The organism is Rhizobium sp. Root483D2, from assembly GCF_001426685.1.
In the GTDB taxonomy this organism is placed as follows: domain Bacteria; phylum Pseudomonadota; class Alphaproteobacteria; order Rhizobiales; family Rhizobiaceae; genus Pararhizobium; species Pararhizobium qamdonense.
This window is the reverse complement of record NZ_LMFB01000041.1, coordinates 246,473-300,608: the sequence shown is the minus strand read 5'-3', so window position 1 is coordinate 300,608 and position 54,136 is coordinate 246,473. Positions and strand designations below refer to the sequence as shown.

62 protein-coding genes, 4 tRNA genes and 1 riboswitch (2 of these 67 cut by a window edge) are annotated in these 54,136 nt (G+C 59.2%); of the genes, 37 read left to right on the top strand and 29 right to left on the bottom strand.

All coding sequences use genetic code 11. From position 1 onward, the window contains the following. The 3 genes in view from ASD32_RS26310 to ASD32_RS26300 are tightly spaced (each overlapping or abutting the next) and all read right to left on the bottom strand, a layout consistent with a single transcriptional unit that may run on beyond the window. A protein-coding gene (locus tag ASD32_RS26310) for an HK97 family phage prohead protease (protein WP_060640962.1) crosses the window boundary here: on the bottom strand, nt 1-456 show its 5' portion. Its footprint begins 48 nt before the window's first position; the window shows 456 of its 504 coding nt (coding positions 1-456); its start codon is at nt 454-456; its stop codon lies beyond the left edge, outside the window. Then, entirely contained in the window at nt 456-851 is a 396-nt protein-coding gene (locus ASD32_RS26305) for a hypothetical protein (protein ID WP_244490277.1), read from the bottom strand. The genes ASD32_RS26310 and ASD32_RS26305 overlap by 1 nt, the downstream gene beginning before the upstream one ends. After that, nucleotides 838-2,073 carry a phage portal protein gene (locus ASD32_RS26300; protein ID WP_060640961.1) on the bottom strand — a complete coding sequence of 412 codons (1,236 nt, stop codon included), beginning with the start codon at nt 2,071-2,073 and terminating at the stop codon, nt 838-840. The genes ASD32_RS26305 and ASD32_RS26300 overlap by 14 nt, the downstream gene beginning before the upstream one ends. A 93-nt stretch (nt 2,074-2,166) precedes the next feature. On the opposite strand from ASD32_RS26300, the gene ASD32_RS26295 reads away from it, so the two are divergent. Then, nucleotides 2,167-2,481, top strand: coding sequence for a hypothetical protein (locus tag ASD32_RS26295; RefSeq protein WP_162252705.1), 315 nt, complete (start codon nt 2,167-2,169; stop codon nt 2,479-2,481). Between the two features lie 2 nt (nt 2,482-2,483). Here the strand turns inward: ASD32_RS26295 and ASD32_RS26290 are convergent, their stop codons facing one another. The 4 genes from ASD32_RS26290 to ASD32_RS26275 form a co-directional block, all read right to left on the bottom strand. Next, nucleotides 2,484-2,723 (bottom strand): hypothetical protein, encoded by a 240-nt coding sequence (locus ASD32_RS26290; RefSeq protein WP_060640959.1) that lies wholly within the window; start codon nt 2,721-2,723, stop codon nt 2,484-2,486. Beyond that, on the bottom strand, nt 2,720-3,583 hold the full coding sequence (locus tag ASD32_RS26285) for a YdaU family protein (RefSeq protein WP_060640958.1): 864 nt from the start codon (nt 3,581-3,583) through the stop codon (nt 2,720-2,722). The genes ASD32_RS26290 and ASD32_RS26285 overlap by 4 nt, the downstream gene beginning before the upstream one ends. A 5-nt stretch (nt 3,584-3,588) precedes the next feature. Beyond that, nucleotides 3,589-3,732, bottom strand: a complete 144-nt coding sequence (locus ASD32_RS29860; protein WP_156383369.1) for a hypothetical protein — start codon at nt 3,730-3,732, stop codon at nt 3,589-3,591. A gap of 363 nt (nt 3,733-4,095) precedes the next feature. After that, nucleotides 4,096-4,296: a hypothetical protein gene (locus ASD32_RS26275; protein ID WP_060640956.1), complete on the bottom strand. Its 201-nt coding sequence runs from the start codon at nt 4,294-4,296 to the stop codon at nt 4,096-4,098. Between the two features lie 111 nt (nt 4,297-4,407). On the opposite strand from ASD32_RS26275, the gene ASD32_RS26270 reads away from it, so the two are divergent. The 5 genes from ASD32_RS26270 to ASD32_RS26250 all read left to right on the top strand — a co-directional run bounded on the left by ASD32_RS26270 (nt 4,408) and on the right by ASD32_RS26250 (nt 7,694). Beyond that, nucleotides 4,408-4,917, top strand: a complete 510-nt coding sequence (locus tag ASD32_RS26270) for a hypothetical protein (protein WP_060640955.1) — start codon at nt 4,408-4,410, stop codon at nt 4,915-4,917. Further along, complete coding sequence (locus ASD32_RS26265; RefSeq protein WP_060640954.1) at nt 4,914-6,068, top strand: tyrosine-type recombinase/integrase; 1,155 nt, start codon at nt 4,914-4,916, stop codon at nt 6,066-6,068. The genes ASD32_RS26270 and ASD32_RS26265 overlap by 4 nt, the downstream gene beginning before the upstream one ends. 77 nt (nt 6,069-6,145) lie before the next feature. Then, a tRNA-Ser gene (locus tag ASD32_RS26260) sits at nt 6,146-6,235 on the top strand. A 640-nt stretch (nt 6,236-6,875) separates the two neighbouring features. Beyond that, nucleotides 6,876-7,067, top strand: a complete 192-nt coding sequence (locus ASD32_RS26255) for a hypothetical protein (RefSeq protein WP_060640953.1) — start codon at nt 6,876-6,878, stop codon at nt 7,065-7,067. A 408-nt stretch (nt 7,068-7,475) separates the two neighbouring features. After that, entirely contained in the window at nt 7,476-7,694 is a 219-nt protein-coding gene (locus tag ASD32_RS26250) for a hypothetical protein (protein WP_060640952.1), read from the top strand. Between the two features lie 558 nt (nt 7,695-8,252). On the opposite strand, the gene ASD32_RS26245 is transcribed toward ASD32_RS26250, so the two are convergent. The 3 genes from ASD32_RS26245 to ASD32_RS26235 all read right to left on the bottom strand — a co-directional run bounded on the left by ASD32_RS26245 (nt 8,253) and on the right by ASD32_RS26235 (nt 9,868). Further along, a tRNA-Cys gene (locus tag ASD32_RS26245) sits at nt 8,253-8,326 on the bottom strand. 253 nt (nt 8,327-8,579) lie between these two features. Next, nucleotides 8,580-9,293 (bottom strand): transcriptional repressor LexA, encoded by a 714-nt coding sequence (lexA, locus tag ASD32_RS26240; RefSeq protein WP_060640951.1) that lies wholly within the window; start codon nt 9,291-9,293, stop codon nt 8,580-8,582. Nucleotides 9,294-9,589: 296 nt separating this feature from the next. After that, nucleotides 9,590-9,868, bottom strand: coding sequence for a hypothetical protein (locus ASD32_RS26235; protein ID WP_060640950.1), 279 nt, complete (start codon nt 9,866-9,868; stop codon nt 9,590-9,592). 221 nt (nt 9,869-10,089) lie between these two features. Here ASD32_RS26235 and ASD32_RS26230 point away from each other — a divergent pair. Beyond that, nucleotides 10,090-10,164 (top strand) — tRNA-Asn (locus ASD32_RS26230). Nucleotides 10,165-10,282: 118 nt separating this feature from the next. Here ASD32_RS26230 and panE read toward each other — a convergent pair. Beyond that, nucleotides 10,283-11,206 (bottom strand): 2-dehydropantoate 2-reductase, encoded by a 924-nt coding sequence (panE, locus tag ASD32_RS26225; protein ID WP_060640949.1) that lies wholly within the window; start codon nt 11,204-11,206, stop codon nt 10,283-10,285. Nucleotides 11,207-11,329: 123 nt separating this feature from the next. On the opposite strand from panE, the gene ASD32_RS26220 reads away from it, so the two are divergent. Then, nucleotides 11,330-11,776, top strand: a complete 447-nt coding sequence (locus ASD32_RS26220; protein WP_060640948.1) for a helix-turn-helix domain-containing protein — start codon at nt 11,330-11,332, stop codon at nt 11,774-11,776. A gap of 135 nt (nt 11,777-11,911) precedes the next feature. Beyond that, the gene (locus ASD32_RS26215; RefSeq protein ID WP_060640947.1) at nt 11,912-12,544 is read left to right on the top strand and encodes a LysE family translocator; all 633 of its coding nucleotides are present in this window, start codon (nt 11,912-11,914) and stop codon (nt 12,542-12,544) included. 41 nt (nt 12,545-12,585) lie between these two features. On the opposite strand, the gene ASD32_RS29855 is transcribed toward ASD32_RS26215, so the two are convergent. Next, a complete protein-coding gene (locus tag ASD32_RS29855; protein ID WP_156383368.1) occupies nt 12,586-12,744 on the bottom strand; it encodes a hypothetical protein in 159 nt (52 codons plus the stop codon). On the opposite strand from ASD32_RS29855, the gene ASD32_RS26210 reads away from it, so the two are divergent. From ASD32_RS26210 to ASD32_RS26190, 5 genes are read left to right on the top strand one after another with little or no spacing between them, the layout of a single operon-like run. Then, on the top strand, nt 12,731-14,191 hold the full coding sequence (locus tag ASD32_RS26210; RefSeq protein ID WP_244490276.1) for a deoxyribodipyrimidine photo-lyase: 1,461 nt from the start codon (nt 12,731-12,733) through the stop codon (nt 14,189-14,191). The two genes, ASD32_RS29855 and ASD32_RS26210, sit on opposite strands and share 14 nt — an antisense overlap. Further along, a complete protein-coding gene (locus ASD32_RS26205) occupies nt 14,188-15,531 on the top strand; it encodes an FAD-dependent oxidoreductase (RefSeq protein WP_060640945.1) in 1,344 nt (447 codons plus the stop codon). The genes ASD32_RS26210 and ASD32_RS26205 overlap by 4 nt, the downstream gene beginning before the upstream one ends. Nucleotides 15,532-15,549: 18 nt before the next feature. Further along, nucleotides 15,550-16,404: a DUF1365 domain-containing protein gene (locus ASD32_RS26200; protein ID WP_156383367.1), complete on the top strand. Its 855-nt coding sequence runs from the start codon at nt 15,550-15,552 to the stop codon at nt 16,402-16,404. Nucleotides 16,405-16,447: 43 nt separating this feature from the next. Then, nucleotides 16,448-17,701, top strand: coding sequence for a cyclopropane-fatty-acyl-phospholipid synthase family protein (locus ASD32_RS26195; protein ID WP_060640943.1), 1,254 nt, complete (start codon nt 16,448-16,450; stop codon nt 17,699-17,701). Then, nucleotides 17,694-19,034, top strand: a complete 1,341-nt coding sequence (locus tag ASD32_RS26190; RefSeq protein ID WP_082546940.1) for an MFS transporter — start codon at nt 17,694-17,696, stop codon at nt 19,032-19,034. The genes ASD32_RS26195 and ASD32_RS26190 overlap by 8 nt, the downstream gene beginning before the upstream one ends. 15 nt (nt 19,035-19,049) lie before the next feature. Here the strand turns inward: ASD32_RS26190 and ASD32_RS26185 are convergent, their stop codons facing one another. Both ASD32_RS26185 and ASD32_RS26180 read right to left on the bottom strand, forming a co-directional pair. After that, nucleotides 19,050-19,892, bottom strand: a complete 843-nt coding sequence (locus ASD32_RS26185; protein ID WP_060640942.1) for an SDR family NAD(P)-dependent oxidoreductase — start codon at nt 19,890-19,892, stop codon at nt 19,050-19,052. Between the two features lie 110 nt (nt 19,893-20,002). After that, on the bottom strand, nt 20,003-20,650 hold the full coding sequence (locus ASD32_RS26180) for a ChrR family anti-sigma-E factor (protein ID WP_060640941.1): 648 nt from the start codon (nt 20,648-20,650) through the stop codon (nt 20,003-20,005). A 302-nt stretch (nt 20,651-20,952) separates the two neighbouring features. Here ASD32_RS26180 and ASD32_RS26175 point away from each other — a divergent pair, with 302 nt between their 5' ends. The 5 genes from ASD32_RS26175 to ASD32_RS26155 all read left to right on the top strand — a co-directional run bounded on the left by ASD32_RS26175 (nt 20,953) and on the right by ASD32_RS26155 (nt 24,730). Beyond that, the gene (locus ASD32_RS26175) at nt 20,953-21,993 is read left to right on the top strand and encodes a cysteine synthase A (RefSeq protein ID WP_060640940.1); all 1,041 of its coding nucleotides are present in this window, start codon (nt 20,953-20,955) and stop codon (nt 21,991-21,993) included. 7 nt (nt 21,994-22,000) lie between these two features. After that, complete coding sequence (locus tag ASD32_RS26170) at nt 22,001-22,747, top strand: alanyl-tRNA editing protein (protein ID WP_060640939.1); 747 nt, start codon at nt 22,001-22,003, stop codon at nt 22,745-22,747. Between the two features lie 4 nt (nt 22,748-22,751). Beyond that, nucleotides 22,752-23,606, top strand: a complete 855-nt coding sequence (sseA, locus tag ASD32_RS26165) for a 3-mercaptopyruvate sulfurtransferase (RefSeq protein WP_060640938.1) — start codon at nt 22,752-22,754, stop codon at nt 23,604-23,606. A 5-nt stretch (nt 23,607-23,611) separates the two neighbouring features. Continuing rightward, nucleotides 23,612-24,178, top strand: coding sequence for a GNAT family N-acetyltransferase (locus ASD32_RS26160; RefSeq protein WP_060641023.1), 567 nt, complete (start codon nt 23,612-23,614; stop codon nt 24,176-24,178). An 81-nt stretch (nt 24,179-24,259) separates the two neighbouring features. Continuing rightward, nucleotides 24,260-24,730, top strand: coding sequence for a DUF1203 domain-containing protein (locus ASD32_RS26155; RefSeq protein ID WP_060641022.1), 471 nt, complete (start codon nt 24,260-24,262; stop codon nt 24,728-24,730). 47 nt (nt 24,731-24,777) lie between these two features. On the opposite strand, the gene ald is transcribed toward ASD32_RS26155, so the two are convergent. Then, nucleotides 24,778-25,896, bottom strand: a complete 1,119-nt coding sequence (gene ald / locus ASD32_RS26150) for an alanine dehydrogenase (RefSeq protein ID WP_060641021.1) — start codon at nt 25,894-25,896, stop codon at nt 24,778-24,780. 154 nt (nt 25,897-26,050) lie between these two features. Between ald and ASD32_RS26145 the strand changes: the two genes are divergently transcribed. Next, entirely contained in the window at nt 26,051-26,512 is a 462-nt protein-coding gene (locus tag ASD32_RS26145; protein WP_060640937.1) for an Lrp/AsnC family transcriptional regulator, read from the top strand. A gap of 8 nt (nt 26,513-26,520) precedes the next feature. On the opposite strand, the gene ASD32_RS26140 is transcribed toward ASD32_RS26145, so the two are convergent. Together ASD32_RS26140 and ASD32_RS26135 are read right to left on the bottom strand one after the other, a co-directional pair. Next, nucleotides 26,521-27,765, bottom strand: coding sequence for a GGDEF domain-containing protein (locus tag ASD32_RS26140; RefSeq protein WP_060640936.1), 1,245 nt, complete (start codon nt 27,763-27,765; stop codon nt 26,521-26,523). 200 nt (nt 27,766-27,965) lie between these two features. Next, on the bottom strand, nt 27,966-28,283 hold the full coding sequence (locus ASD32_RS26135; protein ID WP_060640935.1) for an HlyU family transcriptional regulator: 318 nt from the start codon (nt 28,281-28,283) through the stop codon (nt 27,966-27,968). 351 nt (nt 28,284-28,634) lie between these two features. Between ASD32_RS26135 and ASD32_RS26130 the strand changes: the two genes are divergently transcribed. Next, a complete protein-coding gene (locus ASD32_RS26130; RefSeq protein WP_162252704.1) occupies nt 28,635-29,354 on the top strand; it encodes an alpha/beta hydrolase in 720 nt (239 codons plus the stop codon). Here ASD32_RS26130 and ilvA read toward each other — a convergent pair. Beyond that, entirely contained in the window at nt 29,317-30,564 is a 1,248-nt protein-coding gene (ilvA, locus tag ASD32_RS26125) for a threonine ammonia-lyase (protein ID WP_060640933.1), read from the bottom strand. The two genes, ASD32_RS26130 and ilvA, sit on opposite strands and share 38 nt — an antisense overlap. Before the next feature lie 224 nt (nt 30,565-30,788). Here ilvA and ASD32_RS26120 point away from each other — a divergent pair, with 224 nt between their 5' ends. Next, nucleotides 30,789-31,358 (top strand): hypothetical protein, encoded by a 570-nt coding sequence (locus ASD32_RS26120; RefSeq protein WP_244490287.1) that lies wholly within the window; start codon nt 30,789-30,791, stop codon nt 31,356-31,358. Here the strand turns inward: ASD32_RS26120 and ASD32_RS26115 are convergent, their stop codons facing one another. After that, nucleotides 31,359-32,117: a competence/damage-inducible protein A gene (locus ASD32_RS26115; protein ID WP_060640931.1), complete on the bottom strand. Its 759-nt coding sequence runs from the start codon at nt 32,115-32,117 to the stop codon at nt 31,359-31,361. Between the two features lie 162 nt (nt 32,118-32,279). Between ASD32_RS26115 and wrbA the strand changes: the two genes are divergently transcribed. Both wrbA and ASD32_RS26105 read left to right on the top strand, forming a co-directional pair. Further along, nucleotides 32,280-32,879 (top strand): NAD(P)H:quinone oxidoreductase, encoded by a 600-nt coding sequence (gene wrbA / locus ASD32_RS26110; RefSeq protein ID WP_060640930.1) that lies wholly within the window; start codon nt 32,280-32,282, stop codon nt 32,877-32,879. A gap of 294 nt (nt 32,880-33,173) precedes the next feature. Beyond that, nucleotides 33,174-33,416, top strand: coding sequence for a DUF2188 domain-containing protein (locus ASD32_RS26105; protein WP_060640929.1), 243 nt, complete (start codon nt 33,174-33,176; stop codon nt 33,414-33,416). 209 nt (nt 33,417-33,625) lie between these two features. On the opposite strand, the gene ASD32_RS29850 is transcribed toward ASD32_RS26105, so the two are convergent. Both ASD32_RS29850 and ASD32_RS26100 read right to left on the bottom strand, forming a co-directional pair. Further along, nucleotides 33,626-33,775 carry a hypothetical protein gene (locus ASD32_RS29850; RefSeq protein WP_156383364.1) on the bottom strand — a complete coding sequence of 50 codons (150 nt, stop codon included), beginning with the start codon at nt 33,773-33,775 and terminating at the stop codon, nt 33,626-33,628. A gap of 134 nt (nt 33,776-33,909) precedes the next feature. Then, a complete protein-coding gene (locus tag ASD32_RS26100; protein WP_244490275.1) occupies nt 33,910-34,167 on the bottom strand; it encodes a hypothetical protein in 258 nt (85 codons plus the stop codon). A 189-nt stretch (nt 34,168-34,356) separates the two neighbouring features. On the opposite strand from ASD32_RS26100, the gene ASD32_RS26095 reads away from it, so the two are divergent. From ASD32_RS26095 to ASD32_RS26075, 5 genes are all read left to right on the top strand, one after another. Continuing rightward, nucleotides 34,357-34,441: transfer RNA gene (locus ASD32_RS26095), tRNA-Leu, on the top strand. Nucleotides 34,442-34,480: 39 nt separating this feature from the next. Then, nucleotides 34,481-34,978 carry a xanthine phosphoribosyltransferase gene (gene gpt / locus ASD32_RS26090; RefSeq protein WP_037095505.1) on the top strand — a complete coding sequence of 166 codons (498 nt, stop codon included), beginning with the start codon at nt 34,481-34,483 and terminating at the stop codon, nt 34,976-34,978. Nucleotides 34,979-35,037: 59 nt separating this feature from the next. After that, nucleotides 35,038-35,715 (top strand): hypothetical protein, encoded by a 678-nt coding sequence (locus ASD32_RS26085; RefSeq protein WP_244490274.1) that lies wholly within the window; start codon nt 35,038-35,040, stop codon nt 35,713-35,715. A 640-nt stretch (nt 35,716-36,355) separates the two neighbouring features. After that, nucleotides 36,356-40,165, top strand: a complete 3,810-nt coding sequence (locus ASD32_RS26080) for a vitamin B12-dependent ribonucleotide reductase (protein ID WP_060640927.1) — start codon at nt 36,356-36,358, stop codon at nt 40,163-40,165. Between the two features lie 330 nt (nt 40,166-40,495). Further along, a complete protein-coding gene (locus ASD32_RS26075) occupies nt 40,496-40,678 on the top strand; it encodes a DUF1508 domain-containing protein (protein WP_060640926.1) in 183 nt (60 codons plus the stop codon). A gap of 207 nt (nt 40,679-40,885) precedes the next feature. On the opposite strand, the gene ASD32_RS26070 is transcribed toward ASD32_RS26075, so the two are convergent. From ASD32_RS26070 to ASD32_RS26045, 6 genes are all read right to left on the bottom strand, one after another. Next, nucleotides 40,886-41,242: an endonuclease domain-containing protein gene (locus ASD32_RS26070; protein WP_060640925.1), complete on the bottom strand. Its 357-nt coding sequence runs from the start codon at nt 41,240-41,242 to the stop codon at nt 40,886-40,888. A gap of 431 nt (nt 41,243-41,673) precedes the next feature. Continuing rightward, nucleotides 41,674-42,072: a VOC family protein gene (locus ASD32_RS26065; RefSeq protein ID WP_060640924.1), complete on the bottom strand. Its 399-nt coding sequence runs from the start codon at nt 42,070-42,072 to the stop codon at nt 41,674-41,676. Between the two features lie 71 nt (nt 42,073-42,143). Beyond that, entirely contained in the window at nt 42,144-42,491 is a 348-nt protein-coding gene (locus tag ASD32_RS26060) for a chaperone modulator CbpM (RefSeq protein ID WP_060640923.1), read from the bottom strand. Between the two features lie 3 nt (nt 42,492-42,494). After that, complete coding sequence (locus tag ASD32_RS26055; protein ID WP_060640922.1) at nt 42,495-43,400, bottom strand: J domain-containing protein; 906 nt, start codon at nt 43,398-43,400, stop codon at nt 42,495-42,497. A gap of 171 nt (nt 43,401-43,571) precedes the next feature. Continuing rightward, complete coding sequence (locus tag ASD32_RS26050; RefSeq protein ID WP_244490273.1) at nt 43,572-44,624, bottom strand: murein L,D-transpeptidase family protein; 1,053 nt, start codon at nt 44,622-44,624, stop codon at nt 43,572-43,574. A 166-nt stretch (nt 44,625-44,790) separates the two neighbouring features. Next, nucleotides 44,791-45,486, bottom strand: a complete 696-nt coding sequence (locus ASD32_RS26045) for a L,D-transpeptidase (protein ID WP_060641018.1) — start codon at nt 45,484-45,486, stop codon at nt 44,791-44,793. Nucleotides 45,487-46,025: 539 nt separating this feature from the next. Here ASD32_RS26045 and ASD32_RS30165 point away from each other — a divergent pair. The 5 genes from ASD32_RS30165 to ASD32_RS26020 all read left to right on the top strand — a co-directional run bounded on the left by ASD32_RS30165 (nt 46,026) and on the right by ASD32_RS26020 (nt 48,530). Beyond that, nucleotides 46,026-46,514, top strand: a complete 489-nt coding sequence (locus ASD32_RS30165) for a hypothetical protein (RefSeq protein WP_060640920.1) — start codon at nt 46,026-46,028, stop codon at nt 46,512-46,514. Then, nucleotides 46,511-47,431 (top strand): 4-hydroxy-tetrahydrodipicolinate synthase, encoded by a 921-nt coding sequence (gene dapA / locus ASD32_RS26030; RefSeq protein WP_162252703.1) that lies wholly within the window; start codon nt 46,511-46,513, stop codon nt 47,429-47,431. The genes ASD32_RS30165 and dapA overlap by 4 nt, the downstream gene beginning before the upstream one ends. Nucleotides 47,432-47,534: 103 nt before the next feature. After that, nucleotides 47,535-47,678, top strand: coding sequence for a hypothetical protein (locus ASD32_RS29840; RefSeq protein ID WP_156383361.1), 144 nt, complete (start codon nt 47,535-47,537; stop codon nt 47,676-47,678). A gap of 49 nt (nt 47,679-47,727) precedes the next feature. Continuing rightward, entirely contained in the window at nt 47,728-47,997 is a 270-nt protein-coding gene (locus ASD32_RS26025) for a hypothetical protein (protein WP_060640918.1), read from the top strand. Nucleotides 47,998-48,170: 173 nt separating this feature from the next. Next, the gene (locus tag ASD32_RS26020; RefSeq protein ID WP_060640917.1) at nt 48,171-48,530 is read left to right on the top strand and encodes a hypothetical protein; all 360 of its coding nucleotides are present in this window, start codon (nt 48,171-48,173) and stop codon (nt 48,528-48,530) included. A 59-nt stretch (nt 48,531-48,589) separates the two neighbouring features. On the opposite strand, the gene ASD32_RS26015 is transcribed toward ASD32_RS26020, so the two are convergent. After that, nucleotides 48,590-49,573, bottom strand: a complete 984-nt coding sequence (locus tag ASD32_RS26015; RefSeq protein ID WP_060640916.1) for a DUF1775 domain-containing protein — start codon at nt 49,571-49,573, stop codon at nt 48,590-48,592. A 99-nt stretch (nt 49,574-49,672) separates the two neighbouring features. After that, nucleotides 49,673-50,068 carry a DUF2946 family protein gene (locus ASD32_RS26010; RefSeq protein ID WP_156383360.1) on the bottom strand — a complete coding sequence of 132 codons (396 nt, stop codon included), beginning with the start codon at nt 50,066-50,068 and terminating at the stop codon, nt 49,673-49,675. A 161-nt stretch (nt 50,069-50,229) separates the two neighbouring features. Continuing rightward, a riboswitch (glycine riboswitch) is annotated at nt 50,230-50,317 on the top strand. A 143-nt stretch (nt 50,318-50,460) separates the two neighbouring features. On the opposite strand from ASD32_RS26010, the gene gcvT reads away from it, so the two are divergent. The 3 genes in view from gcvT to gcvP are tightly spaced (at most 15 nt apart) and all read left to right on the top strand, a layout consistent with a single transcriptional unit that may run on beyond the window. Further along, the gene (gcvT, locus tag ASD32_RS26005) at nt 50,461-51,600 is read left to right on the top strand and encodes a glycine cleavage system aminomethyltransferase GcvT (protein ID WP_060640914.1); all 1,140 of its coding nucleotides are present in this window, start codon (nt 50,461-50,463) and stop codon (nt 51,598-51,600) included. A gap of 15 nt (nt 51,601-51,615) precedes the next feature. Next, a complete protein-coding gene (gene gcvH / locus ASD32_RS26000; protein WP_060640913.1) occupies nt 51,616-51,978 on the top strand; it encodes a glycine cleavage system protein GcvH in 363 nt (120 codons plus the stop codon). Beyond that, nucleotides 51,978-54,136, top strand: partial view of an aminomethyl-transferring glycine dehydrogenase gene (gene gcvP, locus ASD32_RS25995; protein WP_060640912.1) — the 5' portion only. Its footprint extends 706 nt past the window's final position; the window shows 2,159 of its 2,865 coding nt (coding positions 1-2,159); its start codon is at nt 51,978-51,980; its stop codon lies beyond the right edge, outside the window. Before gcvH ends, gcvP begins: the two co-directional genes overlap by 1 nt.

The window sequence follows — 54,136 nt, the reverse complement described above, 5'->3', positions numbered from 1 at the left end:
GCTGATCGCCTGGACTGCCGACTTGGCCGAAGTCACCTTCGCGCCGGGATGCATCGGGATCGTCACGAGGGACGCTTCCAGAAGTTCGAGTGATTTGATGAGGCGGCCGCCACCGGTGCGCGACACGGCCTTTCGGGTGATGAAGCCAATGGAAAGACCGCGGACGGCGCCGGACTTCACCAGAGCGCGAACTTCGCGGGCGCGGGAAACCTCGTCGACAAGGAGCTTGCCGGTGATGTGGAGACCGTCCGCCTTCTCGGTCGCAACATCCCATGTTCCGATCGGGTCATTCATGTCGTGACCAAAAAGCATCGGGATCGGCAGCTTCGCACCCTTGAAGGCGCCGGGCTCGATCCAGTCGCCAACGCGATCCGGAGTGCCGAACTTCCAAGCGAGGCCACTCACGAGGCCCGCATCGTCGGCAATCATCTTGGTTTCGATGAAGATACGATCCATCAGGCGCGTTCCGGTGCGAAGCGGGCACGATCGCCGGCAAAGGCGTCCACCTGTGACTGGATCCACGTTCCGGCCCGCAACACCCGCACGACGTTCCTGTGGCTCATCGCAACTGGCTTGCCGTCCTCCTCGATCTCCATTAGGAGCACGCACTTGGCGAGGCAGGATATGCGGGCGGCTTCTCGCGCTTCCGCCGACACGGTGCCATCGGGCCGTGCTGCCTCGGCCAGTTCATCCATCATCTGGATACGGGCACGGTGCTGGACGTCACTGTCCGGCCCAGCAATCCGAAACCGGATGCCAGCGGGCTCGCCGGTCCAGGGATCGACGATCAACAGCTCGCGGCCGCGGTCCTGGTCGGCGACGTTAGAGAGAACATCATCAAGCGTCATCATCGTTCGGTTCCTTGTCGGGATCGTCCTGGTCGTCTTTGGCCTTCGTAGGGGGTTCTCCAGATTTGGAGACACCCGGCTGGCTGGCTCCGGTGTTGGGGTTGGCGTATTCCTCGCCGCCATCGCGCGGCGGCAGGTCGAGCCAGTCGCGGCCGGTGTTCGGATTGATGACGCGGGAGGCAATGAGGCTGTTGATCGCGGTGGCAAGAACGGCCAAATCGACCTTGCTGAAATCGTCCCGCTCGAACCGGACTGCGAATTTCTTGCGTTCGTCCTTCGTGAACAGCGCGCGCCGGAAAGCCGCTTCCAGAGCCTTCAGCCAAGGTTCGAGGCAGAGGAGCAGAAACAGACGCTGCATCTCGGCGCTGTTGCTCCAGGTGGCCCGGGAAAGTTCGCCGATCAGGATTGCCGGGATGTTGAAAGCTCGGGCGATTTCCTGCAGCTGGAACAGTCGGAGCTGCTGAAACTGAGCATCGACGCTGGAAAGCTGCATCTGCTTCCACTTGGCGCCGCCCCACAAAACGCCGGACTTGCCGGCGTTGTCGAAGCCATCCATCGCCGCGCGCCACGCCTTAAGCATGGTCTTGGCGCCTGCGTCTCCGAGTTCCTTGTCGAGTTCGATCACGCCGCCAGGTCGGGCGCTAGAGCTGAAGAGCTTCGCCGCATGTCGCTCCATCACCAACGCAACGCCGATGGCCTCACGGCACAGCGTCACCGGGCATTTGTCGAAGGTGCTCTTGAGGTGGATGATATCGCCGGTAGGCTGGACGACGCCGCTGATACGGTACCGCGGCTGCAGGGTGTCATCAGGATAGTCGACGGTGATGTAGCCTGGCCGGTAGCGGATGATTTCGCGGGCCTCTCCCTTGACGCGGTTGACCCATGCAAGGCCGCCCTGATCGCGGGTGAGTGCATCGACCATGAGCGAGCGGATGAGTTCGAAGCCGCTTGTCCAATCGTTGGCCTCATCCTTGAGTAAGCCAGCTACCGGATGAGAGGGAACGTCCTTCTCGGTTCCGTCGGCGCCGATCTCGACAACCTTCACCCGCAAGCTTGCGGCGGCCTCTGCAATCGTCCGAACCGAAGCGGCCACCGCCGGAACACGCAACGCCATCGCGGATGACACCGCAATGCCCGTCGTCGTGGGCGCACCGCTTCCAAGCATCTCAAGGATTTGCTCGTCAGTCAGGGCTTTCGTTTCGGTGCGGAAGGGCCAGAGCTTCATGCACCAGTTTATGGCCGATGGAGCGCGCTACATCATAACGGTTTAAAGCGGGTCTTCGTGGTTTTCCGTGGTTTGAAACCTTGCAAATTAGCCGTGTTGCTGATGCTGTGCCGAAAGCTAATTGCGATGGAGAAGAAAGTGCCACTTTCGAAGAAGACTGAGCCGCGAAAGACAAGCGCGGGCATGGCGTTCGACGTCTACGAAACGGACGGGAACCGATCATATCGTATTCAGGTCACGGAGGAGGCAATCGAAGACTTTTGCGATCCACGCGGGATAGTGATTGAGGGCGACGATCTGCCGACGCCGCTCTTTGAAAAAATCGTGCTCGTGGCGGAGAAACTGATTCAGCGCGCCCATCCTGATGTGAAAACCGTCACCATCGACACTAAGACATTGAACGGCTGATCTCACCTTCGCAGAAATGCAATCAGTTCGTCCTCGAATGCATAGTATCGGCCGCCGATTTCCCTGACCGGCGACCCTTCCTGCTTTGCCAGCGTGTCCCGCACAAAGTCGGTTCCCACGCCGATGCGCCGGCCGATCGCTGGCAGCGTCCAGATGATCCGGCTGGTGTCACGTGACGTCACGGCCGTCACGCGTGACAGCAGCGCATCGAGCTTTTCGGGTGTGAGTGGTGGATGGCTCAAGTTCTGAAACTCCTGTCGCTAAAAGCGCGCTCTTTGCGGAGGTATTCGTCTCGGGGTGAAAGACCTGTCTGGTTTACGGGCTTGTCAGGAGGATCGGCATCGAGATCGATCGTCGGCCCCTGATGGTCAGGGCTCAGTGCCGCCTGGATAGCCTCCCGGCATTCCCGTTGATATCTGGCCTGATCGGTTTCGTTTGGCGTGGGTTTTGCCGGTGCATCGTCCCATCGCCCTTCCTCCAGCCACTTGACCGGATTGCACCACTGCCGCTTGTCTGTCTTCACCGCATACCTTGCAGCGCCTGCGATGATCGTTTCGATGCTGGTACGTTTCAACGCCCGCTGAAGCGCCTTTTGTGCCGCTTCCTTCCCGACTGGATTGGGGTAGACCTCCCAGAATTTTTGGAAGTCGCCCGCCCGCGCGTCTTTCGAACGTAGTGAGAAAGACTTCTGGTATATGGTATATGGCTTCTGGTTAGCATTGCCGGGGCTTTGCGAGGGTAATGCGTCCGCATCCTCACTATCATTGTTTTCTTTGTCTTTTTTACCCCAACGCGCATTAGCTGCTCGCGATCCTACCTCTGACTTTTCCGAGAGGTAGACTTGTTCTTTTTCTACACGAGCGTTCCAAAGACCCGCCTCAAGACGCAAGATTTTCCCCTCACCGACCAGGGTGTCGAGCGCCTTCTTGAAGGCTGAATTGGATGCTCCACACAGCCGTGCAAGCCGGCTATGGTCTTCCGGTATTGGATCGCCGCGCTCGTACATCGTCGCCACCAGCGTGATGTAAATGCCAGTCTCGACGGCACTCATGCCGCGAGTGCCACCGAGCCAATCAGAGGCAAAGAAGCGCACCCACGGCATTTTGGTCAAGAGAGGTTACTCCTATCCGATTTCGGGTCGCACTGGTCCACGATCCACATGCCGGCGTCGCCGACCAGGTGCCCTGCCCACGCGAGGCCGTTGGCGGCCTTGAGCAGGCCGATGGCTGCGAGGAGTGCGATAAGCCTCATGCGACCATCCTTGCGGTAGCCTGCTCCGCACGCTCCATCGAAACGAAACATGGTCGGTCGAGGCCCTCCCCGCCGCGGCCCACCCAAACCTTTACGATTGACGGGTCGATAGTCCGGGCCGCCTTGGCAAAGAGGTCAATAAGGGCTTCGAGTTGCTGATCGGGAGTGCCCGCGCCTCCCTTTCGGATATCGCAAACCAATTCCCTTACAGTCGCATGCGTTGGTGAAAGCGGGACTGGCTTCCCCCTTGCAGCGGTGCTATGGTCGGTGCTGTTCATTTCCGTATCCTTCTGGGGATTGGTGGAACCATGGCTCGGAGAGGTTGGCGCCTCTGCCGGGCTTTTTCCTTTTTTGGTCATGGGTTTACGCTCCGATATTGAAGCGAAGTCCGAGCTTTGCGGCAAGCGGTGCGACCGGCACGACAATACGGCCCCCCACTTTGATTGTTGCGAAATCCCCGCGTTCAGCCGCGTTGTAGGCGGCATTGCGGGCAAGCCCGTAGAACAGTCTCCCGGCGTCTGGGACTGAGATCGTCGGGCATTTCAAAGCTTCTTCGAGTGTCAAGGTCGCCTCCAGTTAAGTTAGTAAGGTGTGTACATTTGCGACGTTATCACTTTTTAAACCTCTTGCAACCATTTTGTGAGTTATGTACACACCTTAAGAAGGAGACACATCATGGCCCGCCCCAAATTAGGTGAGACTGATACCGAACGAATGCAGTTGAAGATCACGGCAGCGGAGATTGCCGCTATCGACGATTGGAGATTTTCGAACCGTGTTCCCTCACGATCTGAGGCTGTCCGCCGCCTTTGTCACATCGCGCTTATCTGGGATGATCACTCGGAACGGCTTCATAAGAAGCTCTCGGATGTCGCGACGTTACTAAATGACAAGGCGGATGAGGTCACCGGATTGTTAGGCCCGGCTGACAGTGATTTGCCGAAATGGGCGCTTGATTATGTCGTTGCGTCGATGACCGCTTTATCGGAAATTTCTGAAAAAATTGGGGAGTTGACGCAGGAGATCGGAGTCATAGGCGCCCCAGCGGCGATCATGACAATCGAAGGAAAATTTGAAGACGTGCTTCAGCAGTCTAAGATGAGCGAGTTGGGCTTTGTCGCTGACATTCTCGCGAGACGGGTAGAAGCTTTTGAAAAAAAGCAAGCGGAAGGTAACAAGGAATGAAAGGCCACGTCACCGAGCGTTCCCCCGGCAAGTGGGCCATCGTCCTCGATGTGCCCGATCCACAGACGGGCAAGCGCCGTCGCAAGTGGCACACTTTCCACGGCACGAAGCGCCAGGCAGAGACGGAATGTGCACGCCTGATAGCCGAACTGGATGGTGGCAACTACATTGAGCCTGCCAAGACCACCGTGCGCGAATACTTTGAGCAATGGCTGAAGCATGAGAAGGCGAACGTCTCGCCGAAGACGCACCAGCGCTATGAAGAGCTGCTGATGAAGAACGTCGCGCCCATTCTCGGCCCTATTACCTTAAACAAGCTTTCGGCTGCCAAGATTGATGCCGCATGGGGCCAGCTACTGGAGAGCGGACGGCGCAACGGCAAGGGTGGTCTTTCACCTCGCACTGTCCACCATTGCAGGCGAGTCATGCTCACGGCAATGGATCAGGCCTTGAAATGGGATCTGCTCAAAAAGAACCCCGTCGCCCTCACCCGGCCGCCCAAAGTCGAGCGGACGAAGATGGAGGCTTATACAGCGCCACAGACAGCCATCGTGCTTGATGATCTCCGGTCAAGCCGCGTCTTCATGCCGGTATTGCTCGCGGCCATGTGTGGGCTCCGTAGAGGCGAGATACTTGCCTTACGTTGGAGGCACATCGATCTCGTCGGCGCGGCCATATCAGTGCAGGAAAGCGCAGAACAGGTCGGCACAGAGGTCCGTTACAAAGAAACGAAGTCGGGCAAGTCGCGGACGGTGGCGCTGTCCTCGACCGTCCTTGCGGAGCTGAAGCGCCATCGCCTCGCGCAAGCCGAAGAACTACTGAAGGTCGGGATCAGGCCTGACGAAAATTCGTTCGTAGTCGCGCAGGTCGATGGGAAGCCGCTCAAGCCAGTATCTCTGACACATGAGTGGACACGGTTGCTGGCGAAAACCTCCCTACCCCGCATCCGGTTTCATGATCTCAGGCACTCCCATGCAACGCAGCTACTTGCCGCCGGCGTACATCCGAAGATTGCCAGCGAACGCCTGGGGCATTCAACGATCGGCATCACGCTAGACCTCTATTCCCACGTCATGCCGGGGATGCAAGCGAACGCCGCAGAGCAGGTTGACGCCGCGATCAAAGCTGCTAAAAAGCCAGCGGTCGAATGATTGGGTAGCAAAGCGGTAGCATTTGCCGTTTTCACGCTTTCCGCTTCTAACGGAAAGCCAAACCTTTTCAAATAGATGGAAGAGTGTCCGAGTGGTTTAAGGAACCGGTCTTGAAAACCGGCGTGCGGGAGACCGTACCGTGGGTTCGAATCCCACCTCTTCCGCCATGAACACCGCGTATATATTTGATCTCATATCAAAAGCATTGCTGGATGACCGGCGCATCCACCCTTCCCTGAGCCGTCTTTCGCGACAGAGAGCCTGCGAAAGGCAGCAAAAGCTCCATTCCGGATGTTCAAATAACCAGCGTGGCAAGAACCCGTCACCGGATCAGATGACGGGTTCTCGATGCCGTGCAAATGCAGATCGTTAAAAAAATCCCCAATACGCAGACCCAATAGGCAGAATTGAAAACGGTTTCGAAAATATGCTGTTCCGGTCTTCGCCAAGGTAACAGCACAATTAAATTAGCTTTGACTAATTTAATTGTCTATTCACCATTGTGTTAGCGATGAAAACTGCCGTGATGACGGGGCATGGCGGCCGGATCGTAAAACCGAAGTGATCACTACACTCCGTCTAAACCGCCCTCGTCCAAAGGCCGTATCCCGCGCGCCTTATGTCGGAATTGTCTCGTTTGGCGCCGGCGGCTACAAAAAAAGCGTTGGCCTTGAACGCCATAGGGGCATGGCATTTTCGTTTATCGTGTCGTGCCATGCCCCGCCCAAGCCATGCCGACACTTAAGCTACCCTCTTCAACGTCCAAACTCCTGTCCAACCTCTTAAGGAAACATAGCTGGCAATACCGTGCGGATTTTCTATGCCTATATTGCGATCTGCGCTGTTTTGAGTGGCCTTGCTCTCTGGACCCTGTTTCTGCTTGTCTCGCCGCCACAGCAGACCGTGCGGCCGACCCTCGGATTTTCCAACGCGGAGACAACCGGCAAGCCCTACAAGGGCGCACGAAGATCCTGCGCGATCGGCGGCATCTGTCCGTAAGGGTTTTGTACATTTTTCGGACACCGGCGCGTGTTTCGGCCTTATCAATGTGACAATAAAACCGCCTGATCCATCAGCGCTACGCGACGCGTCGAGCCCGGCTTTGCTGCTCGATATTCGACTCTTCATCCGCTCAGACTGTTCAAGCCCGCGTGAACTCGCCTGCTCAAACCAATTTTAACAATCTGTTACAGACCGTTAAGCCCGCCCCCGCACAGATTGGCGACAGGGCATGACCATCGGACGTAAATAGGCTTAGGCATATTTCACCACCTTCCGAAATATGCTATGTTGCCCTCCTACGCATTGAGTACCCACCCAGCAGTGAAACGCCCCCTGGCCAGCGTCTTTTGGCGTCTGTTCATCAGTTGAACTCAAGTGCTGCAAAGCGCGGTGAAGGAGAATGCCATGCATTACAGCGTGCAGTTTTTCACCTGGACCCCAAAACAGGGCGTCCATCAGGTCGGATCGACGATCGAAATCGATGCCATCAACCCCAAGCTCGCGGCCGTATCGCTGCTAGGATTAAGGCTGGATGAGACCGGGACGGCCAAAAAACTCGCTGTGCGGGTCTGGACGGCACCGGATGATAGCAAAGCCGATTGCGCCTGTTTCTATTATCATTAACGCTGTCCCGCTTGCATAAAAGCCAAAGGACAGAGTTATCAGCGATAGAGATTGCAAAGAATCCTGCTGAAAAATTGTCAGCTTAGGCGGTGTTAAGGTGCCCGCACTGCTGACTGACTTTGGCTTGCCTTAAAATGGTTTCAGCACATTCAGGGCAACGTCGAGTGGGCCGGCTGTCGATTGACTGTCGAACTGATGCGATTGCGACTCGTTCTGGCTTCATCGTAGGGATAAGCCCAAAAAACCCCGAAAAGCGAACAGACAAGCAGCCAACTGAAACCGCTCCGCCATTTTCTTGAAGCAATGACTGCAGTCACAAAGCCGCAAATGATCCAGATAATGATGCGTCCCATGAATACACCCTACCACATCCTATGAGAGCATATTGACACGATGTTCGCGTCGGTCAAGCCTATGAGGCAGGGTGTTTAAGCTTGTTTGTGGAGAGAAGGGCAGCGAGACAATCCCGGCGCACATGAAGCAAATCGATTGCTAGGCAAGCTCACGAAAATCCTCGTGCCGCTGACAACACGACGGTATTTTCGATGTGGGAAAATTTGGAGGCCTCGCCCGGAATTGAACCGGGGTGCAAGGATTTGCAGTCCTCTGCGTCACCACTCCGCCACGAGGCCTCGTCAGCTCAAATCATCGAACTGTGGCGGCGGTTTAGAATGATCCCAAACAAATCGCAAGAGGATATTTCTGAAAAACGTCCGTGTTGATTTGCCAACGGACGTTCCCGAGCCAGTCTTCCACAGTCTGAAGCTGCGCACGTCCCTGCCCCATATCCTGGATCAGACCGTTGCCCACCTGCCATTGAAGATCGGGCAATGCCCGCCGTTGGCATTGGCGCTTTTTCCGTCAAAAAAACGATCGACGATGCGATCAATGATACCGGCGGATCAATCCGACCAGTTTCCCCTGAATCTTGACCCGGTCCGGCCCGAAAATGCGCGTCTCATACGCAGGATTGGCGGCTTCCAGCGCGATCGAAGCGCCCTTCCGGCGAAACCGCTTCAGCGTCGCTTCCTCGTCATCGACAAGCGCAACGATGATCTCGCCTGGGCTGGCGCTACTGGTGTTGCGGATGATGACCGTGTCGCCATCCAGAATGCCGGCCTCGATCATCGAATCGCCGCGCACTTCAAGCGCATAGTGCTCGCCGGCACCGACCATTTCGAGCGGCACCGAAATATCATGGGTGTTGTTCTGGATCGCCGAGATTGGCACGCCGGCTGCGATCCTGCCCATGACGGGAATGGAGACGGTGTCACTATTGGCTGCGGTCTTGACGGGTGCCGGAGGCGGCGCCGGCTGGGCGCCCAGGCTTCCCTGGATGACGCTGGGCGAAAAGCCGCGCTTGGGCTGCAGGCTGGTGGAATAGGCTTCCGGCAGCTTGATCACCTCAAGCGCTCTTGCCCGGTTGGGCAGGCGCCGGATGAAGCCACGCTCTTCCAGGGCTGTAATCAACCGGTGGATGCCGGATTTCGACGCAAGGTCCAAGGCATCCTTCATTTCGTCAAAGGACGGCGGTACCCCCGATTCCTTCATTCTTTCGTGAATGAACAGAAGCAGTTCCTGTTGCTTGCGGGTCAGCATGAACGATCACTCCAGAATCGAGAAACAAATCAAGAACGAACACTATCTGTTCCATATGTGTTCCGCAAGTGCTTAAAATTCATTGAACGATTTCAAGGATGGAAAGCGATTCCACCGGCCGGCTGTGGCTTGTCATGACACCGACTCGGCAAAATTGCGGTCACGCGCAGGCGTTTCGCGGATTGGGCGATTTTTTTGCGCGTGAGGTGCTCAACTGCAAATAGGAGTTGCCTGTCAAAAACGGTGCACTGGCCGACGGAGGTCTCTCGCATCCAGCCGGTGCGCATTTGATCGTGTTAGTTGGAAGGCTGCCATTTGCGGGCCCACCAGACCGAAAGCTTACGCCGCCGGCGCCGCACGAAGGCGAGATCGTGCGACAGCACCAGCAAACCCAGAGGCACCATCCAGAACCCAAGGATAGGCAGGAATCCCAAAATGCCGCCAAAGATCAGAGCGACGCCGATGGTGATGCGCAACAAACGCGATTGCGGCAGCCGCATCCGCCATGAACCGATAATCAGTTCGTGGGTCCGGGCATCGATGCCGAATTTTTTCGTTTTTTGCGAGCCTGCCATTCATTTCACCTGTCTCAGAGTCAGTTGCATGCCCATCACGGCGCAAGCCATTATCGTCAAGGGGTTGGCCTGCGCACCATCTGGAAAGCGGTGCTCCCTTCAGATGGGAAGTTCTCCACAGTCTGACAAGATTGTGCGTTTTTTTTGAAAAACCGCTTGGCAAATCGGAAAAGCATTTGTATTAGCAGCCTCACTTCTGCAGCACACACCGCCGCAGATGATCCCTGGTAGCTCAGCGGTAGAGCATTCGACTGTTAATCGACAGGTCGCCGGTTCGAATCCGGCCCGGGGAGCCAAATTCATAAAGCCTTCGCAGCGATGCGAAGGCTTTTTCGATTCACGGCCGATCAGAAAGAGGTTTTGCCGCGTGGCGTGCCGGTCGGCGTACGGGCGCCTCCCTGGCAACAGCTATCGTCATTCCGCAGCCAAGCCCGACTGGTAGATCGACAGGTTGGCGAAGGCAGCGCTCAGAAGCGGCGTCGCAACCTGCGCCTCGCGGGCGCGCCGCACGAGATCGCCGACGATCTGCTCGGCCTCGATCCGCTTTCCCTGCTTCAGGTCACGGTACATGGACGATGTCTGCGTCGATCCCTGCCGCGTGAGCTGGTCCTTGGCAGCGGCCACAAACGCATCGCTCGGCGCGGTCCCAGCTGCGTGCACGGTCGCGACGGCCTCGTCGAGCAGGCTTGCGGCAAACTCAGCACCTCCGGGTGCTGCGGCGATATCGCCGACAGTCCCGCGCATCAGGCAATTGATCGCCCCAAGCGAAGCCAGAAGAATCCACTTCTCCCACATTTCCCGTTCGATCGAGGACGACAGGCGCGCGTCGAAGCCCGCCCCTTTCATGAACGCGTCAATGGCCGCCATCCGGTCCGAGAGTGCCCCATCGCGCTCGCCATAAAAAAGGTCATGGAACGGCGCCAGGTGAGTGATACGCCCCTCCTGGTCCAGCACCGTCGCAATCTTGCAGACGCATCCCGCCAGACGTTCCGCGCCAAACCGCGCGGAAAGCACATCCATGTGCTTCATGCCGTTCAACACCGGCAAAATCACGGTGTTCGGCCCCACCGCAGGCGCAAAGTCCTCCACGGTCGCCGCCAGCGAGAACGCCTTGACCGTGAGCAGAACGATATCAAACGGTGCCGAAATCTCCCCTGCCGCAAGCAGCTTGGGGTTGATCAAGAGGTCCCCGGCCGGGCTGACGATTTGGAGGCCGTTCCTTCGCAACTGTTCGGCACGGGCAGGCCGGACGAGGAAGGTCACATCCTTGCCGGCCGCAGCCAGCCTGCTCCCGAAATATCCGCCGGTCGAGCCGGCTCCCACCACGAGCATGCGCATTGGCTCTGTCCTTATCGCCAGGGGTTGTGTTTACGGTTTCATGATACAACCTCTGTATCCTTATCCACAGGGTTTAAAAATGCAACCGTGAACGCACGGTGATTTTCGAAAGGCGGATGCGAGATGCGGAGAAAGAGTTTTGGACATGCGCGTTGCCCCGTCGCCCGGTCTCTGGATACGATCGGCGATTGGTGGACGCTGCTGCTCGTTCGCGACGCGTTACGGGGCGCTTGCCGCTTCAGCGACTTTCAGCAAAGTCTCGGCCTGGCGAAGAACGTGCTGAGCACACGGCTTCGAAAGCTGGTCGACGACGGCATCATGCGGCTGGAACCATCGCATTTGCGGCCCGACCGCAATGAATATCACCTCACAGACAAGGGCCGCCGGCTGCTGGTCGTGATCCTGGCGTTGCGCCAATGGGGGCAAGAGCAGCTCTTTCAGGATGGCGAGGAGATGTCCGAGATGATCGACACGGTCACCGGTGCGCCGCCACAGCCCCTTCGTGTCCTTGCTCAGGACGGCCGCGCGCTCGTTCCCGAAGATATGTCCCTGCGAGTTACCATCCGGTGAGCGCCAAACTCTCCGGGGAGACGGTTTACAAAGACCTTGCTAAGCGGCGAAGCCTTGTGTCGGCAGCACTGCATGCCGGACGCGACTTTCCGAAAATCCTGTTATATAGGTCGCAAACCCAACCAGGAGCAGACAATGCCGCCGATCGAGTTGCTGATTGCCTTCATCGCGACCACCGCAGTCTTTGCCTATATTCCGGGGCCGGCAATGCTCTACGCTGCAGCACAGACCATGGCGCGCGGCCGCTGGTCGGGACTGATGGCGGCCCTTGGTATCCATATTGGCGGTTATGCCCATGTTCTTGCCGCAGCAGCGGGTCTTACCATCCTGTTTCACGCCGTGCCGGCGCTGTATCTCATCGTGAAACTTGCCGGTGCTGCCTATCTCGTCTGGCTCGGTATCTCGCTGTTTCGCGCCAAGGTGGAGGGCGACGACGCCCTGCCCGGCATTGAGCCGAAATCGGGCCGCCGGGCATTTTTCGAGAGCGTCACGGTCGAGGTTCTCAATCCGAAAACCGCGATTTTCTTCGTGGCCTTCCTGCCGCAATTCGTCGATCCCTCCGCTGTCTTTCCGGTCTGGTTGCAGCTCGCAATCCTCGGAGCGATCGTCAACCTGATCTTTTCATCCGCCGATCTCGTCTGCGTCTTCCTTGCGGGTGCGGTGATGACACGGCTGCGGCGCTCAAGCGGCGCCCAGCGTCTGCTGCAGCGCGCCGGCGGTACCATGCTTATCGGCCTCGGCACGCATCTGGCACTCCAGAAGAGTTGATGCGGCATAAGTTTGTTTTGAGGCGAGTGCAGGAGCCGTTATCACGCTTCATTGGTGATCGCTTCCTGCGGCAGCCATGCCGGCATTCCCCGCAAAACAATGAAATAAATAGCTTTCTTCGCGAAACCTTTGATCCGCCGCATCCGTATCTGCGTAAGTAAAGACGTTGGATACGAAGCGCGGATAATGATGAAAAACAACGGCAATTCCTCAGGCACTTCGATCATCGTCTGGTTTCGCAAGGACCTGCGGCTCGGCGATAACCATGCCTTGCATGCCGCTGCGCAGACCGGTCGCGATATCATTCCCGTTTATATCCGCGAACCGGCAGACAGTGAAAATGGGCCCCTGGGTGCCGCGCAGGGCTGGTGGCTGCATCATTCTCTGAAAAGCCTTGAGACGGATCTGGATGGCATCGGCAGCCGGCTCGTTCTGCGCAGCGGCAGGCCTGATGCGGCGCTCGCTGACCTGATCGATGAGACCGGTGCTTGCGACATCTATTGGAACCGCCGCTACGATCCGAAGGGGATCGCGGTTGATACGCCCCTGAAAGACCAGCTGTCTGATCAGGGCGTCACGGTGAAAAGTTTCGCCGGACAGCTTCTGCACGAGCCGCTGCGATTGAAGACGGGATCGGGAACGCCATACAAAGTCTACACCCCGTTCTGGCGGGCGCTCGAGGCATCGGGAGAACCGGACCATCCTCTCGACCGTCCGGACAAGCTGGCAGTACCGGATCGGTGGCCCGCGAGCGATGATCTCGCCAGCTGGAAACTTCTGCCGCAAAAGCCGGATTGGGCAAAGAGTTTTTCCGAAGTCTGGACCCCTGGGGAAGCTGCAGCGCTGGAACGGCTGGAGGCCTTTGTCGATGATGGGCTGTCCGGCTACAAAACCCGGCGCGACCTGCCGTCGGTCGATGGCACGTCCGGCCTCTCGCCCTATCTGGCCATGGGGGAAATTTCCCCTGCCCGCATCTGGCATGCGACGCGCAACCTGCACAATGTTCCCGCTGACGACGTTATCACCTTTCGCAAGGAGCTCGCCTGGCGCGATTTTTCCTATCATCTGCTCTTTCACAACCCCGATCTGCCGCGCGAAAATCTCAACCGGAAATATGATGCCTTCGCCTGGTCGGGAACGTCGGGTGCCTTTGATCGATGGACGAAGGGCGAGACAGGATATCCCGTCGTCGATGCCGGCATGCGTCAGCTCTGGCGGCACGGCACGATGCACAATCGCGTCCGGATGATTGTCGCGTCCTTCCTGATCAAGGATCTTTTGATCGACTGGCGGCGTGGTGAAGCCTGGTTTCGCGACACGCTGGTGGATGCGGACCCGGCCTCCAATGCGGCAAGCTGGCAGTGGGTCGCGGGAAGCGGTGCCGATGCCTCGCCGTTCTTCCGGGTCTTCAATCCGATCCTGCAGGGCGAAAAGTTCGATCCCGACGGCATCTACGTCAAAACCTTCGTGCCGGAACTGCGCGACCTGCCTGCAAAATTCGTACACCGCCCGTTCGAGGCGCCCGAAGCGGTTCTGAAGACTGCCGGTGTGACGCTTGGAAAAACCTATCCCCAGCCTCTCGTGGACCACGCAAAGGCGCGCGATCGCGCACTTGCTGCCTATAACAAGATCAAGGACGCAGCATGAACGCCCCCTTTTCCCATGGTCCCCACCACTCTCCCGGCCGCCGCCTCTCGGTCGCCGTGATCGGCTCCGGCGTTTCCGGCAGCTCTGCCGCATGGGCGCTCAATCCCGTCCATGATGTCACGCTTTACGAGAAGGATGAGCGTGCGGGCGGGCACACGGCCACGGTCGATATCGACTATGACGGTACGCCGCTGTCGGTCGATACCGGCTTCATCGTCTATAACGAGGCCAATTATCCCAATCTCACGGCCTTGTTTGCCGAACTGGACGTGACGACGCACAAGAGCGACATGAGCTTTTCCGTCTCGCTGGATCATGGCCGGCTGGAATGGAGCGGCGACAATCTCGCAACCGTGTTTGCCCAGAAGCGCAATCTTGTCCGCCCATCTTTCCTGATGATGCTGCGCGAAATCCTGCGCTTCAACCGTATTTGCCTGGAAGACCGCAGTGCCGGCCTGCTTCAGGCGATGTCGATCGGCGATTATCTCAACTGGCGCGGTTTTTCACCCGGTTTCACCAACAATTACCTTGCGCCGATGGCGGCGGCGATCTGGTCGTCGCCGACGGCGAAGATGCTGGAATTTCCGGCCGAGAACTTTATCCAGTTCTTCGACAACCATCGCCTGATCTATTCCAAGCCGCATCCTTGGCGCACGGTAACCGGCGGCAGCCGCAACTATCTGCACAAGCTTCTGCAGCCGCTGGGTGACCGCGTTCATCTTGGCTGCGGTGTGCGCTCGCTGCGGCGGGAAGACGGCCGGGTCATCATCACCGACACGCAGGGCGCAACGAAAGTCTTCGACAAGGTGATCATCGCCGCCCACAGCAACCAGGCGCTGGCGATGCTATCGGACCCGACACCAGCAGAGCGCGCGCTTCTGTCGGCAGTGCCCTACCATGCCAACCGCGTCATTCTCCACCGGGACACGGCATTGATGCCGAAGCGCCCGAAGGTCTGGGCATCGTGGAACTATCTGCGCGCGACCAAACCCTGCGGATCGCAAGGCGTTGCCGTCAGCTACTGGATGAACCGCCTTCAGGGGATCGCGCCACAGCACCCGCTGTTCGTCACCCTCAATCCGGAGCGCGAGCCGGCTGCGGACAAGGTCTTTGCCGAATTCTCCTATGATCATCCGCAGTTCGACGCCCGCTCGATGGCTGCCCAGCGCGATCTGAAATCCATTCAAGGTGACAACAACACCTTCTTTGCCGGTGCCTGGACCGGCTACGGTTTCCATGAGGACGGCCTGTCATCCGGCCTTGCCGCTGCCGAAGCCCTTGGCGGCATCATTCCATGGCGTGAGCAGGTTTCCTCAATCTTCAAGGAGGCGGCGGAGTAAATGCGTCCCGGCTCGCACATGGCAAAGAACGGAGCGCCGCCCGCGCAATCGGCGGTGCTCTTTTCCGGCCAGATCATGCACCAGCGGATGAAGCCTGTCGGTCACAGGTTCAGCTATGACGTGTTTTCGCTGATGGTCGATCTCGACCGGCTGGACGAAGCGGACCGCTTGAGCGCAGTCTTTTCGGTCAATGGCCGCAATCTTCTCTCGTTCCATGAGAAGGACCACAGCCGCAAGGATGGCCTTTCTCTGCGCAGCTATATCGATGATCTTCTGGCGCAGAATGGTCTGGCGGTGCGGCCGGCGCGCGTGCTTCTGGTCTGTTATCCGCGTATCCTCGGCCTCGTCTTCAATCCTCTCTCTGTCTATTATGCCTATGCGGACGACGGCACGCTGAGTGCCATGGTCTATGAGGTCCGCAACACGTTCGGCGAGCGCCATACCTATGTCTGCCCGATCGGACCCGGCGACGTTTCGGATGCCGGCATCCGCCAGCAATGCGACAAGCTGTTCCATGTCTCGCCGTTCATTCCGATGGCCATGCGCTACCAGTTCCGCATGCTGCCGCCCGGAGAAGAGATCCGCTGGCGTATTCTAGAAACCGATACCGATGGGCCCTTGTTGGCTGCAACCTTCTCCGGTGTGCAGGTGCCGTTGAAAACAGGCAAGATTTTGCGTCTTGTTGCCCGCATTCCGCATCTTACACTCAAGATCGTTGCAGGGATTCACTGGGAGGCGTTGAAGCTCTGGATCAAAGGCGTCCGCTATATCCCGCGGCCGCAAGCGCCCGAACCGACGAGCGCCTGGAAGCAGGGCCGAAGGACAAGCCATGGTTTTTCTCATGAATCCCAGGTTGGCGGTCCGGCGGAATGAGGTTATTTTGTGTCAAGAGCAATGATTGCGGAGGATCTGTCGAATGAGCCCAGCAGGCACCGGTTATTGTGACCCGAAGGACGGCGAGCGTCTTTCAGCTGAGAATTTATCACGCATTGTCAAAGGATTACCCGCAAAAGCTCAGATGGTGCTGCGCGGACTTGTCCATATGCAGGCGGGATGTCTGAAGCTGACATTACCGGATAGCCGCACGGTGGTGATCAAAGGCAAGGCGCAGGGTCCCGTCGCGTCCATTACCTTGCACAACTGGAATTTACCACAGCGCGCGCTGACCGGCGGCACGATCGCCGTTGCTGAAAGCTATATGGACGGCGACTGGGATAGCCCGGATGTCGGGGCGTTTCTCGAACTCTTTCTCGTCAATACAGATGTCGGCCGTAATTTTTCCAATGGCGCGCGCGGCGTGCTGCGGCTTGTCGAAAAATTCCGCCACTGGATGAATGCCAATACGAAATCCGGATCGAAAAAGAACATTTCCGCCCATTACGATCTCGGCAATGCCTTCTACAAGGAATGGCTCGATCCGACGATGACCTATTCCTCCGCGCTCTATTCGACGGGCGCCAACGACCTGCAATCGGCCCAGCGCGCCAAGTATAAGGCGCTGGCGGATGCCGCCGGCATCAAGGCCGGCCACCATGTGCTGGAAATCGGCTGCGGCTGGGGTGGGTTTGCCGAATATGCGGCCAGCGAAATCGGCTGCAAGGTGACGGGGCTGACGATCAGCCGCGAACAGCTGGCCTTCGCCAACGAGCGCATGAAAAACGCTGGTCTTTCCGATAAGGTCGATATCAAATTCCAGGATTATCGCGACGAGACGGGCGTATATGACCGGATTGTTTCCATCGAAATGTTCGAGGCCGTCGGCGAAAAATACTGGCCTGCCTATTTTTCGCAGTTGCAACGCTGCCTGAAGCCGGGTGGCAAGGCTGCCTTGCAGATCATCACCATCAAGCCGGAAGCTTACGAGGAATACCGCGCAAATCCCGATTTCATCCAGAAATACGTCTTTCCCGGCGGCATGCTGCCGACACGCGAACATCTGATCGAGCTCGGACGCAAGGTGGGTTTGAAGATCAGTGGCGATTTCGGGTTCGGGCTTGATTATGCCCGTACGCTTGCCGAATGGCGCGAACGCTTCTGGAGCGTCTGGGACAAGGTCGAACCGCTCGGATTCGATATCCGCTTCAAGCGGCTCTGGGAATTCTACCTGTTCTATTGCGAAGCCGGTTTCAGGGCAAAGAACATCGACGTCCGACAGATCGTGTATGAATAATCCCGCAACCGGCGGCGGCGCCGGAACGCCGGTCAGCCGCCGGATGCTGTTTGCCTATGCCCTGCCCGCAGCGCCGCTCGCAGCGCTGGGCCTTCCGCTTTATTCTCTCGTTCCAACCTATTATAGCGAAACGCTGGGCCTGCCGATTGCCTCGGTCGGCTGGGCGCTTTTGCTGGTGCGCCTGTTCGATGCGATAACCGATCCATTGGCGGGCTATGCGGCCGACCGGATCAATCCGAGCTTCGGCCGCCGCCGGCTGCTTTTCCTGATATCCTTGCCTGTTGCCGCCCTCTCGGCGCTCATGCTCTATTGGCCTGCGGACGGCGCAGGTATTGCGTGGCTGACGGGGTGGGGCATGATGACCTCGCTGGGCTTCACGCTCGCCGTCGTGCCCTATTCCGCCTGGGGCGCCGAACTCGTCTCCGATTATCATGGCCGCACGCGGCTGACCTCGGCCCGCGAAGGCTTGACACTCGCTGGCACTCTCATTGCGATCGTGCTTCCCTTCGCCATCGGGTTTGAACAGCGCGGATTTTCCGGCCTCGCGGTCCTTGGCATCACGGTCGCGGTGACGCTTCTCGCTTTCGGCGGTCTGACCGTATGGATCGTTCCGGAACCCGCCAACCTGACGCGAAAACCCCTGCCGCTGCGGCAGGCGCTTTCCTATCTCGGCCGTAACCGGCCCTTCCTGCGGCTGATTGCTGCCTTCTTTCTGAACGGTCTTGCTAACGGCATTCCGGCGACTTTGTTTCTCTATTTTGTCTCGGCACGGCTGCAACTGCCGGATATGCGCGGACCGCTGCTGTTTCTCTATTTCCTGAGCGCCGTCGCGGGCATACCGCTCGCCGCGCTGATGGCGCGAAGGCTTGGCAAGCACCGTGCATGGGCAATCGCCATGATCGCCGCCTGCGTGATTTTTTCTGCCGCACCGCTGCTACCAGCGGGCGCACTTGTGTCCTTCGCGTTGATCTGTGCCCTCACCGGACTGTTGCTCGGTTTCGATCTGACGTTGCCGGCGTCGATCCAGGCTGACGTCATTGATGCTGATACCGCAGAGTCAGGCGATCAGCGCAGTGGCTTCTATTTCGCAGCCTGGGGGCTTGCCACAAAGCTGTCGCTGGCGGCCGGGGTCGGCGTCGTCTTTCCGCTGCTGAGTGTTTTCGGATTTGATCCCGCTCCTGCAGCACAGAATACCGAAACCGGGCTGTTTGCGTTGGCCGCGATCTATGCCTGGGTTCCCATTGCGCTCAAACTCGCAGCGATCGCGCTGATGTGGAATTTTCCGCTGGACGAGGCGGCGCAGAAAACCCTGCAATCGCGCATCCGCCAATGACTGCGACTGCGATCATCACACCGCCTGCGGATCCCGCTCCAGGATCTCGACGGGAGGAGCGCCTGTGACCAGCGGCCGCGTCTTCCATCCCGTGGCCCGGTTGACCAGCCAGAAATATAGGCCGTAGGGCAAGAGGTTGATGAGTTTCATCACATAGGTGAAACGCTTGGGGAAGGTAATCTCGAAGCCGCTGGATTTCAGGCCGTCCGCAATCCGGTCGGCAGCCACGTCGGCGCTGACAAGGGCCGGCATCGGGAACTCGTTCTTTGCCGTCGCGTCCGTTTCTACAAAGCCGGGATTGATGATCTGCAGGCGGACGCCGACCTTATCGAGATCGAACTTCAGGCTTTCCGCCATGTTGATCAACGCCGCCTTGGTCGCACCATAGGCCGCACTGGTCGGCAGGCCGCCATAGCCGGTCACGGAAGAGACGATGGCGATCTGGCCATGCCCCCTCGCCTTCATATGCCGTACTGCAGGCAGCAGACAGTTGACGGTTCCATGCAGATTGACGGCGAACGTCTTTTCAAAATCCTCCCGGTGCAGGTCCTCGCCGTGCACGGCTACATAGACGCCGGCATTCAACACCGCCAGTGCCATCGGACCGTGCTCATACTCGATCGCAGCCAGAATCCGTTCCATATCCCGCGGATCGGTGACATCGCCATCAAGCACGATGATCTTGCCGGGACCGGGAGATTCATGCTGCAGCTTGACCAGTTTTTCATGGTCGCGTGCCGTAACGACCACATTGAAACCGTCCTTGACCAGCCGCAGCGCCAAGGCGCGGCCGATGCCGGAACTTGCTCCCGTGACCCAGGCCAGACCCATCTCGGGGTGTGCGACAAAATCGGTCATGGGATTTCCTTTCGCTGCTTCATTGCGGAGCCCGAAACTTTGGGATCACCAAACAATACGCATTGAAATTGAGTTTGTTCCCGCATTCGGGCCATTGTTCGGCAGAATGATCAACCGATCATGTCGCCCAGCAATTGCCGCCATGAACCGGTCAGTTTCAGCGGCGCCTGGGAGACGGCAAAACCGATGCAGGGGCATTCGGCCTCCGCCACGGGACGATGGTCGATGCTCTCGTCCGCCACCGAAATGTCACCCTTGACGAAGCGTCCGCGCGTATCGTTGAAGGCGCCGTCGAGAACCAGCGACAGCTCGTAGCCCTCATGCGTATGGGCTGGAACGGTTCGTCCGGGCTTCAGCCAGAAGAAGCTGACATCGCAACCGTCGATTTTTCCAAGGCTGTATTCCTTAAACCCCGGAAGCTTTCTTTTCCAGGGAATGTCTGCCGCATCGAGCCCGGCAAAATCGCGAATGGCCTTGGGGAAAAATGCATTGACCGGCTGCTGCGGTGACGCATCCGCCAGGTATAGAGGGGCAGCGGAAAATATGGCTCTCAGCGCCTCGTCCCGCGACGTCAGAGACACCGGCTCCATCTGCTCCAGAATATCACCGGCAACCGTTTCGAACTCGGCGACCTTGGGCCTGTTGGCAGCTTGCATTTCGAGATGTGCCTCGACGAGAACGCGTGCCGGTTCCGGCAGAATGCCGGCTGCATAGCGTGCCATCAGGGCATCCACTGTATCCAGCTGAAAATCAGCCATAGATTGTCTTCACCTGTTTTGCCGTAACGGAAACGATTGCCCCATTACGCCAAGGGGCAACAAATGGATCACCGTGTCAACGAAACGCCCCTGGCTATTTTGGGTCAATTTTGCCCGCGACAGCGCCGGGTTGAAACGCTATTTCTTGCTTCAACGCGTGTGTAGGGCGAAAAGACGCTAGCATTACGGCATGTTGCGCTGCCCGCATTTATGTGGCTTAGGCAGTTCCTGCATGTCCCGTTAAAATTGTCACCGGCGCCAGGGTTCCCCTGCGCAACCATTCGCAGCCAAGAGGTTTTATCATGCCCGTTCTGCCTTCCGTTCTCGATGCCATCGGCAACACGCCGCTGATCCACCTCAAGGGCGCATCTGAGGCAACCGGATGCACCATTCTCGGCAAGGCGGAGTTTCTTAATCCGGGCCAGTCGATCAAGGATCGCGCAGCACTCTCGATCATCCGCCACGCCGAAAAGTCCGGAGCGTTGCGGCCGGGCGGGGTGATCGTCGAAGGCACGGCCGGCAATACCGGTATTGGTCTGGCGCTCGTCGCCCAGGCGCTCGGCTATCGTACGGTGATCGTCATCCCCGAGACACAGAGCGAGGAAAAGAAGGATGCGCTGCGGCTTCTCGGCGCCGAACTCATCGAGGTTCCCGCTGTCGCCTACAAGAACCCCAACAATTACGTGAAACTGTCCGGCCGTCTTGCAGCGCAGTTGGCAAAGACCGAGCCGAATGGCGCGATCTGGGCCAACCAGTTCGACAATGTCGCCAACCGCGATGCCCATGTGGAAACCACGGCGCCGGAAATCTGGCGCGATACCGATGGCAAGGTCGACGGCTTCATCTGCGCGGTCGGTTCCGGCGGCACGCTGGCAGGCGTCGCGCTCGGCCTGAAACAGAAGAACCCGGACATCAAGATCGGCATCGCCGATCCGGAAGGCGCAGCACTCTACAATTTCTACGCCCATGGCGAACTGAAGTCGGAGGGCTCATCGATCACCGAGGGCATCGGACAGGGCCGCATCACCGCAAATCTCGAAGGGTTCACGCCGGATTTCGCCTATCAGATTCCGGATGCCGAAGCCGTTCAGCTGGTCTTCGATCTCGTTGAAAAAGAAGGTCTCTGCCTCGGTGGCTCGACGGGTATCAACATTGCCGGCGCCATTCGGCTGGCAAAAGATCTGGGACCGGGACATACCATCGTGACGATCCTCTGCGACTATGGTAACCGCTATCAGTCGAAACTGTTCAATCCGGCATTTCTGAAGTCCAAAGGCCTTCCCGTACCGGCCTGGCTGACGCGCAATTCCGGAATAACAGTCCCATACGAACCCGCCGGATAAGCATCTCATGACAACGACTGCCCTTTTTCGCGACGATTTCTACCTTTCAACCACGGAGGCGATCGTCACGGGAATTCGGGAAGACGGCGGCATCGAACTCGATCAGACCTGTTTTTACGCAACGTCGGGCGGACAGCCCGGCGATAGCGGCTTTTTCGAGCGCGCCGACGGCAGCCGCATCGAAATCGCCATCACCCGTCATGGCGATACCAAGGACATCATCATCCATGTTCCGGCAGCCGAACAACCGCCCGCGCTGGTCGGCGAAAAGCTGGTGCTGCATATCGACTGGCCGCGCCGCTACAAGCTGATGCGCATGCATACGGCCTGCCACCTGCTCTCCGTCGTCTGCCAGTTTCCGATCACGGGTGCGGCCGTTGGCGAGGACGAGAGCCGCGTCGATTTCGACATGAGCGAAACCATCGACAAGGACGCGGTCACCGCTGCGATGATGGCGCTCGTCGATGGCAACCACCCGATCTACCTGCAATGGATCACCGACGCGGAATTGGCTGCCAATCCCGATATCGTCAAATCGAAGAATGTCCGCCCGCCGATCGGTCTTGGCCGTGTCAGCCTGGTCTGCATCGGTGACAACGCGTCTGTTGACAGCCAGCCCTGCGGCGGCACGCATGTCTCCGAGACCCAGGAGGTCGGCGCTGTCTACATCGCCAAGATCGAAAAGAAGGGCAAGGAAAACCGGCGTTTCCGCATCCGTTTCGGCACGCCGGACGCCACATCCACCGGAGAGTAAATCGATGACCGAACAGAAAAGCGCTTTCGTCGTTTCCGCCGACTGGCTTGAGCAGCGGCTCGCCGATTCGTCCGTCAAGATCCTCGATGCCGCCTGGTACCTGCCGGCACAGAAGCGGGATCCGAAAGCTGAATACGCTGCGGGCCATATTCCCGGCGCCGTCTTCTACGATCAGGACGCCATTGCCGACCTGACCAGCGGCCTGCCCCACACCATCCCCTCGCCCGAATCGTTTGCCGCGTCCGTCGGCAAACTTGGCATCAGCGAGACCGACACGATTGTGGTCTACGACGGCCCCGGCATCTTCACCGCGCCGCGCGTCTGGTGGCTGCTGCGCACGATGGGCGCAAAGTCTGTCTTCGTGCTGGACGGCGGTTTCGACGGCTGGAAGGCCGAGGGCCGTCCTGTCACCACCGAGGTCCCAGTGCCTGCGCCGGCAACATTCCATCCGCAGTTCGATGCAGACGCCGTCACCTCGTTCGCGCAGATGCGCGACATCGTCGAATCTGGCTCCCGCCAGATTGCCGATGCCCGTGGTGCCGCGCGTTTTACCGGCGACGAGGCCGAACCGAGAGCCGGCATGCGGTCCGGCCATATGCCCGGCGCCAAAAGCCTGCCTTCGGGTGTCTTCTCGACCGGCGGCAAGCTGAAACCGCTCGACGAATTGCGCGCAACGATCGAAGCTGCGGGTATCGATCTCGACAAGCCGGTCGTGACCTCCTGCGGTTCTGGCGTCACGGCTGCGATCATCATGCTGGCGCTGCAATCGCTGGGTCATACCGAAAATACGCTCTATGACGGCTCCTGGTCCGAATGGGGCAGCCGGGCAGATACACCGGTCGCGACCGGGAAAGAATGATCAGCATGGCCGAGAACACAACAACCGAACCGCTCGCCGTTCGCGTCACCGAACTGGAAATGACCGCACCGCCCAAGCAAAGCCTTCCGGTCCCGGTCAATATCCAGACCGCGATCATGCGCGTGCCGGAAATTCCCTTGCCCTTCTATCGTTTTCTCTATCTGCAGGTGGGCAAGCGCTGGAACTGGGTCGACCGTTTGCGGATGAGCGATGCCGATCTGGCCGGCGTCCTGCATGACAAGCGCAATACCGTAACAGTCCTCTATGTCAACGGAGCGCCCGCCGGCTTTTTCGAACTGCTGCAGGTGGACGAGGACAGTGTCGAGCTGTCGCATTTCGGCATGTTCGAACACGCGCTCGGGCTGGGGCTCGGCAAATGGTTCCTGCTGCAGACATTATACGCCGCCTGGAATTCTAATCCGACCACGGTGCGCGTCGCGACCAACACGCTCGATCATCCGCGCGCGCTGCAACTCTACCAGCGTTTCGGCTTTTCCCCGGTCTCCACGCATGACGCGTCGGTTCAGCCGTTGAGTGATGACGAACTCCTGAAATTCGCCCTTAGCCTCTGATTATAGCGCTGCAAGAATCGGGTGTCTGCGGTTTTGGGTGAGTGTTAGTTTCTCCTTTATCGAAACAAGGAGAAACCGATGATCAAGCTCAGATACAAGCCGATGCCGAGCGATCTTGCGGCACGCTACCGCCGCCGCGAGCCGGATGCCTATGGCCTCAGGCCCGAACTGCATGTCTCCGACGGCCAGGGCATGCCGTGCCGCCATTGCCTTGCCAATATTGCCGAAGGCGATCCCTATCTGATCATTGCCTATCGTCCCTTCCCCGATCTCCAGCCCTATGCCGAGACCGGGCCTGTCTTTCTGCACGCGCAAGACTGCGAGGCTTATAACGAAGAAACATCCGTCCCGGCGATCCTCACCACCAGCAAGGATTATCTCCTGCGTGGCTACAGTGCCGACGACCGCATCGTTTATGGTACCGGCGCCGTGACCCCGGTTGACGCCATCGATGCAAGGGCAGCCGAGCTGCTGGAGAGGTCGGACATCGCCTATGTCCATGTCCGCTCGGCCCGCAACAATTGTTACCAGTGCCGGATCGAGCGTGCATGAAAATGGGGCCGGAATTCACCGGCCCCATGAAAGACTGCGTGTTCCGGTCAGGCGATCATCAGCACGGCCTCCGGGGCGTGGCTCTCATAGCCAAGCGCCTCGGCGACCGCCCTGTTGGTGACGCGGCCTCTATGGACATTCAGCCCGGCGCGCAGATGCCGGTCTTCGGCAATCGCCTTCAGGCCCCGGTCAGCCAATTGCAGACCGTAATAGAGCGTCGCATTGTTCAATGCATGCGCAGACGTGATCGGAACCGCACCCGGCATATTGGCGACGCAATAATGCACGATGCCATCGACCTCATAGGTCGGATCGGAATGCGTCGTTGCATGCGAGGTCTCGAAGCAGCCGCCCTGGTCGATGGCGACATCGACAATGACAGCGCCCTTCTTCATGCCCGACAGCATTTCGCGTGTTACCAGCTTTGGCGCTGCGGCACCGGGGATCAGCACGGCGCCAATCACCAGATCGGCAGCAAAGACTTCCTCCTCCAGCGCATCAATGGTCGAGAACCGGGTGTGGACGCGCCCGGCATAGAGATCGTCGAGCTGGCGCAGGCGTGGAATGGAGCGGTCGAGAATACTGACATCCGCACCGAGACCGGCCGCCATGCGCGCCGCATGCAGACCGACGACGCCGCCGCCGATGACGGTAACCTTGGCGGGCAAGACGCCGGGAACACCGCCGAGCAGGATGCCGCGGCCGCCATTCGCCTTTTGCAGCGACGTAGCACCTGCCTGTATGGCCAGACGCCCGGCAACTTCCGACATCGGCGCCAGAAGCGGCAGTCCGCCGCGATCGTCGGTGACCGTTTCATAGGCGATCGCCGTGACGCCGGAGCCAAGAAGGCCCTTGGTCTGCTCCGGATCGGGCGCAAGATGCAAATAGGTGTAGAGAATCTGACCGTCGCGAAGCTGCGCCCATTCGGAAGGCTGCGGCTCCTTGACTTTGACGATCATGTCGGATTTTTCAAAGACATCCTTGGCTGTGGCAACGATTTTCGCGCCGGCCGCCCGGTAGCTGTCGTCTTCGGCGCCAATGCCTGCGCCCGCCTTCGTTTCGATGATCACTTCGTGGCCATGCGCCACATATTCCCTCACCGACCCGGGCGTCAGACCGACACGATATTCATGGTTTTTGATTTCCTTCGGGCAACCGACACGCATCTTCGCGTTCCTCTCATTTGCGGCTTTCGCCATCGTTATTTGACCCGCGTAGCGAAACAGAAAGATCGCCGCATGTCCTTGCGAAATGACGGGGAATTATCGTAATCTTCCGAAGATTATTGCGTTATGACAGAAAAATTCGAAGGATATTCGATTGGCGGCAATGGATGCAATTGATGCTGCAATCCTGCGGATTCTGCAGCAGAACGGCCGGATCGCCAATGCGGAGCTTGCCGAAAAGATCGGCCTGTCAGCCTCCGCCTGCTCGCGGCGGGTCGATATTCTGGAAAAAACCGGCGTCATCAGCGGCTATCACGCCCGCCTGTCGCACAAGGCGCTCGATTACCGCATCATGGTGATCGTCCACATCTCGCTGTCGGGCCAGTTTGCGAAGACGCTGACCGAGTTCGAGGCGGCGGTAAAACTCTGTCCGAATGTGCTCGTCTGCTATCTGATGTCGGGAGAATACGACTATATCCTACGGGTCGCCGCCAAGGACCTTGAGGATTATGAGCGCATCCACCGGGATTGGCTTTCGGCCCTGCCCCATGTGGTCAAGATCAATTCCAGCTTTTCGCTGCGGGAAATCATCGACCGGCCAAATGTCGGTGTCTGACCGAATTCTCAGGCGTTTCCGACCACGCAATTGCGGCCCCGGCGCTTGGCCTCATAGAGCCGCAGGTCCGCTTTCGACAGCAGATCGCGCGTCGTCGTTCCGTCAACGGGCGTGGAGGCAACGCCGATGCTGACGGTGATGGCGGATTGATCGGACGCCATCACATCGCTGAAGACACGCAGCCGCAATTGTTCGGCGCGGGACAAGGCGTTGCCGTGATCCAGGCCGTCGCAAAGCACAACGAATTCTTCTCCACCGTAGCGGAAAAGGTGATCGTTCGGGCGCAGGCCCGCCTGAATGGCGTCGGTAATGGATTTCAGCACCCGGTCGCCTTCGAGATGGCCGAAGCGGTCGTTGATGCTCTTGAAATGATCGGCATCGATCATGATCAGACTGATGACGCCGCCAGACGCCACCGCATGGCGGATCAGCCTTGGCGCCTCGAACTCGAAACGGCTGCGATCGAGCACGCCGGTCAGCATGTCGCGTCCCGACTTCGACAGCAGGTCCTCGTAGCGCTCCCGGAATGTCAGCGTGTTGAAGATGTCGCCGATCGGCTGACGCAGGACGGAGAGCACCGAATGACTGGAAAAATGCAGGTAGGCACCGAGAATCAGCGAATAGACGACCGCCGCCCCCATTTTGGCAATCCAGCCGCCCCAGAAGACCTCGGCCGGAGCATCGTTGAGCGCATGCAGCGCCAGATAGAAGCCGGCCTGGTCGAAGGTGAGCACCACGACGCCGCAGATGAGAAAACGCAGCGTGAGAAACCCACGCATCCAGCGGCCGATCCGCTCGTAAAGCAGGATGATCAGCAACGAATCGAGATAGAGCAGCAATGTCCCCCACAGCATCAGCCAGCCCATCTCGTCGATGAAGGCAAGGTCGGCGCTGCGATTGGGCACGGCTGAAACGGTCTGGTGCAACTGCAGGAGCAGGCCAAGCGCCACGGTGAGAAAATTGCCGGCCAGAAGGCCGTAGATCGGCTGGCGAACCGTTGCCGCATCCTCCTTCACGTAAAGGAGCAGGATCATCATCAACTTGCCGGCAAACAACACGGCAGAGCCCGGCGAAATCACCCCGAACGGCAATTGCACGTAAAAAACAGCGGCCAGATAGGTTTCGATGAAATGCAGTACGCCAAGGGCTGCGATGAAGACGCCAAGACCCAGACGATGGCGCAGATGCAGCAATGTGACCATGACTGCGACGTAGACAAGGCCTTCGCAGAGAAACAGCATTACATTGGTCATCGCCGGATATTCACTCGAATTTCACTGTGCGAATCTATAGGCGGCAAATTTAAAGAAACGTTTAGGGTTTTGCTGCCGCTTTTCAGGAGGCAAGCTCAGGGCAAGCACCGCAAAGGTTGAATACTTGCCGATTTAGACGTCGCGGCACCATAGCCTGTCCCGATGACAGTCCGTGTGGCACCATCCCCGGATGAAGAGAATCAGACTTGGCGCGAAGCAACGTCGTCGGCAAACAGCGACTGGCCGTGCTGATCGATGATCTGGCGCGCCTTGCGCAAGGTCGCATCGATGACGTCCTGTTCCGATGTGAAAACGTCGGCGCGGATGAACGTGCGGACACGAACGCCGCCCTCGATTTCCTTTTCCACCGAACCGGCCAGCCGGAACTGGGAACCCTCACGCATCGGCGTGGCGCGGATCAGGCAGTCGCCATAGGTCTCCGTCTTGCCGGAAGACGCAGCGGGTTCGGTGCCGGAGGCTTTGGAAAGACCAAACAGTTTTGACAGGAATGAAGCCATGCGAAAGACTTACCCATGGCAAACCGGGCTGTCAAAGACTAAAGTTCGCCTATCCGGAAACCACATGCGGGTTGGCGGAAAAATGAAATGATAGGGGCACTGTGGCCAGCATGACGCCGGATTTACCGGTCACCGGATCAACCGCGCCCGGCTCGGCCGACGAGGTGGATGCCTATCTGACCGCGAGAGAAGCAGCCTATCCCGATATCCGACCGGGATTGGCGAAAGAGGTCGTCTGGGCCGACCCGGCTACAAGGCAGAAAACACCGCTTGCCATCGTCTATATCCATGGATTTTCGGCGTCCAAAGGCGAGGTTCGGCCCCTGCCCGATCTGGTGGCCAGGGCGCTCGGTGGCCAACCTGTTCTACACGCGCTTGAATGGTCACGGCCGCAGTGGCGATGCGATGGCGCAAGCCTCTGTGGCTCAATGGCAGGACGACATGCGCGAAGCACTGGATATCGCCGGCCTGATCGGCTCCAGCACGCTGATCATCGCAACCTCGACCGGCGCGACGCTGGCCACTCTCGCCCTGTCGCAGAAGCGTCTGGCCGCGCGCGTCAAATCTGCCGTGTTCCTCGCTCCGAATTTCCGGCTCAAGGGCCGTGCCGCGTTCCTGTTGACGGCGCCATTTGCCGGTCTCAGCGCCCGCGTCATCCTTGGCCGCCAGCGGTCCTTCCTGCCCATGAACGCGCTTCACGCTGCCTATTGGACAACGGACTATCCGGTCTCATCCCTGCTGCCGGTCGCGTCATTGGTGAAGCAAGCCCGCGCACTTCGCTTTGAAACGATAACAACACCGGCGCTGTTCATCCAATCTGCGGGCGATCAGGTGGTCGATGCGCGGCAAACATCCACAGTCGCCGCCCGCTGGGGCGGCTCTGTCACGATGCTGGACCCCGGCGCGATCGGCGATCCCCATGGTCACGTGGTTGCAGGCGACGCCCTGTCGCCGGAGACGACGGAGAGGCTCGCAGCAGATATCATAGATTGGTTTAATAAAAACGATCAATCATATGATTTAAATCATACAATCAGATCACCAGATTGGCCAGGATTTCATTATCGGTGATATCCTGATAGTGCAGCCCGGCGCGGTCGAAGGCCGCCTTTAGCCGTGGAAAATTCTCCGGATGCTTGGTTTCGATGCCGATCAGGATCGAGCCGAAATTGCGCGCCGACTTCTTCAGATATTCGAAGCGGGCGATATCGTCCTCTTCCCCGAGCAGACCGAGAAAATCCTTCAGCGCGCCGGGACGTTGCGGCATCCGCAGGATGAAGTACTTTTTCAGACCCGCATGCCGCATCGCCCGTTCCTTGACATCCGGCAGCCGTTCGAAATCGAAATTACCGCCCGAAACCACGGCAACGACGGTCTTGCCCTCCAGCGCCTCGCGGCCAAGCGTCTCCAGCGCGGTGATCGACAGAGCACCCGCCGGCTCCAGCACGACGCCTTCGACATTGAGCATGTCGGTGATCGTCACGCAGATTGCATTTTCCGCCAGAAGCAAAACCTGCCCTGTAGAGAAATGCTTGAGGGCTGCAAAATTCAGGTCACCAATGCGCCCGACGGCGGCGCCATCGACGAAATTGTCGACCTGATCGAGCGTCACCACTTTGCCTGTCTCCAGGCTGCGGCGCAGGCTCGGCGCGCCCTCCGGCTCGCAAAAAATAAAGGCCTCCGGCCGGATACGGTCTTTCAGATAGCCGGTCATCCCGGCGGAGAGCCCACCGCCGCCGACGGGCATGATCACCAGGTCCGGGATCACGCCATCCGGCAATTGTTCGATCATCTCGGCTGCTACCGTCGCCTGGCCTTCGATAATATCGGCGTGGTCGAAGGGCGGCACCATGACACCGTCGATCCGCTCCACATGATCGCGCGCCGCCTGATAGCATTGATCGAAGAAGTCGCCGACCAGCTTGATAGTGATGAACTCGCCGCCGAATATCCGGGTCTTGTCGATCTTCTGCTGCGGTGTCGTCACCGGCATGAAGACCACGCCGGGGACGCCGAAATGGCGGCAGACGAAGGCAAACCCCTGGGCATGATTGCCGGCGGAAGCGCAGACAAAGGTCTTTCCGGTTCCACCGGCCTCGATGACCTTGCGGAAGAAGTTGAACGCACCCCTGATCTTGTAGGATCGCACCGGCGACAGGTCTTCGCGCTTCAGATAGATCGCAGCCCCGTAACGGGCACTCAGGTGATCGTTGAGTTGCAGCGGCGTTGCCGGGAACAGCGCACGCAAAGCCTCAACGGCATTATCAACATCCTGCTTCATGGAATGCGGTCTTTCGCTTTGGGTTCGTCTCGCCCTGCCTATGCCACAAGGCCGCCGGGGAAACTACATCTATTCATCAGTAAGTGGAGTGACATTATCATCTTTTGGCCCAGATGCCCTGCTTGACTCCGGACGGCAAATACCGAACATCCGCACACGGGGTGTATTAGGGAGAGATCATGCGTACCGGCAATCGAAGAGGTGGTTTGGCGGGCGCGATCAAAATGGTCCCGCTCATGGTGCTGATGGCAGGTCCGGCAGGTGCCGGACCGCTGGCAGAGGCAGCGTCGAAAGCCGAGACGCTGGCAACCTCCGGCGACACAACCGGTGCCCATGACGCCCTGCGCGCGGCCGTCGGTACGTTTTCAGCGACATTGTCCTTTTCCATCGGCAAGGCGGTCTTCGTCGCCTCCGCGCCGGTTGGCTATGCCATGTATGAGCCCAAGCCGCAGCCGGTCTTCAAGCCGGGCGAGGCACTCGTGTCCTATGTCGAGCCCATCGGCCTGACCTGGAAGCCGGCGGCTGCTGCGGGAAAGCTGGAGACCCATTTCACGGTCGATCTGGACATTCTCAGCGCTTCCGGCGAAGTGCTGGCCAACCAGAAGGCATTCGGCAATTTCACCTTCACGAGTTTCCTGCGCAACCAGGAAATCTATGCGACGCTGACCACGGATGTCAGCGGTGCTGCCGCCGGCGATTATGTCCTGCGCTTTCACTTCAACGATTTGAACAGCGGCAAGTCGGCAAGCGTCGATCAGAAATTCACCATCGCCGCAGCTTCCCCCGCGCCGTAATCACTCCGGTTTGTTCTTCGAGGCTGCGATCGCCTCGATCATCGCCTTCACATCGGCCTCCGCCGCATCGAGCAAAGCCTCGTCGCGGGCGCGGATGACGAGGTCGGTCGAAAACGACGTGCCGTCGAATTTCGGATAGGAGCCGATGCTGGTGAAGGGATGCGCCTTCTGCACGTCGCCGAGCGGCCCGCCGATATCGCCTTCGCCAAAGGGAGAACGGACCGTGCGCGACTTGACGACCGTACCGCTCTTTAGATTTGGCAGAAGCGCATCCAGCATGGCCTGGAAGACCTGCGGCACGCCGGCCATCACATGGACATTGCCGATGATGAAGCCGGGGGCTGTCGAAACGGCGTTCGGTATGTGACGCGCGCCGTTCGGCATGCGGGCCATGCGCCGCCGCGCCTCGGTAAACTCCAGGCCGCGCCGCTCGTACATGGCGCCAAGCAGGGTCATGGCTTCCGGATCATGGATGCATTCGACACCGAACGCCCGCGACACCGCATCGGCGGTGATGTCGTCATGGGTCGGACCAATGCCACCGGAGGTGAAGACGTAGTCGTATTCGCCCCGCAATCCGTTGAGCGCAGCCACGATCGCCGGTTCGTCGTCGGCGACGATGCGGACTTCCTTGAGATCGATGCCGGCGAGCGTCAGCACATCTGCCAGATGGCCGATATTCTTGTCCTTGGTCCGGCCGGAGAGCAGTTCGTCGCCAATGGCGAGCATGGCGGCGGTGACGATTTTTTCGCTGGTCATCGGAAAGTCCCGTGTAAACTGAGATCGTTCAGTCAAAAAACCGACTGTTTCTTATTCTCGAACAGTCTGTCGTCCGCTTCGTTTCGGACAACGGACAGCTAAACTGATAGATCCTATGTCCAGCGGCAATCAAGCGGAATTGCCAGTTCAAAGGAGAATACGATGGCTAAGGTATTGGTGCTCTACTATTCGGCATACGGACATATCGAAACCATGGCCTATGCCGTCGCCGAAGGCGCAAAGTCCGCCGGTGCCGACGTCACCGTCAAGCGCGTGCCGGAACTGGTGCCTGCCGATGTTGCCAAGGCCTCCCATTTCAAGGTCGATCAGGCCGCGGAAATTGCGACCCCGGACGAACTGGCCGATTACGACGCCATCATTTTTGGCGCAGGTACACGGTTTGGGACGGTCGCATCGCAGATGCGCAATTTCGTCGATCAGACCGGCGGTCTCTGGATGAAGGGCGCGCTGGTCGGCAAGGTCGGCTCGGTCTTCACCTCGTCCGCAACCCAGCATGGCGGCCAGGAATCCACCATTCTCGGCTTCATCCCCACCCTGATGCACCAGGGCATGGTCGTCGTCGGCCTGCCCTATGCCTTCCAGGGCCAGATGGGCCTGGAAGAAATCAAGGGCGGCTCGCCCTATGGCGCTTCGACGATCACCGGTGGCGACGGCGCGCGCCAGCCGTCGGAAATCGAACTGGAAGCCGCCCGCTACCAGGGCGCCCATGTCGCCAAGATCGCTGCCAAATTGTCGGCCTGAGAAACAACCGGGTCCCTATGAAAAACCTCAAGGGCGATCGAAAGGTCGCCCTTTTCGCGTCCGCACATGATGCAGAATGCAGATAGACGACGACCGCAGGCCCAGGCTTTCCAGGAGCTAAGCGGAAAAGTGGAAAATTGCCGGTTGTTCGTGTTAGTTTGCACCGCCGGTGTGCAATGCGGTCATCCGCACTGCAAGGTTAGGCAACGGGAACGATTGCCAGCCTTTGGCCGTTCCTGTCCGGTCACGCCGATGCCATGCGATATGGAAGAGGCGCACTCCAGGGAGTACGAAATGACCAAAGTGGTTTACGCAATTGTCGAGCATGACGGCGGATGGGCCTATAAGCTTTCCGGCGTATTTTCCGAAGCCTTCCCGACGCGCGAGACGGCTGTCGCAGCGGCAAAGGCCGCAGCAGCCGAACAGCAGGTCGGCGGCGAGGATGAGGAAATCAGCTTTCAGGACCAGAGCGGTGAATGGCATTATGAACATGCCGACGGCGGCGACCGGCCGGAGGCCGTGGTCGAGGACAAGTAAGGCGGGCCTGGCAGACATCTTGCACACCGACCGATAAGACCAGATGCCCCTCTCCGGCGCCGAAGAGGGGCCTATGGTTTTGGTGCTGAAAATGCCGAGATCCCTCCCTCGGCAGCACCGGTTAAAGCCTGTCTGATGCGGGGCATCAACCGTAACCTCTGATTAACCTTCACAGGTAGGGTTAATTGCGCCAGCCCCGGTGACCGGGTTCAGGCTGCCTGCACGTTTTTTGTTTTCGGGCTTTGCTGCGCTTCCAGGAGGGCCATGCAGATCAAATAGCTTAAAATCGTATTCTGATCGGCATCCGCTAGAAGTTTGGCGGCATAGAGAAGATCCGTGACATGCGTTTTATCTGGCATCGGAGACCTCATAGTTTGTGACGGGCACCGCAGCCATAATAATATTAGTTAATTATAATGCAATTATGAGTTCTTGCTATTGATCATTTCTGTTGATTTCAAACGGAGTGCATGCCGGTACCGGAAAGCCGGACCTATGATGCTGCCTTGTTGAGCAGCCCTGCCACCCGGAACCACTCTTCTATACTGGCCTGAACTGCAGCTTTGGCCTCGTCCAGGGTTTCAGCCGACTGGAAATCGTACCGTATCGTGCCATTGCAGCCAGACACCATCCATTTCCAGCTGGTCTGCCCGTCATGCTGCAGCACATAGGCCAATTCCTGCTGGCCGAGCATGCCGGCAAACGAGCGGTTGCGGATCGGCTTCCACGTCAATGGGATTTCTTCCAACATATCAAGCTTGCCCCAGCTTTTGATCACAAAGCAAATATACGACCGGACGATCTTCAGCAAAACCCTGTGGTTTGAGGGGTTTTTGAGATTCCTCGATCCTTGCTTAACCGCAATCAAATGGTGTGTGCACGCGTGTTTAAGAAAACAGCCTATTGACCTTAAAGCCGGAGTGTTTGAAAGGAAAAGCAGGCGGACGTGGCGAAACTGGTAGACGCAAGGGACTTAAAATCCCTCGGAGAAATCTGTACGGGTTCGACCCCCGTCGTCCGCACCAATCCCGAAACCGGATGCCTCGATCAACTGGAGCTTGAGCATGTCCCTTCCCGAAAAAGCATTTCCCGTTTCCTGGGACCAGTTCCACCGTGATGCGCGTGCGCTTGCCTGGCGTCTTGCCGACAATGGCGGTGAGTGGAAGGCGATCGTCTGTATTACCCGTGGCGGGCTTGTTCCGGCGGCCATCGTTTGCCGCGAGTTGAACATCCGGCTGATCGAGACCGTCTGCGTCGCCTCCTATCATGACTATGATGCACAGGGGCAGATGTATGTGCTCAAGGGCATTTCGGAGGAATTGAAGGCCGATGGCGGCGAAGGCGTTCTGATCATCGACGACCTCACCGATACCGGCAAGACCGCAGCCGTGGTTCGCGCCATGCTGCCAAAAGCGCATTTCGCCGCCGTCTATGCCAAGCCCAAGGGCCGGCCGCAGGTCGATACATTCGTCACCGAGGTCAGCCAGGATACGTGGATCTACTTCCCCTGGGATATGGGCTTCACCTATCAGGAGCCGATCGCCAAGGGATCGCGCGGCTGAAGGATGGTTTTCCGGCAGGCTCCTCTGCCGCCGGCCACCTGAGGCATGCGGAATAGTTTTTGTTTAACAACACGCTGGCCCGTTCGATTGAACCAGCGTGCGCAGATGCCAGAAGGCCCATATCACCGGACCGCAAAGGCGAAACGATCATCATGGGCAAGATCCTCTTTGCGAGTGCGCTTAGTGCAGCGCTCTTTCTGATACAGGCTGCGCCCTCAAGCGCCAGCGACGTTCACGTTGCCCCGGTGACAGCCTATGTCGAGGCCAATATCCGCCAGTGGGTCGAAGACCCATTGATCATCGACGCCTTGAAAAGCCAGAACCTACGCCATTCCACCCTCAGCCAAACGGCAATCGATGCACTCGATGCAACATGGCGTACCGAATTTTCGAGCGATGCCCGCCCGCTGATCGGCTCGGTCACCGGTAATCAATTGTCTCGCTTTCTCAAAGACAAGCAGATTGCGTCAGGCGGCGTCATCACCGAGATTCTGGTGATTGATGCCAAGGGGTTGTCCGCCGGCGAGAGCGAGGTCAGTTCGGATTATTGGCAAGGCGATGAGCTGAAATGGCAAAAAACGTATCTTGCCGGGTCCCCTGTCCTTTTCGTCGATGCGGCGGAAAAAGACGAATCGACCCAGATGCTGCAATCGCAGGCGAGCCTGACCATTTCTGATCCCCAGACGGGAAAACCGCTCGGCGCCATTACCATCGGTATCAATCTCGACGCACTTTAATCCCGACGGCATAACGCCGCGAATCAACCCTGTCTTGGCGCCATATTTTGTCCCTCCTGGCTAGGACCGGAGGGTATCAGGGTAAATATACTATTGTTTCTTACCCATAAAATTTCGTGGAATTGCCTGCCGCTGCGAACGGCGCTGGAGCGAACCCGCAGAAGCGCCTGATTTTGCTGGATATGCCTGCTGTCCCCGTTTTCCACAGGCCACACACACAACATCTGGTGTTCGCAATTACGACACAAACCAGCCCTTGACGGACTCGGGTCGAATGCCGTTAATGGTTTCTACGTTGCGGCGGCGGCGGGACCGGAAAGTAACGAGGCCGGTTCATTTCAGAGGAAATCGTCTGTGTTTTCAAAACTGTCCGGTGGATGATCCACGGGGCGTGACGGTTATTTTTTGTGATCTCCCCAGGCGCCAAACACGTCACAAATCGCTGGCGTAAGTAAGTTGTTGATACTATATTTAGTGTTTGCAGCCACAATCAGCACAAGATACAGGGTTTCCCGAGACGGGTTTCCCATCACTGCGGAAAACGGAAACTGGCTGCGCAATCATCGTTGCGGCCGGATGCGGACAATTGCGCCCTGAGCCTAAGCGGTTCGGGCCTGCGGCAAACAAAGGACAGGGACAGATGCAGATCGAACGTCGTTTCACCAAGCCGGGCCAATCGGCCTATGCTGAAATTGAGTTCCGCAAGGCCATCAGCGAGATCAAGAATCCCGATGGCTCGATCGTGTTCCGCCTGGCCGATATCGATGTGCCCGCGCAGTTCAGCCAGGTCGCAGCCGATATCCTGGCGCAGAAATATTTCCGCAAGGCCGGTGTGCCTGCGCGCCTGAAGAAGGTCGAGGAAAACGCCGTTCCCTCCTGGCTGTGGCGCTCCGAGGCTGACCTTGCCGCCATGAAGGATCTGCCGAAGGACGAGCAGTACGGTTCCGAAACCGACGCACGCCAGGTTTTCGATCGCCTGGCCGGCACCTGGACCTATTGGGGCTGGAAGGGCAATTACTTCGCATCGGAAGAATCGGCGCTCGCCTTCCGCGACGAGCTTGCCTACATGCTCGCCACCCAGCGCGTCGCTCCCAACAGCCCGCAATGGTTCAACACCGGCCTGCACTGGGCCTATGGCATCGACGGCCCCGGTCAAGGCCATTTCTACGTCGATCCCTTCACCAACAAGCTGGTAAAATCCAAGTCGTCCTACGAGCATCCGCAGCCGCATGCCTGCTTCATCCAGTCCGTCGGTGACGATCTCGTCAACGAAGGCGGCATCATGGATCTGTGGGTGCGCGAAGCCCGCCTGTTCAAATATGGCTCCGGCACCGGTTCGAACTTCTCCTACCTGCGCGGCGAAGGCGAAAAGCTCTCGGGCGGCGGCAAGTCGTCGGGCCTGATGTCGTTCCTGAAAATCGGCGACCGCGCCGCCGGCGCCATCAAGTCGGGCGGCACGACGCGCCGTGCAGCCAAGATGGTCGTCGTCGATATCGATCATCCCGATATCGAGGATTACATCAACTGGAAGGTCAAGGAAGAGCAGAAGGTCGCAGCCCTCGTCACCGGGTCCAAGATCGTCGCCAAGCACCTGAAGGCAATCATGAAGGCCTGCATCAATTGCTCGGCCGAAAACGACGCCTGCTACGACCCGAAGGAAAACCCGGCCCTCAAGCGCGAAATCAAGGCTGCCAAGCAGAGCCAGGTTCCGGAAAACTACGTCAAGCGCGTTATCCAGTTCGCCAAGCAGGGCTACAAGGATATCGAGTTCAAGACCTATGACACCGACTGGGATTCGGAAGCCTATCTGACGGTTTCCGGCCAGAATTCCAACAACTCCGTCTCTTTGAAGGACGACTTCCTGCGCGCTGTGGAAGCTGACGGAAACTGGAACCTTACCGCCCGCAAGGACGGCAAGGTGATGAAGACGCTGAAGGCCCGCGACCTCTGGGAACAGATTTCCCACGCCGCCTGGGCATCGGCCGATCCCGGCTTGCATTTCAACACGACCATGAACGACTGGCACACCTCGCCGGCCGCAGGTCCGATCCGTGCATCCAATCCCTGCTCGGAATATATGTTCCTCGACGACACCGCCTGCAACCTTGCCTCGCTGAACCTGCTTCAGTTCAAGGATGCCGCCACCAAGAATATCGACATCGCCGATTACGAACATGCCGTCCGGCTCTGGACGCTGGTTCTCGAAATCTCTGTCATGATGGCGCAGTTCCCGTCCAAGGAAATCGCCGAGCGTTCCTATGAGTACCGCACGCTGGGTCTCGGGTACGCCAATATCGGCGGCCTGCTGATGTCCTCCGGCATCCCCTATGATTCCACCGAAGGCCGCGCCATCGCCGGCAGCCTGACTGCCATCATGACCGGCGTTTCCTACGCCACGTCGGCCGAAATCGCCGCCAAGCTCGGCCCGTTCCCGGGCTTCAAGCCGAACCGCGAATCGATGCTGCGCGTCATCCGCAACCACCGCCGCGCCGCCCATGGCGAAACGCAGGGCTATGAAGGCCTCTCGGTCGATCCGGTGGCGCTGGTCCATTCCGAAAATCCGGACCAGAATCTGGTGGCGCATGCCAAGGCTGCCTGGGACAAGGCGCTGGAACTCGGCCAGAAGCACGGCTACCGCAATGCCCAGGTCTCCGTCATCGCGCCGACAGGCACGATCGGCCTGGTGATGGATTGCGACACGACCGGCATCGAGCCCGATTTCGCTCTGGTGAAATTCAAGAAGCTCGCCGGCGGCGGCTACTTCAAGATCATCAACCGCGCCGTTCCGGAAGCCCTGCGCACGCTCGGCTATTCGGAAAGCCAGATCGCCGAGATCGAGGCCTACGCGGTCGGCCATGGCAATATCAACCAGGCACCGGCGGTCAATCCCGGCTCGCTGAAAGCCAAGGGCTTTACCGACGAGAAGATCGAAGCGATCAACGGCGCCACCAAGGCTGCCTTCGACATCAAGTTCGTCTTCAACCAGTGGACGCTCGGCCTCGACTTCCTGAAGGACACGCTCAAGGTCAGCGACGAGCAGCTCGCCGATATGAGCTTCAACCTGCTGGAGCATATCGGCTTCTCCAAGAAGGAGATCGAAGCGGCCAACGTGCATGTCTGCGGTGCGATGACGCTGGAAGGCGCGCCGTTCCTAAAGGCCGAGCACCTGCCCGTCTTCGATTGCGCCAATCCCTGCGGCAAGATCGGCAAGCGGTATCTGTCGGTCGAAAGCCATATCCGCATGATGGCGGCGGCCCAGCCGTTCATCTCCGGCGCGATCTCCAAGACCATCAACATGCCGAACGAGGCGACGGTCGAAGATTGCAAGGCCGCCTACATGCTGTCCTGGAAGCTGGCGCTGAAGGCCAACGCGCTCTACCGCGATGGTTCGAAACTCTCCCAGCCGCTCAACGCCTCGCTGATCGAGGACGATGAGGACGAGGATGCGATGGAGGATTTCCTGGCTGCACCCGCTGCCGCCCAGGCCGTCACCGTCACCGAGAAGATTATCGAACGCGTCATCGAGCGGGTCACCCGCGAGCGCGAAAAGCTGCCGAACCGCCGCCAGGGCTATACCCAGAAGGCAATCGTCGGCGGCCACAAGGTCTATCTGCGCACCGGCGAATTCGGCGATGGCCGCATCGGCGAGATCTTCATCGACATGCACAAGGAAGGCGCTGCCTTCCGGGCGATGATGAACAATTTCGCCATCGCCATCTCGCTGGGTCTGCAATATGGCGTGCCGCTGGAAGAATATGTGGAGGCCTTCACCTTCACCAAGTTCGAACCGGCCGGCATGGTGCAGGGCAATGACGCGATCAAGAACGCCACGTCGATCCTCGACTACGTGTTCCGCGAACTCGCCGTCTCCTACCTGAATCGCCACGACCTTGCCCATGTCGATACGTCCGACTTCGGCAATACCGCACTCGGCAAGGGCATCCAGGAAGGCAAGACCAACCTGCTCTCCACCGGCTGGACCCGCGGCCACAAGCCGACGCTCGTCTCCGGCGGCCAGGTCGACCGCACGTCCGGCGAGCCGAAGGGCGCAGCAACAGCTGCTCCCGCCAAGGCATCGTCGGGCGGCACGGTCACTGCGTTCTCCGGCAGCGCTGCCCGCAAACTCGAAACGGTCTCCGCCGTCTCGATCTCCACTTCCGAAATCGTCGCCTTCAAGCGCGATTACGAAGAGCGCGCTGTCGAGCAGCCCGAGACCGCCGGCGAAACCGGCACCGAACCGGATGTCACCGCGCTCTTCTCCGACAAAGCAGCCGCCGAAGCCGCCGCCGCCAAGTCGGGCGCCAAGAAGCTGGAAGCCGAGCGCCGTATCCGCTCGATCGCACAGGGCTATACCGGCAACATGTGCAGCGAGTGCCAGAATTTCACGATGGTGCGCAATGGCACATGCGAGAAGTGCGACACATGTGGCGCGACCAGTGGGTGCAGCTGATCGCGTGCTGACAATTGACTGACTGACTATGGCCCGGGATATCCCCGGGCCATTTTTTTGACTTTTCTCCCCCTTGGCGGGGGAGCAAGCAATTTCGACATCTTAGCTTCAGCTAAGTGTTAGAAATTGCAAGAGAGGGGGGGTAGGTTCGGGAAAGGAATTTGATCCCATTCAACAAAATCAACACCGCGGCTAAGATATTGTTTTGACCTCATATCCCGCAAATGAATATGCAAAAATCTTAAAATCATCTTAAAGTTGTATCTAATTGGTGGAGGCCCTTTCCCGAATCCCATACCTCTCGATTCGCACTTGAATTGGAGGAAAGAAATGGCGAGTTGCAAAGATAGAAATGGCGACACCTGGGAAATCTATCAGGGAGGCGACGGTTGGCGTTGGCGGCGCACGGCCGCAAACGGCCGCATCGTCGGCTCATCGACACAGGGCTACTCGAACCGCAGTGACTGTATCGACAATGCCAAGCGAAATGGCATGACCTGCACCCCGGCCTGACGCGAGGTCCGATATGTCGATAGACTTTTCTCCCCCTTGGCGGGGGAGAAAGCAATTTCAACATCTTAGCTTCAGCTAAGTGTTAGAAATTGAATGAGAGTAGGCATGGATGCAAGAAACAGACCCCCTCACCAACAAAATCTAACACTTAGCTGAAGCTAAGATGTTGATTTTGTGTCCTCTCCCGCAAGGGGAGAGGTAACTCTCTCATTCGCCGGTGTTTTTCAATTCGGCCAGGATTGCCAGGCAAACGGCGTCGAGGTTTTGTACGACCTCGTCGTTCCAGAAGCGCAGGATCCGAAATCCCTGGCCGCGAAAGAAAGCATCCCGCACAAGGTCGCGCGAGTTTTCCGCATGCTGAGATCCGTCGACCTCGACAATCAGCCGCGCTTCGAAGCAAACGAAATCGAGGATATAGCCGTCAAGCGGCACCTGCCGTTTGAATTTGAAACCTTCCAGCTGGCGGTTGCGGACCGCTTGCCACAAAAGGTTTTCCGCCACAGTCGCATCCGCGCGCATGGTTCTGGCGAAATGACGATGCGGATCGGGGACCTTGCGGTGCATGCAGGTTTTCCGGAGGCGTGTGGAGGTGCAGCAAAGCTACCTCTCCCCTTGCGGGAGAGGAAGAAAAATCAGCATCTTAGCTTCAGCTAAGTGCTAGATTTTTCAGGTGAGGGGTTAGGCATGGGGGCACAAACAGAGCCCCTCACCAACAAAATCTAACACTTAGCCTGCGGCTAAGATGTTGATTTTGTGTCCTCTCCCGCAAGGGGAGAGGTACGTCCTCACCAATGTTTTTTTCCGGCGGCGTTTAGAGGTGCATCTCCCCCTTGGCGGGGGAGAAAGCAATTTCAACATCTTAGCTTTAGCTAAGTGTTAGAAATTGCAAGAGCGGGGTAGGCATGGGCGCACAAACACCCCTCACCTGAAAAATCTAGCACTTAGCTGAAGCCAAGATGCTGAAATTGCGTTCTCCCCCGCCAAGGGGGAGAAAATTACTCCGCAACCGCCTGCGTGTGATCGTTGATCTCGATCCAATACCCATCCGGGTCCTGCAGATACGCCTGCCGGAACCCGTCGCGCCGCATGCCGATCTTCCCAACATTTCCCGGCCAGTCATAAAACGTCACGCCCTTGGCGGCGATATCCGTAACGAAGGCGTCGAGATCATCGATGCGGAGCGCAAAATGCGTGTCCTTGGTCAGATGCGTGGTGCCGAAGTCGCCCTCGATCAGGTGGATCGTGTCGAGGCCGCCGATGGTCAGCCAGGCGACGTTGGCGCTGCCGGAGCGCTCGATTGGGGTAAAGCCGAGAATATCGGTGTAAAAGGCGACGCTGCGTTCGAGGTCGCCGACCAGAAGCGCGAAATGATCGAGGCTATAGTTATGCCGCATTGAAAACTCCTCCCGTCATGCCGGATGCGGCGTGACGCCATAGTGCCGAGCAGGTAGCGCGCCCTCGCCCGCTATCGCATGCCCTCAAGCTTCCTCACCACACTGCGGGCAACATCACCATCCTGTTCGCGGACCGCGTCGGTCAGCGCGTGCAGTTTGGAGCGCAGGCCGTGAACCTGATCGACCAGTGCCATGATGACGTCGATGCCGTCCTGATTGACGCCCATGCTCTGCGAGAGATCGAGGATCAACAGGCCGCGCGCCAGATCGGCGTCGTGAAATGCCTCGTTCTGCCCGGTCAATTCCTGCCCGGTCAATTCCGGCCCGGTCAATTCCGGAATGATCCATTGCCGGTCGATCCATATTGTCAGCGTGGAGGAAACGATGCTGAGGCGCTCGCAAAACTCCAGATGGTCCATGTCTCAATCTCCCCAGGCTTTGCGAGGATTGTGGGCCTGCCCTGCCGTCCAGGTGGTGGCGAACGCGGTCAGGTCCGGATCGGCGGTCTCCGGCAGCATGATCTTCAGCGTGATATATTGATCGCCATTGCCGCCACCGCGCTTGGCGGCGCCCTTGCCTTTGAGCCGCAGCGTCTTGCCGGTGTTGGAATGGGGCGGCAGGGTCAGCATGACGCTGCCGGATATGGTGGGAACGTTGACCTTGCCGCCGAGGATCGCTTCGCGCAGCGAAATCGGCATGTCGATGCGGATATCGTCGCCGTCGCGGGTGAAGATGGGATGCGGGCGGACGTGGATCTCGATCAGCGCATCGCCGGCCGGGCCGCCGCCTGATCCGGGGTCACCCTTGCCGCGCAGCCGCAGCGTCTGGCCTTCCTGCGTGCCCGGCGGCACCTGCAGATCGAGCACGGCTCCATCCGGCAGCGTGATCTTTTCCTTCGAGCCGTTGACCGCATCGAGGAAATTCACCTCCATGGAGAATTGCAGATCCCTGCCCTTGGCGCGCATTGGCCCCCGCCGTGAAAAGAAGCTGGAGAAGATATCGTCGGTATCGGTGAAATCAGAGAATCCGCTGCTGTTCTGGTAACGCGCGTCGCCGCCGGGGGCGCCGGCATATTCGCGGTAATAGTTCCGCGGCGCCTGCTCGGTTCCCGCGCCGTCGATCTCGCCCTTGTCGAAACGGGCCCGCTTGTCCTCGTCGCCGAGGATGGAATAGGCCTCGGAGACCGTCTTGAAACGATCTTCGGCACTTTTGTCACCGGGGTTGAGATCGGGATGCAGCTTTTTGGCAAGCTTGCGATAGGCGCTCTGAATTTCTTTTTGCGTTGCGGTCTTCGCCACGCCGAGTGTCTTGTAGGGGTCGTTGGCCATGGGGCTCCCGCCGAAGCGTTGTCGTGTCTGTGAAGATAGGCCATCTGCGTGCGAGAGCAAGCATTTGCAATGGACCTGATGGCAATGAAAATGGAATAGCAGACGCTGGCGGCAGGCCGAAACAAAACAGCGCGGAAACGCGCGCGCCTGCCTTTTTATCGCTTAGAAATTTTATCGCCCGTCAAAAGGGTCCGCAAGCGCGGCTTCCGGGCGGCTGATCGGGTATTTGGTGCCCGAAATGGTGGCGGCCAGTTTTTTCGGACCCTGCGCCTTCAGGAGCGCGCGAAAACTCGGATGCATGCCGCCATCGGAATAGGCGCTGAGCGTCGAGCTTGCCGGGATGGAGCTGGTCACCGCCGTGTCGAGCTTGCGCTCTTCCGCCTGGATTTTCGCCATGGCCTGCGGCTCGAGCTGGTTGACGGCGGGTGGGCATGCCGCGAGCGGATCTGCGGGTTCGCCGCCTTCGAATTCCTTGTTGAAGACGTAACGTCGCTCGCAGATCGAAACCTTCGGCTGCCGGCGCGTCACCTCGAAGGCGTCGTAACCTTCCTTCATCGTGCGCCAGAACGGCATGTTCGGATCGCCGCGATGGCTGGTCATGTTCTGCGCCGTCATGCGGAACGGATAGGCCTGAACCTGGAATTTCTCCTGGCCGCCCGACAGCGCCTTCTGCACGATCGCATAGATTTCGCCCACACCCTGGTCGGTCATCGCATAGCAGCCCGACGACGAGCAGGCGCCGTGCACCATCAGCGCCTCGCCGGTATAGCCAAGCGCCGATTCCAGCCGGTTGGGGTAGCCGAGGTTGAAGGAGACGTAGAATTGCGAGTTGGGGTTCAGCATACCGGACGAGACATGATAAAAGCCTTCCGGCGCATGCCGGTCGCCCATTTTGGTCTTCGGCCCGAGTTCGCCCGACCAGCGGCAGATCGGATAGGTCTTCAGCAGCGCGTAAGCGCCAGACTTGTTCACCTTCCAGACTTCCAGCTCGCTTTCCTGCTTGAAGATGCGCACCAGGACCGGGCTTTCCGGTTTCATGCCCTTCTTCGACATCTCGGCGATCATCTTGCCCGACAGTTTCGGCGGCGCCTCGGAGAGATCGTCGAGCGCCATGCAGCCTGACAGCGCAACGCCAAGCGCAAGCGCTGCCAATGTCCGCGACACGAATGTGCGGGCCGAGCGGATGCACCTGGAGGCGCGATGAAGGGCAAGCCGAGAATTCATGAAAGCGTCTATCGCTGCAAATCGTGCCAAAGTTTTGTCGGACGTGTCAAATCAGGACGATCACTGATTTAATTATCGCAGAATCCGATATTGCGGTTAGCGTCCGGTTAATATCGGCGCTCCCGTTTTCAGGAGGCAGGTGCGGTTGCACCCGCCTCTCATGGGCTTACTGGTAGACGACGATCTTGGCTTTTGAAGGAACGCGCTGGTAGAGGTCGATCACGTCCTGGTTCATTAGCCGCACGCAGCCCGACGATACCGCCTTGCCGATCGATTTCCATTCCGGATTGCCGTGCAGCCGGTAGAGCGTATCTTCGCCATTCTGGAAGATATAAAGCGCCCGGGCACCGAGCGGATTTTTTAGCCCCGGCTCCATGCCGCCATTGGCGATCGAATATTTGGCAAGGCTCGGCTGGCGCGCCACCATTTCGTTCGGCGGCTTCCAGCGCGGCCAGGCCTGGCGCCAGTGGATGATACCGTCACCCTGCCAGGCAAAGCCGTCCCGGCCGATACCAACGCCGTAGCGCATCGCGGTGCCACCGGGCTCGATCACATACAGCAGCCGCGACGGTGTATCGACGACGACGGTGCCGGGCGCTTCGCCTGTGCGGTCGGCCACGCGCTGGCGGTAGAATTGCGGATCGATCTGCTGATAGGGAATGGCCGGGATCAGATAGCCGCCGTCTTCGACCGGACCGTACATGACCTGAAGTTCGGCATCGGACGGTGGCCCGATCGGGCGGGTGATCCGCGCAGGCATTGGCGCAGAGCCGCCCGGCATCGTTGTGGAACAGCCGGCAAGCGTGCCTGCCGCAAGAACGCCGAGAAAACCGCGGCGGGAAAAACTGTGATCGGTCGTCATGAGCCCCATCAATTCGCTATTTCAGCAATATCGTCCGGCCCATCTGGATGACGCAGACCGCAAAGGCACCAGACAAGCAGTGCGCCACGCGTCTTCATCGCTGAGGAATCGGATCAAATTCCTTATGCAACCAATCCTCTGCCTTTCCAACGGGACATGCCGCTTCCCGCACCAAGTTTCCCGTCTGGTCACCACATAGTGATCCGCCGTTGCGGGAAAGACGCAGCTTGCGCGATCCGCCCTTCCTCCGTTCTCCTATGAAACCTTTATCTGTTCGCCCCTGTCCTGGAATGGATTTCCAATGCGGCAAGCCCCTAGTCTTCAGGCATCCGAAACAGGTCTCTGCCACGATGCTTACGCCAAACCTTCACTCCACCCATCTTTCAGCGCTTAAAATCGGGCGGTCCAGCCGCTCGCGGCCTGACGCTTCAACACCCTCTCTCAGGCAGCGCCGCGCCCGTCTGACGGCCGTCTTGAACGCGGCAGCGATTTTTCTCTCGCTTGCCGGTATTGCCGTCCTTCTGGTCATTGCCTGAGACATGGCCACGATATCGGCACAGCCTGCCGCAACCACAGGTCCTTTCGAAGGAATGGCCGCGCAGGCAGCACTCGCGAGCCTGATGGACCGCGTTGGCGCAGCGCGGGTTCTGCGCGAACACCATGTCTGGGAAGCCGTGCGCATTCTGCCTGAAACGGCTGGCCTGCCCGAGGATATCAAGCAATCGCCGGAGTTGCGCGGTCTGATGGAGAAGGAAGCCTTTACCGCCGCCCTTCGCCTTCTGGCACATGCCTGTACTCCCGCCCGCGACCTCAGCGATCTCGAGCCGCATGGCGATTGCTGGACGGCCACCGTGTCCGTCTGCGGTGGCCTTGACCGCGCACGCCGATGCAGGCTCACGCAAGCCGATCATCGCGATCCACCGGCCGCTGTCCTGATCGCGCTTTTGGGCAGCGCCATCCGCACATCCTCACGGTCTGTGCGCCAAAAGCGGAGCAAAGCCGCTGTGCAACAGGAACGTCAAAAATGAGTGGAAACGTCCGGCCCATGCCGCAAGGCGCAATCTGTGATCTCATCACACCCTTTCAGGGCGACCAGCTCGATGAAGCCGCCTTCGCCGACCTCGCCGAATGGCAGATCAACAGCGGCATCTCCGGCCTTCTCGTCGCCGGACCCACCGGTGAACCCTGGGCTCTAAACGATGACGAGCGGACGCGGCTGATCAGGCTTGCCGTTGCCGTTGCCGGCAACCGCGTCCCGGTTTTTGCCGGCACGGGCACCAACTGCACGGAAACGACGGTCGCGCGTACGGCAGAGGCGAAGAATATGGGAGCGGCGGCGGCCTATGTGGTGACGCCCTATTACAGCAAGCCGTCTCAGGAAGGCCTGTTTCGCCATTATCAGGCGATCGCCGATCGGGTCGATCTGCCGCTGATGATCGGCGTGGCGCCGCAGCGCACGGCCATCGATCTATCCTCGCGAACCCTGGAGCGCCTTGCAGACCTCGATCAGGTGATCGGTATCGCCGATGAAACGGGAGATATTGCAAGGCTTGTGGCCATGCCCGCCGCCCTGCGGCAGCGTTTCGCGCTTTATTCCGGCCATGATCTGACCGCCATGCCCTTCACGCTCATGGGTGGCCGTGGGGTGATTTCGTCTGCCGCCAATCTGGTGCCACGATTGACCGTTGCGCTGCATCAGGCGCTCGCCACCGGAAACCAGCGATCGGCACAGAGCCTGCAGGAGCGCCTCGGCCCGCTGTTTCAGGCGCTGGAACGTGAACCCGGGCCACCGGCCATCAAATACGGTCTCAGCCTGCTCAGAGGCATCAGCGACGATGTCCGGTTGCCGGTGACGCCGGTGGTTGCGGAAACCACCGCAGCGATCCGCATGGCGCTCGCGCCTGTCCTGTGCACACCCACGCCCGCACAAAGGCAATTCCTATGAGATTTTAAGAGCAAACCTGCCGGCCACGCATGGAACGGCCATGGCAAGGCACATATTTTATCATGGCAATCAAGAGCTTAACGACCAACAGGAAGAACAAGTCATGCAGCCGCTGGGCGTTCGAAGTTCATCAGACAGGCAGGCACTGCCAGATCGCAGTACGCTGTCAGGCGCCATCTTCCGTCTGGCCGCCGTCTTTGCCTGTGCCGGCATCATTCAGCTTCTGGCCAGCTGGTTTCTGCGCTGAGGCGCAGGAACCCAACACCCGATCAACAACACGAAGGTCACCAAGGATCATGGGCAGTCGATATCCCCTCACCAACACACAGTCTGCAACGCCACGTTTCACCGTCGGCTGCGATCATCACGGCTGGTGGGTCGTGCACGACCGGCTGGGCCGTGTCGGCGGGCTGTTTGCCAGCGAAGCCGCAGCCCTGCATTTTGCCGATGAGGAAAGCAATCACGACGCCTGCGCGGTCTGCCGGGCACCGGCCGGCAAATGCGTCGAACTCGACGGCATAACCGCCGTAGCGGTGCGCACTACATCTTTGCGGCGTTCCGCCTGAACCTTTGGGGCGCGCGCTTTCCCCGGCGGTCTGCGCCCCCTTTTTCCCTCAGCTAATCCATAGGATTTGCCTTAAATGCGGCCGCGCGATTTCACCGCGGTGAAACGCAGGCCGGGTTAAAACCGACGATCGATTGTCTATTCGAGGGAGCGCCCGCCAAGGGCAGATCGTTCATGACCCTGGTCGTCACCATGTCAGCCAACACGGCGGCCTATGCGGCGCAAGCCCTCAAGCCGTCCGCACGCGTGAGCGGCGATGGCCCGACCGACGAGGCGATCACCCTGCTTTCGGCCCGGCCGAAGGAGGATGCGGCCAATACCCACGCCGCCATCGCCGCCCTTCGCAGCCCGACATTGCTCTCCCTGATGCTGATGAGTTCCCACAGCCGCCTGCCCCAGGGCACGCGTGGCGAAGTGGTCCGCCGCTATATGGAATTCGGCCCGGACGAGCCCGAAACCGGGGAAAGCGAAGAGGCATTGGCCCCGGACGGCGAAACGGGCGGCCCTGAACAGGATTTCATCGCCAAACGGTAACGGCGCGGTGTCCCGCGCCGTCTTTGGTCCGCTCGAAATCCCCTGGGTCTTACTGGGTCTTACTTGTGCTTGCGGGCACCACCGGCTTTACCGGCTTGGAGCACGTAATCGACCTTGCCAGCCTTCTCGAAGGTCAGCGTCACCGGAATACTGTCACCTTCAGCAAACGGCGTCTTCACCTCCATGAACATCAGGTGCAGGCCACCCGATTGAAGCGTCACGGTTTCGCCGTCCGGGATTGCAATGCCCTCTTCCAGCTTGCGCATCTTCATCACGTCGTTCTGCATGGTCATTTCATGCAGTTCGACGCGGCCGGCCGCCGGGCTTTCGACGGAAAGCAAGGTATCGTCTTCGCTGCCATTATTCTTGATGATGAAACCGCCGCCGCCGACCTTGGCGCCCGGCAGCATCGCCTTGACCGCGCCGCCGGAAATCTCCAGCGAACCGGCTTTGACCGGCACGCCATCCGCGGTGGCCATGCCAGCCATCGCAGCCATGTCATCGTGATCGTGGCCCCCGGCCTTTGCGGGCGTAACAGTCACCGTTGGTGCCGGATGTTCCAGCGAATGGGCGCTCTGCCCTTCAGCGGGGATTTCATCCCACACGACTTTGCCTGACGTGCCGCAGAATTGCGTCACCGGAAAAGCCAGCTGCGTTTCCTGATCAAAGCCGGAAATCTTGCCGCTGATGACGAAGGTGTCGTAAAAGTCGTCCGAGAGATTGCCGTTCTTCCAGCGGATTTCCAGCGGACCCGACGTCACCGCAGTGCCGTGATTGTCATAGCTCTTCTGGTAATCGCCTTTGATGATCTCCAGCTCCCAGCCGGCTTTTGGCTGCGGCTTGGCGAAAACGAAGCCTTCCGGAAGCTTGACCTGTACTTCGGTGGTCGCCTCGCCGTCGCATCCGTGCGGGATCTGCAGCACGGCCTTGAAGCTGCTTTCGGACGCCACCTCATCGGTTTCGAACGACGCATGCGCCTGCGCAGAGGCCGCAGCACCGAGCGAAACAGCAAGGGCAAGCAGGGTTGTTCTGGTCTGTCTCATCGATCTGTCTCCGGACCTGAGCCTGCCAATTCCGGCAGGACGGTCAATACCGCAAAGGCGGCTGAATGCTCTGGATACTGTGGAATTTTTGGAAAGACGTCAGAGCATGACCGGCGGTGCGCGCGATTGCGGCAGGAGGCGCGGGTTCGGCACGAAAACTGCCGCATACTCCACTGGGATCGAGACGTGAAAGGCCGTGCGGATAACGAGATAGCCCTCGCCCGCTGGTGCCGGCAAAAGGACCGAGGCAGACAGCCGGCAATAGTCGCAGACCGGTGCCAGTCCCTGATGCGAGGAACCGTGGTCCTTGCCATCGACACCATCCAGACCGAAGCAGATATCGCCGGTCGTTCCATCCGGCAGCATATACTGCGCCGCCATCGATGGCGTAATCTGACGGGCAAACGCCGGCTGGTGGGCAAAGGACAGGAACAGGAGCGCCAGTGCCGAAAGCACCCGCACCGCCACCCGTATCTGCCGCCCGGCTCTCGCCATTGATGATCTCCGTCTCCGCAAATTGCGTTATCCCCTGTCCGTAAAAAAAGCAAAGGCTGATTTTTCGCGCAGGTTCCTGCCAGTAAAACAGCCACGACAAAAATCTGTTCGGGCGCGACATTTTACACTTGCCAAGCCGCCGGCATCGCCGTTATCTGAACCCGATCTTGTTGGGAGAATCCGGTTTACACCGGTGCCGAAGGAGCAACCGCCCCGGAAACTCTCAGGCCAAAGGACCAGCAAGGTGCCGGTAGGACTCTGGAGAGAAGCATTTCCGCTCGCCGAAGGGATAACAATCTCAGGCAAAGGGACAGAGGGGGCTCGAGGATACGTCGCAGAAACATGCGCCGTGGAGATGAGCCGGCGCGTGGCGCCAGACCTGGAGGCCGGACTTGAACGAACATTCCCCTTTGAAACAGACACCCCTGCATGCGCTGCACGTTTCGCTTGGCGCCCGCATGGTGCCGTTTGCCGGCTACGACATGCCGGTGCAATATCCCGCCGGCGTTATGAAGGAGCATCTGCATACCCGCGCTGCCGCCGGACTTTTCGACGTTTCGCATATGGGACAGGTGATCCTGCGGCCAAAATCCGGCAGGATCGAGGACGCAGCACTGGCGCTGGAAAAGCTGGTGCCGGTCGATATTCTCGGTCTTGCGGAAGGGCGCCAGCGCTATGCGCTGTTGACCGGTAAGGACGGCACTATCCTCGACGACCTGATGGTCGCCAATCGCGGCGACCACCTGTTTCTCGTCGTCAACGCCTCCTGCAAGGAGGCCGATTTTGCCCATCTGCTAAAGCATCTCGGCGACACGTGCGAGCTCACCCTGCTTGACGACCGCGCGCTGATTGCGCTGCAGGGACCACGCGCCGAATGCGTGCTTGCCGAGCTCTGGGCCGATATTGCCACCATGCGCTTCATGGATGTGGCGGAAGCAGACCTGCATGACGTGCCCTGCATCATTTCGCGCTCGGGCTATACCGGCGAGGACGGTTTTGAGATCTCGATCCCGGCCGCATCGGCAGAGGACGTGACCCGCCGCATCCTCGAACATCCCGATGTCATGCCGATCGGCCTTGGCGCCCGCGATTCGCTGCGTCTCGAGGCAGGCCTGTGTCTCTATGGCAATGATATCGACACCACGACGACGCCGGTCGAGGCTGGCCTCGAATGGGCGATGCAGAAGGCGCGCCGCACTGGCGGCGCCCGCGCAGGCGGCTTTCCGGGCGCCGATGTCATCTTGCGCCAGTTTGCCGATGGCGCCACCCGCCGCCGCGTTGGCCTGAAGCCGGAGGGCAAGGCCCCGGTTCGCGGCGGTGCACCGCTCTTTGCCGATGCTGACGGCAAGACACCGATCGGCGCCGTCACATCCGGCGGCTTTGGCCCCAGCGCCGATCATCCCGTCGCCATGGGCTATGTCGATAGCGCCCATACCGCCAACGGCACCCAGGTTTTCGCGGAGGTACGCGGCAAATACCTGCCTATCACCGTCGCCGCCCTTCCCTTCGTCACCCCGACCTACAAACGCTGATCAGGAGCTGAACCCATGCTGAAATTTACCGATGAACACGAATGGCTGAAAATCGAGGGTGATATCGCGACCGTCGGCATCACAGCGCATGCCGCCGAACAGCTCGGCGACCTCGTCTTCGTGGAATTGCCGGAAGCCGGCACCGCGCTCGACAAGGGTGCGACCGCTGCGACCGTCGAATCCGTCAAGGCAGCCTCCGACGTCTATTGTCCGCTTGATGGCGAGATCGTCGAGAGCAACCAGGCGATCGTCGACGACCCGGCGCTGGTCAACAGCGATCCGCAGGGTGCCGGATGGTTCTTCAAGCTGAAATTGTCCGATCCGTCTGCCGTGAACGCCCTGTTGGACGAAGCGGCCTATAAGGAGCTGATCGCCTGATGAGCATGCCGAAGGATTTCACCTTTACCGATTACAAGCCGTATGACTTTGCCAACCGGCGCCATATCGGCCCCTCGCCCGATGAAATGACCGAGATGCTCAAGGTCATCGGCTATCAAAGCCTCGATGCCATGATCGACGACACCGTTCCGCCGTCGATCCGTCAGAAAGCTCCGCTTGCCTGGGGGGCTGCCATGACCGAGCGCGAGGCGCTCGACAAGATGCGCGAAACGGCCAACCGCAACAAGAAACTGGTCTCCCTGATTGGCCAAGGATATTACGGCACGATCACGCCGCCGGTCATCCAGCGCAACATCCTGGAAAACCCGGCCTGGTACACGGCCTATACGCCCTACCAGCCCGAGATCAGCCAAGGCCGTCTCGAGGCGTTGCTAAATTATCAGACGATGGTTTGCGACCTCACCGGTCTCGACGTCGCCAATGCCTCGCTGCTCGATGAGGCAACCGCCGCAGCCGAAGCCATGGCCATGGCCGAGCGCGTGGCAAAGTCCAAGGCGAAGGCCTTCTTCGTTGACGAGGGCTGCCATCCGCAGACCATCGCGCTTTTGAAAACGCGCGCCGAGCCGCTCGGCTGGTCGATCGTCATCGGTAACCCCTTCACCGATCTCGATCCGCTCGACGTCTTCGGCGCAATCTTCCAATATCCCGGTACCTATGGCCATGTGCATGATTTCACCGGCCTGATTGCGCGGCTGCACCAGACGGGTGCAATCGCAACCGTCGCCGCCGACCCGCTGGCGCTGGCGCTCCTGAAGTCGCCGGGCGAAATGGGCGCCGATATCGCGATCGGCTGCACGCAGCGCTTCGGCGTTCCCGTTGGCTATGGTGGCCCGCACGCCGCCTATATGGCCGTCAAGGACGCCTATAAGCGCTCGATGCCCGGCAGGCTTGTCGGCGTATCGGTTGATGCGCGGGGGAACCGTGCCTACCGCCTGTCGCTGCAGACCCGCGAACAGCATATCCGCCGCGAAAAGGCGACGTCGAACATCTGCACCGCGCAGGTTCTGCTTGCCGTCATGGCCTCGATGTATGCCGTCTTCCATGGCCCCAAGGGCATCAAGGCCATCGCCCAGAGTGTCCACCAGAAGGCCGTGCTTCTGGCGCTTGGGCTTGAAAAGCTCGGCTATGCCGTCGAGCCCGACGTGTTCTTCGATACGGTTACGGTCGATGTCGGCAAGCTGCAGGGCATCATCCTGAAAACGGCTGTTGCGGAAGAAGTCAACCTTCGCCGCATCGGCACCACCAAGATCGGCATCAGCCTGGACGAGCGCTCGCGCCCGGTCACGCTGGAAGCCGTCTGGCGGGCGTTCGGCGGCGATTTCAACGTCGAGGATTTCGAGGCCGGTTACCGCCTTCCCGAAACGCTGTTGCGCACCAGCGAATACCTCACGCACCCGATATTCCATATGAACCGTGCGGAAAGCGAGATGACCCGCTATATCCGCCGGCTGTCGGACCGGGATCTGGCGCTTGACCGCTCGATGATCCCGCTCGGGTCCTGCACGATGAAGCTAAACGCCACAGCCGAAATGCTGCCGATCACCTGGCCGGAATTCGCCGAAATCCACCCCTTCGTGCCGGCAGACCAGGCCGAAGGCTACCGCCACATGATCACCGATCTTAGCCAGAAGCTCTGCGAAATCACCGGTTATGATGCGGTCTCCATGCAGCCCAATTCGGGCGCGCAAGGCGAATATGCCGGACTTCTGACGATCCGCGCCTATCATCTCGCCAATGGCGACGGCCACCGCGATGTCTGCCTGATCCCGACCTCCGCGCATGGCACCAATCCGGCCTCCGCGCAGATGGCCGGCATGAAGGTCGTCGTCGTAAAGGTCAGCGATAACGGCGATATCGACATGGATGATTTCCGTGCAAAAGCAGAGCAGTATGGGAAAAACCTCTCGTGCTGCATGATCACCTATCCATCGACGCACGGCGTGTTTGAGGAAAATGTCCGCGAAGTCTGCGACATCGTCCATACGCATGGCGGCCAGGTCTATCTCGATGGCGCCAACATGAACGCCATGGTCGGCCTTGCCCGGCCCGGCGACATCGGCTCCGATGTCAGCCATCTCAACCTGCACAAGACCTTCTGCATTCCCCATGGCGGCGGCGGTCCTGGCATGGGGCCGAT

Coding starts and splice junctions, on each gene's coding strand:
- ASD32_RS26305 (WP_244490277.1), bottom strand. CDS start 851: ATGATGACGCTTGATGATGTTCTCTCTAACGTCGCCGACCAGGACCGC.
- ASD32_RS26300 (WP_060640961.1), bottom strand. CDS start 2,073: ATGAAGCTCTGGCCCTTCCGCACCGAAACGAAAGCCCTGACTGACGAG.
- ASD32_RS26285 (WP_060640958.1), bottom strand. CDS start 3,583: ATGCCGTGGGTGCGCTTCTTTGCCTCTGATTGGCTCGGTGGCACTCGC.
- ASD32_RS29860 (WP_156383369.1), bottom strand. CDS start 3,732: ATGAGGCTTATCGCACTCCTCGCAGCCATCGGCCTGCTCAAGGCCGCC.
- ASD32_RS26270 (WP_060640955.1), top strand. CDS start 4,408: ATGGCCCGCCCCAAATTAGGTGAGACTGATACCGAACGAATGCAGTTG.
- ASD32_RS26265 (WP_060640954.1), top strand. CDS start 4,914: ATGAAAGGCCACGTCACCGAGCGTTCCCCCGGCAAGTGGGCCATCGTC.
- ASD32_RS26250 (WP_060640952.1), top strand. CDS start 7,476: ATGCATTACAGCGTGCAGTTTTTCACCTGGACCCCAAAACAGGGCGTC.
- lexA (WP_060640951.1), bottom strand. CDS start 9,293: ATGCTGACCCGCAAGCAACAGGAACTGCTTCTGTTCATTCACGAAAGA.
- ASD32_RS26235 (WP_060640950.1), bottom strand. CDS start 9,868: ATGGCAGGCTCGCAAAAAACGAAAAAATTCGGCATCGATGCCCGGACC.
- panE (WP_060640949.1), bottom strand. CDS start 11,206: ATGCGCATGCTCGTGGTGGGAGCCGGCTCGACCGGCGGATATTTCGGG.
- ASD32_RS26220 (WP_060640948.1), top strand. CDS start 11,330: ATGCGGAGAAAGAGTTTTGGACATGCGCGTTGCCCCGTCGCCCGGTCT.
- ASD32_RS26215 (WP_060640947.1), top strand. CDS start 11,912: ATGCCGCCGATCGAGTTGCTGATTGCCTTCATCGCGACCACCGCAGTC.
- ASD32_RS26210 (WP_244490276.1), top strand. CDS start 12,731: ATGATGAAAAACAACGGCAATTCCTCAGGCACTTCGATCATCGTCTGG.
- ASD32_RS26205 (WP_060640945.1), top strand. CDS start 14,188: ATGAACGCCCCCTTTTCCCATGGTCCCCACCACTCTCCCGGCCGCCGC.
- ASD32_RS26200 (WP_156383367.1), top strand. CDS start 15,550: ATGGCAAAGAACGGAGCGCCGCCCGCGCAATCGGCGGTGCTCTTTTCC.
- ASD32_RS26195 (WP_060640943.1), top strand. CDS start 16,448: ATGAGCCCAGCAGGCACCGGTTATTGTGACCCGAAGGACGGCGAGCGT.
- ASD32_RS26190 (WP_082546940.1), top strand. CDS start 17,694: ATGAATAATCCCGCAACCGGCGGCGGCGCCGGAACGCCGGTCAGCCGC.
- ASD32_RS26185 (WP_060640942.1), bottom strand. CDS start 19,892: ATGACCGATTTTGTCGCACACCCCGAGATGGGTCTGGCCTGGGTCACG.
- ASD32_RS26180 (WP_060640941.1), bottom strand. CDS start 20,650: ATGGCTGATTTTCAGCTGGATACAGTGGATGCCCTGATGGCACGCTAT.
- ASD32_RS26175 (WP_060640940.1), top strand. CDS start 20,953: ATGCCCGTTCTGCCTTCCGTTCTCGATGCCATCGGCAACACGCCGCTG.
- ASD32_RS26170 (WP_060640939.1), top strand. CDS start 22,001: ATGACAACGACTGCCCTTTTTCGCGACGATTTCTACCTTTCAACCACG.
- sseA (WP_060640938.1), top strand. CDS start 22,752: ATGACCGAACAGAAAAGCGCTTTCGTCGTTTCCGCCGACTGGCTTGAG.
- ASD32_RS26160 (WP_060641023.1), top strand. CDS start 23,612: ATGGCCGAGAACACAACAACCGAACCGCTCGCCGTTCGCGTCACCGAA.
- ald (WP_060641021.1), bottom strand. CDS start 25,896: ATGCGTGTCGGTTGCCCGAAGGAAATCAAAAACCATGAATATCGTGTC.
- ASD32_RS26140 (WP_060640936.1), bottom strand. CDS start 27,765: ATGACCAATGTAATGCTGTTTCTCTGCGAAGGCCTTGTCTACGTCGCA.
- ASD32_RS26135 (WP_060640935.1), bottom strand. CDS start 28,283: ATGGCTTCATTCCTGTCAAAACTGTTTGGTCTTTCCAAAGCCTCCGGC.
- ilvA (WP_060640933.1), bottom strand. CDS start 30,564: ATGAAGCAGGATGTTGATAATGCCGTTGAGGCTTTGCGTGCGCTGTTC.
- ASD32_RS26120 (WP_244490287.1), top strand. CDS start 30,789: ATGGTCCCGCTCATGGTGCTGATGGCAGGTCCGGCAGGTGCCGGACCG.
- ASD32_RS26115 (WP_060640931.1), bottom strand. CDS start 32,117: ATGACCAGCGAAAAAATCGTCACCGCCGCCATGCTCGCCATTGGCGAC.
- wrbA (WP_060640930.1), top strand. CDS start 32,280: ATGGCTAAGGTATTGGTGCTCTACTATTCGGCATACGGACATATCGAA.
- ASD32_RS26105 (WP_060640929.1), top strand. CDS start 33,174: ATGACCAAAGTGGTTTACGCAATTGTCGAGCATGACGGCGGATGGGCC.
- ASD32_RS29850 (WP_156383364.1), bottom strand. CDS start 33,775: ATGCCAGATAAAACGCATGTCACGGATCTTCTCTATGCCGCCAAACTT.
- ASD32_RS26100 (WP_244490275.1), bottom strand. CDS start 34,167: ATGTTGGAAGAAATCCCATTGACGTGGAAGCCGATCCGCAACCGCTCG.
- gpt (WP_037095505.1), top strand. CDS start 34,481: ATGTCCCTTCCCGAAAAAGCATTTCCCGTTTCCTGGGACCAGTTCCAC.
- ASD32_RS26080 (WP_060640927.1), top strand. CDS start 36,356: ATGCAGATCGAACGTCGTTTCACCAAGCCGGGCCAATCGGCCTATGCT.
- ASD32_RS26075 (WP_060640926.1), top strand. CDS start 40,496: ATGGCGAGTTGCAAAGATAGAAATGGCGACACCTGGGAAATCTATCAG.
- ASD32_RS26070 (WP_060640925.1), bottom strand. CDS start 41,242: ATGCACCGCAAGGTCCCCGATCCGCATCGTCATTTCGCCAGAACCATG.
- ASD32_RS26065 (WP_060640924.1), bottom strand. CDS start 42,072: ATGCGGCATAACTATAGCCTCGATCATTTCGCGCTTCTGGTCGGCGAC.
- ASD32_RS26060 (WP_060640923.1), bottom strand. CDS start 42,491: ATGGACCATCTGGAGTTTTGCGAGCGCCTCAGCATCGTTTCCTCCACG.
- ASD32_RS26055 (WP_060640922.1), bottom strand. CDS start 43,400: ATGGCCAACGACCCCTACAAGACACTCGGCGTGGCGAAGACCGCAACG.
- ASD32_RS26050 (WP_244490273.1), bottom strand. CDS start 44,624: ATGAATTCTCGGCTTGCCCTTCATCGCGCCTCCAGGTGCATCCGCTCG.
- ASD32_RS26045 (WP_060641018.1), bottom strand. CDS start 45,486: ATGACGACCGATCACAGTTTTTCCCGCCGCGGTTTTCTCGGCGTTCTT.
- ASD32_RS30165 (WP_060640920.1), top strand. CDS start 46,026: ATGGCCACGATATCGGCACAGCCTGCCGCAACCACAGGTCCTTTCGAA.
- dapA (WP_162252703.1), top strand. CDS start 46,511: ATGAGTGGAAACGTCCGGCCCATGCCGCAAGGCGCAATCTGTGATCTC.
- ASD32_RS29840 (WP_156383361.1), top strand. CDS start 47,535: ATGCAGCCGCTGGGCGTTCGAAGTTCATCAGACAGGCAGGCACTGCCA.
- ASD32_RS26025 (WP_060640918.1), top strand. CDS start 47,728: ATGGGCAGTCGATATCCCCTCACCAACACACAGTCTGCAACGCCACGT.
- ASD32_RS26020 (WP_060640917.1), top strand. CDS start 48,171: ATGACCCTGGTCGTCACCATGTCAGCCAACACGGCGGCCTATGCGGCG.
- ASD32_RS26015 (WP_060640916.1), bottom strand. CDS start 49,573: ATGAGACAGACCAGAACAACCCTGCTTGCCCTTGCTGTTTCGCTCGGT.
- ASD32_RS26010 (WP_156383360.1), bottom strand. CDS start 50,068: ATGGCGAGAGCCGGGCGGCAGATACGGGTGGCGGTGCGGGTGCTTTCG.
- gcvH (WP_060640913.1), top strand. CDS start 51,616: ATGCTGAAATTTACCGATGAACACGAATGGCTGAAAATCGAGGGTGAT.